General features: G+C 55.7%; 57 protein-coding genes, 1 tRNA gene and 1 pseudogene (1 of these 59 running past the window's edge). 31 read left to right on the top strand and 28 right to left on the bottom strand.

Annotation, left to right across the window (positions count from 1 at the left end):
• The first annotated feature begins 642 nt into the window (after positions 1–642).
• The 5 genes from E3E36_RS04955 (at position 643) to E3E36_RS04935 (ending at position 10,094) form a co-directional block, all read left to right on the top strand.
• Positions 643–1,266 carry a DNA-binding protein gene (locus E3E36_RS04955; protein ID WP_167894797.1) on the top strand — a complete coding sequence of 208 codons (624 nt, stop codon included), beginning with the start codon at positions 643–645 and terminating at the stop codon, positions 1,264–1,266.
• A 297-nt stretch (positions 1,267–1,563) separates the two neighbouring features.
• Positions 1,564–2,811, top strand: coding sequence for an ORC1-type DNA replication protein (locus E3E36_RS04950; protein ID WP_167894796.1), 1,248 nt, complete (start codon positions 1,564–1,566; stop codon positions 2,809–2,811).
• Positions 2,811–4,955, top strand: coding sequence for a DNA-directed DNA polymerase II small subunit (locus E3E36_RS04945; RefSeq protein ID WP_167894198.1), 2,145 nt, complete (start codon positions 2,811–2,813; stop codon positions 4,953–4,955). The genes E3E36_RS04950 and E3E36_RS04945 overlap by 1 nt, the downstream gene beginning before the upstream one ends.
• Complete coding sequence (locus E3E36_RS04940) at positions 4,956–9,332, top strand: DNA-directed DNA polymerase II large subunit (RefSeq protein WP_167894197.1); 4,377 nt, start codon at positions 4,956–4,958, stop codon at positions 9,330–9,332.
• 78 nt (positions 9,333–9,410) lie between these two features.
• Complete coding sequence (locus tag E3E36_RS04935) at positions 9,411–10,094, top strand: hypothetical protein (RefSeq protein ID WP_167894196.1); 684 nt, start codon at positions 9,411–9,413, stop codon at positions 10,092–10,094.
• 463 nt (positions 10,095–10,557) lie between these two features.
• Here the strand turns inward: E3E36_RS04935 and E3E36_RS04930 are convergent.
• From E3E36_RS04930 to coaD, 3 genes are all read right to left on the bottom strand, one after another.
• A tRNA-Gln gene (locus E3E36_RS04930) sits at positions 10,558–10,633 on the bottom strand.
• Positions 10,634–10,708: 75 nt separating this feature from the next.
• Complete coding sequence (gene tpiA, locus E3E36_RS04925; RefSeq protein ID WP_167894195.1) at positions 10,709–11,389, bottom strand: triose-phosphate isomerase; 681 nt, start codon at positions 11,387–11,389, stop codon at positions 10,709–10,711.
• The gene (gene coaD / locus E3E36_RS04920) at positions 11,376–11,921 is read right to left on the bottom strand and encodes a phosphopantetheine adenylyltransferase (RefSeq protein WP_167894194.1); all 546 of its coding nucleotides are present in this window, start codon (positions 11,919–11,921) and stop codon (positions 11,376–11,378) included. Before coaD ends, tpiA begins: the two co-directional genes overlap by 14 nt.
• Before the next feature lie 71 nt (positions 11,922–11,992).
• Between coaD and E3E36_RS04915 the strand changes: the two genes are divergently transcribed.
• The 6 genes from E3E36_RS04915 to E3E36_RS04890 all read left to right on the top strand — a co-directional run bounded on the left by E3E36_RS04915 (position 11,993) and on the right by E3E36_RS04890 (position 17,121).
• Complete coding sequence (locus tag E3E36_RS04915; RefSeq protein ID WP_167894193.1) at positions 11,993–13,147, top strand: hypothetical protein; 1,155 nt, start codon at positions 11,993–11,995, stop codon at positions 13,145–13,147.
• A 9-nt stretch (positions 13,148–13,156) separates the two neighbouring features.
• Positions 13,157–14,473 (top strand): acetate--CoA ligase family protein, encoded by a 1,317-nt coding sequence (locus E3E36_RS04910; RefSeq protein WP_167894192.1) that lies wholly within the window; start codon positions 13,157–13,159, stop codon positions 14,471–14,473.
• A 50-nt stretch (positions 14,474–14,523) separates the two neighbouring features.
• On the top strand, positions 14,524–15,045 hold the full coding sequence (locus tag E3E36_RS04905; RefSeq protein ID WP_167894795.1) for a flavin reductase family protein: 522 nt from the start codon (positions 14,524–14,526) through the stop codon (positions 15,043–15,045).
• Between the two features lie 60 nt (positions 15,046–15,105).
• Positions 15,106–16,083, top strand: coding sequence for a bifunctional N(6)-L-threonylcarbamoyladenine synthase/serine/threonine protein kinase (locus tag E3E36_RS04900; protein ID WP_167894191.1), 978 nt, complete (start codon positions 15,106–15,108; stop codon positions 16,081–16,083).
• Complete coding sequence (locus tag E3E36_RS04895) at positions 16,074–16,595, top strand: hypothetical protein (RefSeq protein WP_167894190.1); 522 nt, start codon at positions 16,074–16,076, stop codon at positions 16,593–16,595. Before E3E36_RS04900 ends, E3E36_RS04895 begins: the two co-directional genes overlap by 10 nt.
• Positions 16,596–16,833: 238 nt before the next feature.
• Entirely contained in the window at positions 16,834–17,121 is a 288-nt protein-coding gene (locus E3E36_RS04890) for a DUF835 domain-containing protein (protein ID WP_167894189.1), read from the top strand.
• Here E3E36_RS04890 and E3E36_RS04885 read toward each other — a convergent pair.
• Genes E3E36_RS04885 through E3E36_RS04855 form a run of 7 tightly spaced genes read right to left on the bottom strand, consistent with a single transcriptional unit; the run spans position 17,105 to position 26,357 of the window.
• Positions 17,105–17,941, bottom strand: a complete 837-nt coding sequence (locus tag E3E36_RS04885) for an NAD(+) kinase (protein WP_167894188.1) — start codon at positions 17,939–17,941, stop codon at positions 17,105–17,107. The two genes, E3E36_RS04890 and E3E36_RS04885, sit on opposite strands and share 17 nt — an antisense overlap.
• Positions 17,942–17,999: 58 nt before the next feature.
• Complete coding sequence (locus tag E3E36_RS04880) at positions 18,000–19,037, bottom strand: flippase-like domain-containing protein (protein WP_167894187.1); 1,038 nt, start codon at positions 19,035–19,037, stop codon at positions 18,000–18,002.
• 2 nt (positions 19,038–19,039) lie between these two features.
• The gene (locus tag E3E36_RS04875) at positions 19,040–20,191 is read right to left on the bottom strand and encodes an RsmB/NOP family class I SAM-dependent RNA methyltransferase (protein ID WP_167894186.1); all 1,152 of its coding nucleotides are present in this window, start codon (positions 20,189–20,191) and stop codon (positions 19,040–19,042) included.
• A gap of 9 nt (positions 20,192–20,200) precedes the next feature.
• Positions 20,201–20,719 carry a DUF3201 domain-containing protein gene (locus E3E36_RS04870; protein WP_167894794.1) on the bottom strand — a complete coding sequence of 173 codons (519 nt, stop codon included), beginning with the start codon at positions 20,717–20,719 and terminating at the stop codon, positions 20,201–20,203.
• Between the two features lie 42 nt (positions 20,720–20,761).
• Positions 20,762–21,670, bottom strand: coding sequence for an LEA type 2 family protein (locus tag E3E36_RS04865; RefSeq protein ID WP_167894185.1), 909 nt, complete (start codon positions 21,668–21,670; stop codon positions 20,762–20,764).
• The gene (locus E3E36_RS04860) at positions 21,667–24,093 is read right to left on the bottom strand and encodes a COG1361 S-layer family protein (RefSeq protein WP_167894184.1); all 2,427 of its coding nucleotides are present in this window, start codon (positions 24,091–24,093) and stop codon (positions 21,667–21,669) included. Before E3E36_RS04860 ends, E3E36_RS04865 begins: the two co-directional genes overlap by 4 nt.
• The gene (locus tag E3E36_RS04855; RefSeq protein ID WP_167894183.1) at positions 24,090–26,357 is read right to left on the bottom strand and encodes a hydrophobe/amphiphile efflux-3 (HAE3) family transporter; all 2,268 of its coding nucleotides are present in this window, start codon (positions 26,355–26,357) and stop codon (positions 24,090–24,092) included. The genes E3E36_RS04860 and E3E36_RS04855 overlap by 4 nt, the downstream gene beginning before the upstream one ends.
• Positions 26,358–26,465: 108 nt before the next feature.
• Between E3E36_RS04855 and E3E36_RS04850 the strand changes: the two genes are divergently transcribed.
• The 5 genes and pseudogenes from E3E36_RS04850 to E3E36_RS04830 all read left to right on the top strand — a co-directional run bounded on the left by E3E36_RS04850 (position 26,466) and on the right by E3E36_RS04830 (position 29,650).
• Positions 26,466–26,987: a GbsR/MarR family transcriptional regulator gene (locus tag E3E36_RS04850; RefSeq protein ID WP_167894182.1), complete on the top strand. Its 522-nt coding sequence runs from the start codon at positions 26,466–26,468 to the stop codon at positions 26,985–26,987.
• Positions 26,988–27,026: 39 nt separating this feature from the next.
• Positions 27,027–27,542, top strand: coding sequence for a CDP-2,3-bis-(O-geranylgeranyl)-sn-glycerol synthase (locus E3E36_RS04845; RefSeq protein WP_167894181.1), 516 nt, complete (start codon positions 27,027–27,029; stop codon positions 27,540–27,542).
• A gap of 59 nt (positions 27,543–27,601) precedes the next feature.
• Positions 27,602–27,868: a ubiquitin-like small modifier protein 1 gene (locus tag E3E36_RS04840; protein ID WP_167894180.1), complete on the top strand. Its 267-nt coding sequence runs from the start codon at positions 27,602–27,604 to the stop codon at positions 27,866–27,868.
• A gap of 1 nt (position 27,869) precedes the next feature.
• Positions 27,870–28,238: pseudogene (locus E3E36_RS04835) on the top strand (ThiF family adenylyltransferase); the annotation flags it as partial.
• 104 nt (positions 28,239–28,342) lie between these two features.
• Positions 28,343–29,650: an RNA-guided endonuclease TnpB family protein gene (locus tag E3E36_RS04830; RefSeq protein ID WP_167894179.1), complete on the top strand. Its 1,308-nt coding sequence runs from the start codon at positions 28,343–28,345 to the stop codon at positions 29,648–29,650.
• A gap of 79 nt (positions 29,651–29,729) precedes the next feature.
• Here the strand turns inward: E3E36_RS04830 and E3E36_RS04825 are convergent, their stop codons facing one another.
• Positions 29,730–30,587, bottom strand: coding sequence for a hypothetical protein (locus E3E36_RS04825; RefSeq protein ID WP_167894178.1), 858 nt, complete (start codon positions 30,585–30,587; stop codon positions 29,730–29,732).
• A gap of 95 nt (positions 30,588–30,682) precedes the next feature.
• Here E3E36_RS04825 and E3E36_RS04820 point away from each other — a divergent pair, with 95 nt between their 5' ends.
• Positions 30,683–31,111: a molybdenum cofactor biosynthesis protein MoaE gene (locus E3E36_RS04820; RefSeq protein ID WP_167894177.1), complete on the top strand. Its 429-nt coding sequence runs from the start codon at positions 30,683–30,685 to the stop codon at positions 31,109–31,111.
• Positions 31,112–31,214: 103 nt separating this feature from the next.
• Positions 31,215–32,162 carry an SPASM domain-containing protein gene (locus tag E3E36_RS04815; RefSeq protein WP_167894793.1) on the top strand — a complete coding sequence of 316 codons (948 nt, stop codon included), beginning with the start codon at positions 31,215–31,217 and terminating at the stop codon, positions 32,160–32,162.
• On the opposite strand, the gene E3E36_RS04810 is transcribed toward E3E36_RS04815, so the two are convergent.
• Positions 32,145–33,065 carry an Lrp/AsnC family transcriptional regulator gene (locus E3E36_RS04810; protein ID WP_167894176.1) on the bottom strand — a complete coding sequence of 307 codons (921 nt, stop codon included), beginning with the start codon at positions 33,063–33,065 and terminating at the stop codon, positions 32,145–32,147. The two genes, E3E36_RS04815 and E3E36_RS04810, sit on opposite strands and share 18 nt — an antisense overlap.
• A gap of 71 nt (positions 33,066–33,136) precedes the next feature.
• On the opposite strand from E3E36_RS04810, the gene E3E36_RS04805 reads away from it, so the two are divergent.
• From E3E36_RS04805 to E3E36_RS04795, 3 genes are read left to right on the top strand one after another with little or no spacing between them, the layout of a single operon-like run.
• Entirely contained in the window at positions 33,137–33,625 is a 489-nt protein-coding gene (locus E3E36_RS04805) for an adenosine-specific kinase (RefSeq protein ID WP_167894792.1), read from the top strand.
• A 47-nt stretch (positions 33,626–33,672) separates the two neighbouring features.
• Positions 33,673–34,227, top strand: a complete 555-nt coding sequence (locus tag E3E36_RS04800; RefSeq protein WP_167894175.1) for an XTP/dITP diphosphatase — start codon at positions 33,673–33,675, stop codon at positions 34,225–34,227.
• Positions 34,228–34,282: 55 nt separating this feature from the next.
• Positions 34,283–34,735 carry an Lrp/AsnC family transcriptional regulator gene (locus E3E36_RS04795; RefSeq protein ID WP_167894791.1) on the top strand — a complete coding sequence of 151 codons (453 nt, stop codon included), beginning with the start codon at positions 34,283–34,285 and terminating at the stop codon, positions 34,733–34,735.
• Between the two features lie 64 nt (positions 34,736–34,799).
• On the opposite strand, the gene E3E36_RS04790 is transcribed toward E3E36_RS04795, so the two are convergent.
• Together E3E36_RS04790 and eno are read right to left on the bottom strand one after the other, a co-directional pair.
• Positions 34,800–35,636 carry a radical SAM protein gene (locus tag E3E36_RS04790; RefSeq protein WP_167894174.1) on the bottom strand — a complete coding sequence of 279 codons (837 nt, stop codon included), beginning with the start codon at positions 35,634–35,636 and terminating at the stop codon, positions 34,800–34,802.
• 185 nt (positions 35,637–35,821) lie between these two features.
• Positions 35,822–37,114: a phosphopyruvate hydratase gene (eno, locus tag E3E36_RS04785; RefSeq protein ID WP_167894790.1), complete on the bottom strand. Its 1,293-nt coding sequence runs from the start codon at positions 37,112–37,114 to the stop codon at positions 35,822–35,824.
• Between the two features lie 117 nt (positions 37,115–37,231).
• On the opposite strand from eno, the gene E3E36_RS13185 reads away from it, so the two are divergent.
• The 4 genes from E3E36_RS13185 to E3E36_RS04770 all read left to right on the top strand — a co-directional run bounded on the left by E3E36_RS13185 (position 37,232) and on the right by E3E36_RS04770 (position 39,517).
• Positions 37,232–37,726: a hypothetical protein gene (locus E3E36_RS13185; RefSeq protein WP_240911767.1), complete on the top strand. Its 495-nt coding sequence runs from the start codon at positions 37,232–37,234 to the stop codon at positions 37,724–37,726.
• Positions 37,723–38,427, top strand: coding sequence for a CGP-CTERM-anchored Cys-rich protein (locus E3E36_RS13180; RefSeq protein ID WP_342764394.1), 705 nt, complete (start codon positions 37,723–37,725; stop codon positions 38,425–38,427). Before E3E36_RS13185 ends, E3E36_RS13180 begins: the two co-directional genes overlap by 4 nt.
• Before the next feature lie 132 nt (positions 38,428–38,559).
• Positions 38,560–39,246 carry a deoxyribose-phosphate aldolase gene (gene deoC / locus E3E36_RS04775; RefSeq protein ID WP_167894789.1) on the top strand — a complete coding sequence of 229 codons (687 nt, stop codon included), beginning with the start codon at positions 38,560–38,562 and terminating at the stop codon, positions 39,244–39,246.
• Positions 39,224–39,517 (top strand): family 4B encapsulin nanocompartment shell protein, encoded by a 294-nt coding sequence (locus E3E36_RS04770; protein WP_167894173.1) that lies wholly within the window; start codon positions 39,224–39,226, stop codon positions 39,515–39,517. The genes deoC and E3E36_RS04770 overlap by 23 nt, the downstream gene beginning before the upstream one ends.
• Here E3E36_RS04770 and E3E36_RS04765 read toward each other — a convergent pair.
• The 5 genes from E3E36_RS04765 to E3E36_RS04745 all read right to left on the bottom strand — a co-directional run bounded on the left by E3E36_RS04765 (position 39,514) and on the right by E3E36_RS04745 (position 43,909).
• Positions 39,514–40,113 (bottom strand): ECF transporter S component, encoded by a 600-nt coding sequence (locus E3E36_RS04765; RefSeq protein ID WP_167894788.1) that lies wholly within the window; start codon positions 40,111–40,113, stop codon positions 39,514–39,516. The genes E3E36_RS04770 and E3E36_RS04765 overlap by 4 nt on opposite strands.
• 84 nt (positions 40,114–40,197) lie before the next feature.
• On the bottom strand, positions 40,198–41,535 hold the full coding sequence (locus tag E3E36_RS04760; RefSeq protein ID WP_167894172.1) for an ornithine aminotransferase: 1,338 nt from the start codon (positions 41,533–41,535) through the stop codon (positions 40,198–40,200).
• A 178-nt stretch (positions 41,536–41,713) separates the two neighbouring features.
• On the bottom strand, positions 41,714–42,478 hold the full coding sequence (locus E3E36_RS04755; protein ID WP_167894171.1) for an ABC transporter permease: 765 nt from the start codon (positions 42,476–42,478) through the stop codon (positions 41,714–41,716).
• Between the two features lie 5 nt (positions 42,479–42,483).
• Entirely contained in the window at positions 42,484–43,458 is a 975-nt protein-coding gene (locus E3E36_RS04750; protein ID WP_167894170.1) for an ATP-binding cassette domain-containing protein, read from the bottom strand.
• Between the two features lies 1 nt (position 43,459).
• On the bottom strand, positions 43,460–43,909 hold the full coding sequence (locus E3E36_RS04745; RefSeq protein WP_167894169.1) for a PadR family transcriptional regulator: 450 nt from the start codon (positions 43,907–43,909) through the stop codon (positions 43,460–43,462).
• 95 nt (positions 43,910–44,004) lie between these two features.
• On the opposite strand from E3E36_RS04745, the gene E3E36_RS04740 reads away from it, so the two are divergent.
• Positions 44,005–44,436: an ATPase gene (locus tag E3E36_RS04740; RefSeq protein WP_167894168.1), complete on the top strand. Its 432-nt coding sequence runs from the start codon at positions 44,005–44,007 to the stop codon at positions 44,434–44,436.
• Positions 44,402–45,133, top strand: a complete 732-nt coding sequence (gene nth, locus E3E36_RS04735) for an endonuclease III (RefSeq protein WP_167894167.1) — start codon at positions 44,402–44,404, stop codon at positions 45,131–45,133. The genes E3E36_RS04740 and nth overlap by 35 nt, the downstream gene beginning before the upstream one ends.
• On the opposite strand, the gene E3E36_RS04730 is transcribed toward nth, so the two are convergent.
• From E3E36_RS04730 to E3E36_RS04720, 3 genes are read right to left on the bottom strand one after another with little or no spacing between them, the layout of a single operon-like run.
• A complete protein-coding gene (locus E3E36_RS04730) occupies positions 45,130–45,858 on the bottom strand; it encodes a hypothetical protein (protein ID WP_167894166.1) in 729 nt (242 codons plus the stop codon). The genes nth and E3E36_RS04730 overlap by 4 nt on opposite strands.
• Positions 45,859–45,906: 48 nt before the next feature.
• Positions 45,907–46,485 carry a potassium channel family protein gene (locus tag E3E36_RS04725; RefSeq protein ID WP_167894165.1) on the bottom strand — a complete coding sequence of 193 codons (579 nt, stop codon included), beginning with the start codon at positions 46,483–46,485 and terminating at the stop codon, positions 45,907–45,909.
• Entirely contained in the window at positions 46,478–47,086 is a 609-nt protein-coding gene (locus E3E36_RS04720) for a potassium channel family protein (protein ID WP_167894164.1), read from the bottom strand. The genes E3E36_RS04725 and E3E36_RS04720 overlap by 8 nt, the downstream gene beginning before the upstream one ends.
• Positions 47,087–47,179: 93 nt before the next feature.
• On the opposite strand from E3E36_RS04720, the gene E3E36_RS04715 reads away from it, so the two are divergent.
• From E3E36_RS04715 to E3E36_RS04700, 4 genes are all read left to right on the top strand, one after another.
• The gene (locus E3E36_RS04715; RefSeq protein WP_240911766.1) at positions 47,180–48,370 is read left to right on the top strand and encodes a magnesium transporter; all 1,191 of its coding nucleotides are present in this window, start codon (positions 47,180–47,182) and stop codon (positions 48,368–48,370) included.
• Position 48,371: 1 nt separating this feature from the next.
• Entirely contained in the window at positions 48,372–49,142 is a 771-nt protein-coding gene (locus tag E3E36_RS04710) for a sugar phosphate isomerase/epimerase (RefSeq protein WP_167894163.1), read from the top strand.
• Between the two features lie 100 nt (positions 49,143–49,242).
• On the top strand, positions 49,243–50,661 hold the full coding sequence (locus E3E36_RS04705; protein WP_167894162.1) for an acetate--CoA ligase family protein: 1,419 nt from the start codon (positions 49,243–49,245) through the stop codon (positions 50,659–50,661).
• Positions 50,662–50,687: 26 nt separating this feature from the next.
• Positions 50,688–51,404: an acetate--CoA ligase family protein gene (locus E3E36_RS04700; RefSeq protein ID WP_167894161.1), complete on the top strand. Its 717-nt coding sequence runs from the start codon at positions 50,688–50,690 to the stop codon at positions 51,402–51,404.
• 51 nt (positions 51,405–51,455) lie between these two features.
• Here the strand turns inward: E3E36_RS04700 and E3E36_RS04695 are convergent, their stop codons facing one another.
• From E3E36_RS04695 to E3E36_RS04670, 6 genes are all read right to left on the bottom strand, one after another.
• On the bottom strand, positions 51,456–52,151 hold the full coding sequence (locus tag E3E36_RS04695; protein WP_167894160.1) for a DUF257 family protein: 696 nt from the start codon (positions 52,149–52,151) through the stop codon (positions 51,456–51,458).
• A 1-nt stretch (position 52,152) separates the two neighbouring features.
• Positions 52,153–52,854 carry a DUF257 family protein gene (locus tag E3E36_RS04690; protein WP_167894159.1) on the bottom strand — a complete coding sequence of 234 codons (702 nt, stop codon included), beginning with the start codon at positions 52,852–52,854 and terminating at the stop codon, positions 52,153–52,155.
• Positions 52,855–52,934: 80 nt separating this feature from the next.
• Positions 52,935–53,267, bottom strand: coding sequence for a hypothetical protein (locus tag E3E36_RS04685; RefSeq protein ID WP_167894158.1), 333 nt, complete (start codon positions 53,265–53,267; stop codon positions 52,935–52,937).
• A 4-nt stretch (positions 53,268–53,271) separates the two neighbouring features.
• Entirely contained in the window at positions 53,272–54,087 is an 816-nt protein-coding gene (locus E3E36_RS04680; RefSeq protein WP_167894157.1) for a cysteine synthase family protein, read from the bottom strand.
• A 168-nt stretch (positions 54,088–54,255) separates the two neighbouring features.
• On the bottom strand, positions 54,256–54,846 hold the full coding sequence (locus tag E3E36_RS04675; RefSeq protein WP_167894156.1) for a 7-cyano-7-deazaguanine synthase: 591 nt from the start codon (positions 54,844–54,846) through the stop codon (positions 54,256–54,258).
• A gap of 41 nt (positions 54,847–54,887) precedes the next feature.
• Positions 54,888–55,104, bottom strand: the 3' end of a protein-coding gene (locus E3E36_RS04670; protein WP_167894155.1) for a DUF998 domain-containing protein. 335 nt of this gene lie beyond the right edge of the window; 217 of the gene's 552 nt are visible here — the last part of the coding sequence; its start codon lies off the right edge, out of view; it ends in the stop codon at positions 54,888–54,890.

The following is a 55,104-nucleotide window of genomic DNA, read 5'->3' as shown; positions in this document are numbered from 1 at the left end:
TACAGGCCATTATAGTTCATGGAGGGACTTTTATTTCCACTGGAAATGGAAGGCCATTTCGATGGGCATCTAAAGAGCCCCCCAGAGTTTCATTTCCACTGGAACCCAGATTCGGAAAAGGACGGCATATGCGGCATGAAATGAAGAAAGGGGTATTTATATACCCCCTTATAAAATTAAAGTTCAAGGGTTTTTAAGCTTCTGGGATCTATGCTGCACGAGTTTTCATGACGAAGGGAGATCGTCAATATTTTATGAACATTGTTCATGAAAAGATATAAATACCGTGAGTTTTATAGAAAACGGGAGAGTTTTCACCAGAACGATAAGGGAACTAGGAGAGTAGCCAAAACCCGCTTCCAGTGGAAACAGAACTCCCTGGGGGTACTGTTCTGTTTAACTATTGTCTCCGGTTATATGTTTCTATTTACTTGGAATGCACCTTGTTGCACTTCAGTGAACCGATTTTTATGGACATTAATGTTCATTGAGCTTTCAGTGGAAATGTCCGTATGAATCCCCCTGTACGTTTACAAATTCAAAAATCTGGTGTCCTAATGTGTGCATAACTTTTTCGTTTCCGCTGGAACCCTGTGCAAAGTTAATTAACACCTTACCCCATTAACCATTATGGTGGTCTCCATGGGGGACATTGAGTCAAGCGTTCTCCAATGGTTGAGGGAAGGCGACGATAGTGCCGAGGACATAGTTGACCTCCCTTGGGCCGTGAGGGAGGTTCACCCAGGCACATACCTGGCCGAGCACCCGAGGATGCCTTTTTCCCTGATCGTAACGTTTTCCGACGAGTTTGTTCACCTGGTCGTGCCCCTTGGGCTTGAGACCTTCCCAATGATGAAGGACGAGAAGCTCAAGGTCTACCACACCCTTCTCCGCCTCAACGATCGGGTAAACCTCATGAAGTTTGCCCTCGCAGGAATGAACGATGACGTCTATCTCCGCGTTGACCTCGACAAGAAGGCCCTCGGGAAGGAGGAGTTTAACGACGCCCTCTCCGCCCTTCTGGTCGGCCTGCTGTCGGCCGTGTCTGAGCTGGGGCTGGAGGACGAGTTTGAGAGAGAAGTCTTTGACAGGATAGTCGCCATGGTTCTCGACAGGCTTCAGAAAGGGGCCACCCGGGAGGAGCTCCTCCGGTTCCTGACGGTTAAGGTAGGGATGGATGAGAAGGACGCTCTTGGTCTTCTTGAGGAGATAATGGCCATTAAAAAAGAGATTGAGGGGGAGGATCGGGATATCGGGTACGTTTGAGGGCCTCTGCTTTTGTTTTTCTGCAGTGGCTGGGATGGTTATCCACGGGGGTGGATGGTGCCTTTTTTACATCCTTCTGTTCAACAACGCATATAAACCCGGTTCCTCAAGAAGTCTATGCTTCCTCTGCATCCGGTGCTTCCTGTGGAGCTCATGTTTGATCTTCAATATGTTGCCAGCTGAATGGTAATAATTTCAAAATCTGGATCATATCATGTCAAATATCTAAATTCGTGATCATATCTTGGGACAAAAGTCTACGGCCGGGCTTGGTTTCCAGTGGAATAGGTGATGGTGATGGATGATAGCTACCTCGACTCGATCTTTGAGAAGTACCTCCATGCCAAGAAGATCTTCAAGAACAAGGAGGTTCTGAGGCACAGCTACACCCCCAAGGAGCTCCCGCACAGGAGGGAACAGATAGAAAACCTTGCCCACATTCTTGTCCCTGTCCTCAGGGGTGAGACACCATCAAACGTTTTTGTGTATGGGAAGACCGGTACGGGGAAGACGGTTACCATTAAGTTCGTTACAGAGGAGCTCAAGAAGATCTCTCAGAAGTACAACATACCCGTGGACGTTATATACATCAACTGTGAAATAGTTGACACCCAGTATCGGGTTCTGGCCAATATCGTGAACCACTTTAAGGATGAGAGCGGTGTCGAGGTGCCCCTGGTCGGCTGGCCGACGGATGAGGTCTACGCGAGGCTCAAAGAGGTAATAGATGCCACGGAGCGTTTCGTTATAATTGTGCTGGACGAGATAGACAAGCTCATCAAGAAGAGCGGGGACGATATCCTCTACTCCCTCACGAGAATAAACACCGAGCTCAGGCGGGCAAAGGTCAGCATAATCGGCATTTCCAACGACCTTAAGTTCAAAGAGTACCTCGACGCCCGTGTTCTGTCCAGTCTCAGTGAGGAGGAGGTTGTATTTCCCCCTTACGATGCCAATCAGCTCAGGGACATCCTCATGCAGCGTGCGAAGGATGCCTTCAATGAGGGCGTTCTGGACGATGGCGTCGTCCCACTGTGTGCCGCTTTGGCCGCGAGGGAGCACGGCGACGCGAGGCGCGCTCTGGATCTGCTCCGCGTGGCGGGTGAGATAGCCGAGCGCGAGGGGGCCAGCAAGGTCACCGAGAGGCACGTCTGGAAGGCCCAGGAAAAGATTGAGCAGGACACAATGGAGGAGGTCATAAAGACGCTCCCGCTCCACTCAAAGGTTCTCCTCTACGCGATAGTCCTCCTCGACGAGAACGGTGAGCTCCCGGCCAACACTGGCGACGTTTACTCCGTCTATAAATCGCTCTGCGACCACATAGACCTCGAACCGCTCACACAGAGGCGCGTGAGCGATTTGATCAATGAGCTAGATATGCTGGGCATAATCAACGCGAAGGTCGTCAGTAAGGGCAGGTATGGAAGAACCAAGGAGATCCGCCTGAACGTAACTCCTTATAAGGTCAAAAACATATACCGTCACGACCATCAGCTCCAGACCATGCTCACCGTAAGCATGTCTAGGCAGAGGAGGCTGCTCTGATGGGACTTATTGAGGATTTAATGGCCAACAACTATTTAATCACTCCCTCCGCGTACTACCTGCTTGAGGAGAGGTACCGGAGGGACTTCACGCTTGCCGAGCTCATAAAGTTTGCCAAATCGCGCGGCACCTTTGTGGTGGACTCTTCCATCGCAGAGGAGTTTCTGAGGGAGAGGGGTCTGCTTTCAGTGGAAGTTCCAGTTGAAGGGGGCACTCGCGGGGGCGAAAATCTCGACCACGAGTCCTCAAATGAGATGCTCCATGGTGGTGAAAAAAGGGTTGTCCTAGCCTCTGATGCTGATTCTGCTTCTGTCTCGTCTGCTATCGTCGAAAGCACTTCGGTGGACCATCCTCCTGAAACCGCTGATGGAACCTTTATTTCCACTGGAACTCCGGATGAAAAGGGCCCTGTAGATGCTTCTTTTGGTGGTTTGGGGGGAGAGGAACCCGGTTTGTTCCGGGGGGAGAGTTCTATTTCCACTGGAGCCGCCGGGGCCCCCACGGGTGAGACCGCGCCGGCCGAAGACATGGTCGAAGGGGATACCGGTGAGGCCCTCCCCGTGGATGGTGGGGATTGCGGGGAAGAAACCTCCGGGCCCCCCAGTGGCGCTGAGGCTGCAGCCTCTGGGTCTGGGATTGGCCGGGAGATCACAGAAAACGGCAATGGCTATCCAGACGACGAGTCATACTACGAGAACGGGGAGGAGATGGAGCCCAGAATAGTCTATGGAGAGTACGGGGTGCCGATGGCCTACGTCGGCGAGGAGGTTTCGGGGGAGAGGAAAAGCTACTCCACTTATGAGGACTACCGCCTCAGCCCCAAGAAGGGCTTCCGCTACCGGGCGGCCGAGATCCCTGACGAATGGGAGCTTGTTTTTGACGTTAAGAACGTTAAGTTTGAGGTTCCCAAGGTCAAGAGTGCCGCCAGCAAGGAAGGGGAGATAATTATCAAGGTCTACGCCGACTACTTCCGTTCCCGTCTCAGGAAGATGCGCAGGATACTCCGTGAGAATCCCGAAATCGGTGGCGTTATAGACATTGCAAAGCTCAGCTACGTCAAGACCGACGATGACGTCACCATAATCGGCCTCGTCAACAGCAAAAGGGAGACCGCCAAGGGCTTCATGTTTGAGGTCGAGGACAGCACCGGGGTTATAAAGGTGTTCATAAACCGCAACAACGAGGAGAGCGCGAAGTTCTTCCAGATAATGCCTGACTCGGTTGTCGCGTTCCGTGGCCGCTACTCCGGCAGGGGCATATTTTTTGCCAGCAAAATTTTCCTCCCCGACGTCCCCATGTTCAAGCGTGAGAAGCCGCCCCTTGAGGAGAAGGTTTACGCGCTGCTGCTGAGCGACATACACGTGGGCTCGAACAAGTTCTGCGAGAAGGCCTTTATGCGCTTCCTTGAGTGGCTGAATGGGGACGTAAACAACAGGGCCGAGGAGGAGCTGGTGAGCAGAATCAAATACATTATTATCGCCGGCGATGTCGTTGACGGCATAGGTATTTACCCGGGCCAGTACAACGAGCTTGCCATTCCGGATATATTTGACCAGTACGAGGCCCTTGCAAACCTGCTGAAAAACGTGCCCGACCACATAACGATGTTCATCGGCCCTGGCAACCACGATGCGGCCAGAACGGCCCTCCCCCAGCCGGGCTTTTACGAGGAGTATGCGAGGCCCCTCTTCAAGCTCAAGAACGCGGTCATAATAAGCAACCCTGCCGTTGTAAGGCTCCACGGCAGGGACTTTCTGATAGCCCACGGGAGGGGGATAGAGGACGTGGTGAGCTTTATCCCGAACAGGAGCCACCACAGGCCGGCGGAGGCAATGGTGGATCTTCTGAAGCTTCGCCACCTCGCGCCGACCTTTGGGGAGAAGGTTCCTATAGCTCCAGACCCCGAAGACACCCTGGTCATAGAGTCCGTCCCCGACCTCTTCCAGGCCGGCCACGTCCACGTCATGCAGTATAAAATCTATAACGGTGTCTTTGTGATCAACACCGGCACCTGGCAGGCCCAGACCGAGTTCCAGAAGATGGTGAACATCGTACCAACTCCCGCGAGGGTTCCAATAATAGACGTTGAAACCGCCCGCCTGAGGGCCGTCGTCCGGTTCGATCAGTTCTGTGAGGGGGTTTGAATGGGGGAAGAGCTATACTCTCCTGAAATGAAGGCCTACTTCGAGATGCTCCAGCGCGAGATAGACAGGGCCTACGAGGTGGCGAGAAAGGCCCGCGCTCAGGGAATGGACCCCAGCCTTGAGGTTGAGGTTCCCCAGGCGACCGACATGGCCGGCCGTGTCGAGAGCCTCGTCGGCCCCCCCGGAGTGGCCGAGCGCATAAGGGCTCTTGTGAAGGAGTACGGGAAGGAACTCGCCGCCCTCAAGGTCGTTGACGAGATTATCGAGGGGAAGTTCGGCGACCTCGGGAGCAAGGAGAAGTACGCGGAGCAGGCGGTCAGAACGGCTCTGGCAATCCTCACGGAGGGAATAGTTTCGGCCCCATTGGAAGGTATCGCTGACGTTAAAATCAAGCGCAACGAGTGGGCAGATGGTAGCGAGTATTTGGCCCTCTACTACGCGGGGCCGATAAGGAGCTCCGGCGGAACGGCCCAGGCCCTGAGCGTCCTCGTCGGCGACTATGTGAGGAAGAAGCTAGGTCTCGACCGCTTCAAGCCGAGCGAAAAGCACATCGAGAGGATGGTGGAAGAGATAGACCTCTACCACCGTGCCGTTACAAGGCTGCAGTACCACCCTGAGGCCGATGAAGTGAGGCTGGCCATGCGGAACATACCGATTGAGATAACCGGTGAGGAGACCGATAAGGTCGAGGTTTCCCACCGCGACGTCCCCGGTGTTGAGACCAACCATATCCGCGGCGGTGCCATTCTGGTTCTGGCTGAGGGCGTCCTCCAGAAGGCCAAGAAGCTCGTTAAGTACATTGATAAAATGGGCATAGACGGATGGGAGTGGATAAAGGAGTTTGTTGAGAGCAAAGAGAAGGGCAAGGCCGAGAAAGAAGAGAAGAAGTCCTCAGGGGAATCAAGGGCTGAAGGGGCTCGTCCCGAAGAGGTGAAGGGGAAGGTCGAGAAGGGCTTCTACTACGAGCTCTACGAGCGCTTTAAGGCCAACATCGCGCCGAACAAGAAGTACACGAAGGAGATAATCGGCGGCAGGCCGCTCTTCGCGGAGCCCTCGGAGAACGGAGGCTTCCGTCTCCGCTACGGCCGCTCCCGCGTCAGCGGCTTCGCCACGTGGAGTGTCAATCCGGCCACAATGCTCCTTCTTGACGAGTTCATAGCCGTGGGGACGCAGATGAAGACGGAGAGGCCCGGAAAGGGCTGCATCGTGACGCCCGCCACTACCATCGAGGGCCCGATAGTCAAGCTCAAGAACGGCTCCGTCATCAGGGTGGACGACTACGAGACTGCACTGAGGGTGAGGAACCAGCTGGACGAGATACTCTACGTTGGCGATGCCCTCGTCAACTTCGGCGACTTCGTGGAGAACAACCAGACGCTTTTACCAGCGAACTACGTAGAGGAGTGGTGGGTTCAGGAGCTGGTTAAGGCGATAGCGGAAACCTACGAGGTTGAGCTCAAGCCCTTCGCCGAGAACCCGCGCGAGGCAATAGAGGAGGCCGCGGAGTACCTTGAGGTCGACCCGGATTTCCTCGAAAGGCTCCTCCACGATCCGCTCCGTGTTAAGCCGGACGTCGAGATTGCGGTGCACCTCTCAAAGGTCCTCGATATTCCTCTCCACCCGTACTACACACTCTACTGGAACACGCTCAAACCGGAGGAGGCCGAGGAGCTCCAGAGGGCATTGGTTAATGCTCAAATCGAGTGGGGCGAGTTCAGGGGGATAAAGTTTGCCCGGAAGGTGGTTCTCGAAAACGACCCGAAGATAAAGCGCTACCTTGAGCTTCTCGGCCTTCCCCACAGGCTTGAGCGCACTGAGGACAGGAGAAAGGTCATTGTCGTTGAGTACCCCTGGAGCGCCGCTCTGCTCACCCCGCTCGGCAACCTTGAGTGGGAGTTCAGGGCAAGGCCTTTTTTCACTGTAATTGACATAATCAACGATAACAGCCCCATAAAGCTCCGCGACAGGGGCATAAGCTGGATAGGGGCCAGAATGGGCCGTCCGGAGAAGGCCAAGGAGAGGAAGATGAAGCCGCCGGTTCAGGTTCTCTTCCCGATCGGTCTGGCGGGAGGGTCGAGCAGGGACATAAAGAAGGCCGCCGAGGAGGGGAAGGTGACCAGCGTCGAGATAGCCTTCTTCCGCTGTCCGGAATGCGGCCACACTGGCCCCGAGCATCTCTGCCCACGCTGTGGTACCAGAAAGGAGCTCCTCTGGCACTGTGCTAAGTGCAACGTTGATTATCCTGAAAACGAGGCTGAAAGCTTTGACTTCCGCTGTCCTAAGTGCGGCATTGAACTGAAGCCCTACGCGAGGAGGACGATAAAGCCGTCTGAACTGCTCAGGAAAGCTATGGAAAACGTGAAGGTCTACGGCATCGACAAGCTCAAAGGCGTCCAGGGAATGACCTCTGGCTTCAAGATGGCTGAGCCTCTAGAGAAAGGCCTGCTGAGGGCCAAAAACGACGTCTACGTCTTTAAGGACGGCACCATCCGCTTCGATGCCACCGATGCTCCGATAACCCACTTCAAGCCGAGGGAGATAGGCACGAGCGTTGAGAAGCTCCGCGAGCTCGGCTACACCCACGACTTCGAGGGCAAACCCCTGGAGCGGGACGACCAGATACTCGAGCTGAAGGTTCAGGACGTTATACTGCCCTACGAGGCCGGTCGCTACCTCCTCAAGGTCGCGCGCTTTATAGACGACCTCCTTGAGAAGTTCTACGGCCTTCCGAGGTTCTACAACGCCGAGAGGATGGAGGATCTCGTCGGCCACCTCGTTATCGGCCTTGCCCCACACACTTCCGCTGGAATAATCGGTCGGATAATCGGCTTCTCCGACGTTCTTGTGGGATATGCTCACCCGTATTTCCACGCGGCGAAGAGGAGGAACTGCTTCCCTGGAGACACCAGAATCCTCGTCCAGATTGACGGCAAACCGGCCAGAATAACGCTCCGCGAGCTTTACGAGCTGTTCGAGGAGGAAAGCTATGAGAACATGGTTTACGTCAGGAAGAAGCCGAAGAGGGACGTTAAGGTCTATTCCTTCGACCCAGAGAGCGGAAAGGTTGTCCTGACTGACATTGAGGACGTAATAAAAGCTCCGAGCACCGATCACCTGATCCGCTTTGGGCTTGAACTCGGAAGGAGCTTTGAAACGACTGTGGACCATCCAGTTCTGGTATACGAGAACGGAAAATTCGTGGAAAAGCGGGCCTTCGAGGTGAAGGAGGGGGAGATGATAGGGGTCTATGAAAATGGGCACCTCACACTGCTTAACATCCAACGCATCGAATACCTCAAGCCTAAGAGTGACTTCGTATTCTCATTAAATGCCAAAATCTATCACAATGTTCTAATAAATGAGAATATTGTAACACACCAATGCGACGGCGACGAGGACGCTGTAATGCTCCTCCTCGACGCCCTTCTCAACTTCAGCAAGTATTACCTCCCCGAAAAGCGCGGCGGCAAGATGGACGCTCCGCTGGTCGTCACGACGAGACTCGACCCGAGGGAAGTTGACAGCGAGGTCCATAACATGGACGTCGTCCGCTACTACCCGCTGGAATTCTACAAGGCGACCTACGAGATGAAGTCTCCAAAGGAAGTGAAGGTCATAGAGCGCGTTGAGGACAGGCTTGGAAGGCCGGAGATGTACGAAGGCCTGAAGTTCACCCACGATACGGACGACATCGGCCTCGGACCGAAGATGAGCCTGTACAAGCAGCTCGGCGACATGGTGGAGAAGGTCGAGCGCCAGCTCGCCCTGGCGGAGCGCATAAGGGCGGTTGACGAACATCACGTGGCCGAGACCATAATCAACTCCCACCTTGTCCCCGACCTGAGGGGCAACCTGAGGAGCTTCACGAGGCAGGAGTTTAGGTGTGTTAAATGCAACACGAAGTACAGAAGACCTCCTCTGACAGGAAAATGTCCCAAGTGTGGCGGAAAAATCGTTTTGACCGTCAGCAAGGGCGCGATAGAGAAGTACCTGCCCACCGCCAAGATGCTCGTTACGAAGTACCGTGTTCTTGACTACACCCGGCAGAGGATATGCATAACTGAGAAGGACATAAAGAGCCTCTTCGAGAACGTCCTCCCCGAAAGGCAGAGGACGCTGATGGGCTTCTCGGCGGACGTCTGCGAGAAGATGATAAAGGCCAGAACAGGGAAGTCAAACGGCAGGAACGGCTACTTGGACGAGCTGAAGGCGAAGGGGGAGGCTAATAACACCGGGAAGAAGGCTCCCTCCAAAGAAAAGAAGTCCGAGAAAAGGAACCGGCCTTCCCAGGGCCTTGAGAAGGAGATCCGAAAGGAGAAATCCCGGATGAAAAAGCCGAAGAAGGGTATCAGCCTGGACGAGTTCTTTGGCTCGTGATCCTTTCTTCCCGTTGCTTTTACTTCCCGGCTTTCCGTTAATCATATATATTATTATGCCGTTTTATTTCCGGTGGAGATGCCCCAGCTTAAATTGGTGCCCAGCGTGGCCTACCTGCGCGTTCAGAGGCAGGCGTTCGTAGGTTACTCCATGCCCCTTGCGGGCTGGATAGGTGAGTATCTGATAAACTATCAAAGGCTCCCGAGGCCGAATTTCTTGGGCAGGGCATTTGGAAAGCTGGGCTTTTCTTTAGCTGGAGAGGAGCGCGACGACCGCTACATAACCCAGTTCTTCACGAAGGGTAGTGTTTCCGTAAGCGCAAGCTGGGACGTTGAAAGGGAGAGTCTTTTCCTCCAGATAATACCGCTCCGCTCAAGGCTCTCCCGCGGCCTGACCGTCCGCGCCGAGAGAATCGAGTTCTACGACCAGTATGTGGTGAGCATAGAGCCGACCGGCAAGCTCCCGCCCGGTGTCAGGGGGATTGGGATAAACGCGCTCATCCTTGAGGACTTCTACCCGGTCGAGACTCCCTACTGGGGCATGCTCCACGAGGACTGGGAGGCCGAGCTGAACCTCATCGTCATGATGGACGAGGTTTACGACAGGCTTTCCCGCGAGGAGTACCGCTGTCCGGTCTGCTTTGCCCCGCTCCATGAAGAGAACGGTGTCTTAAAGTGCTCTTCCTGTGGCTTCACCTACGCTCCGGAGACGGACTTCGAGAGGGTCGTGGAGAGCTTCACTGTGGAGGAGTTTGCGTTTTGAAGCTTTTGGAAAAAGCTTCACCAAAAGCACGTAGCTCACCCTCTAAAAAGACCATAATACAAGGATTTTGCACTCAGAAGGCTCGTTTTCTCAAGGAGAACACGTTTAAACAGACCTTGGCACGGGGTTTGCTCTCTTTTGACGCCCTTCGGGCGTCGATTTTAAAGTTAAACCCCTACCAAGGAGCAACTTGAAAAGTTCTCACACTTGAAACAACCGTTCGGGTAGAGAAAATCACTCAGAATTTAGCCTTTTAAAAGGAGCTACGAACCTTGGTCAAACTCTGCGGGACTTCCGTCCCTTGCGTCGAGCAGAACTTGACGTGCGCAGGCAAAGTTTCTGGGGGTGTGGGGGCGTTAGCCCCCCGGAGTTTTGGAGAAAACGGGGTTGTGGGGCGTAGCCCCACTTCGGGGGTTTGAGAGTACAGAGAGATAAGGGGGCGGAGCCCCCTTGTCTTTCGTTGTGGTAGCCCCGCCGGGATTCGAACCCGGGTCGCGGGATCCAAAGTCCCGCATGCTTGGCCGCTACACCACGGGGCTGCCCGATAGAAAGAGCCTGTTCAAGCTTATAAATCTTAAGCCCCCTCAGAAGGAAGTAAATGGGGTGAAAAAGCCTCAAACGATCAACGAAACCAAATCCCTTATTGCCTTCTCCGGGTCCTTGGCCTTGGTTACGCCGCTCGCAAGGAGCACTCCAACGCTTCCAAGCTCGAGGGCCTTCTTGACGTCCTCGCCGGTGCTTATTCCCGCGCCGGTGAGAACCTTGACCTCTGGGTTTACCTTCCTGACGAGCTCGACGGTGTCGGTGATGACTTCCGGCTTGGCCTTGCTGACGGGAATTCCGGTACCTATCAGTTCGGGCGGCTCGACGGCGACGTAGTCCGGGCCAAGCGCCGCGACGGCAGCACTGACGGCCGGGTTGTTGGAGCAGACCATTGTCATGAGTCCGACTTCCTCAGCGCGCCTTATGCTGGCCTCCAAGTTCGCGAGGATCATCCTATTCTCGGAGTGGTTGAGGAGCGTTCCAACTGCCCCGGCCTCTTTAACCGCCTCCGGAAGGACGTGGCCGGTGTGGCTGCCCGGCGTTATCGGGTCAATGTGCTGGGCGAAGACCGGAATCTCGACCTCCTGGGCGATGCGGTAGAGGTCGGCCAGCTGGGGGGCGACGACGATTGTTATCCCGGTCTCCTTCCAGACCTTCTCGGCTGCCTTCGCTATTGCCAGGGCCCTCTCGCCGGTGGCCTCAATGTATGTCTTGAAGTTGATCGCTATGATCGGCTCCTTAAGCTTCACCATAGGTATCACCGGAAGTGTTACGTTCTTTCCCCTTAAACGTCTTTCGGGGAGTTCCGTTTCCACTGGAGACCGGTCTTCCGAACGGGTCTATTAGGCCTGCCCTTATTAGGGAAGAGCTTATCTTCGGCCCCAGGGGGCTTCTCACGAGCCCTATCGTGACTACGTCGAGTGGTTTCAGCCCGTTCTCCTCCCTTGCCCGGTTTACGACGAGTGCCCCCTTGTAGGTCTCCTCGCTCACCACTATGGCCTCAAGGCTCCTCATGCTGCCCGCGAAGCCTATTGCCGTGTGTATCTTGATGACGCGGTAGTTTGAGTAGCCGTTGACCTCGAAGAACTTGATTAAATCCTTCAGGCGAATCTCGTAGGGGAGGATTTTATCGGCGTACGGCTTCTCGCGTATCATCTCGTCCGAGGTGAGGCCCACGTAGACGTATTCTCCGACCTCAAAGGCCTTCCTCAGCAGGGCCTTGTGGCCGAGGTGGAGCCTGTCGAAGGTTCCGCCGACGACGACTTTCCTGTATTTTTTCCTCATGGAGTTTGCTTAGGCGGCCGAACCAATAAGCTTTTTTATTGCCCCGCGGACTTTTCGTGAGGTGAGAACGTATGAGGAGGCTTGGTGTGCTGGTGCTCGCTGTTCTGATGATCCTCTCACAGGCCGCCGCTGTAAACGCTGCCCCGGCGCCGCAGAACCCGCAGCCCTTTTTTAAGATGGACATTGTCATCAGGGTCTCCCCGGCGTCTATAAACGGTTCCAACGTCTGGATTGGTGCTTTCAAGATCCACGCGGTGCTGGAGGATCCATACTACAGGCACTACTTCGAGTCAATGGCTGAGAGCAATTCGACGAAGGCGGAGGAGGAGTTCAGGGCCTTTGTCAAGTCCCTGATCTACGATAACCTCAAGGACAGCTTTAATGAGAAGCTGAAGGCGCTTAACATGACTGCAGAGATATACGTCCCTAAGGAGGGCCCAGTCAGGGTTCTTGATAACTGGTCCGCATTGGTGTCCTTTTCGGTCACGAACTTCCTCGTGCCGGACGGTGTCCTCTTCAAGTTCCCCATATGGGGGGGCATGAAGTTCTCAATACGGGGGAGGGTCTTCGACTACAGCTGGGACAGGCTGACGGTGATGCTCCCCAAGGACTACGAGGTTAAGGACCTCGTCCCGGCGCCGGACGATTTTGAGGGCAACGTGGCGGTGTGGGAGAACGGGTACATATTCCCCCTGATAGAGCTTTACAACCCCCTGTACTCGTATATCCGGTTCATAAACTCGACCCGCAAGCAGATAACCTTGATATACGACCCCGATAACGGCTACGTCCAGTTCAATGCGACGTTCTCCGGCGCAAAGGCCAACGATGCCGTTGTGGACAAGCTCCTCAGCAGCTTCAGGTCGGTAATGGACACCGTCAGCATAGACGCTGAAGAGCGCAACGGTTCCCTTGTGGTTATCGGCGTCGCCGTGCCCAAGGTTGCCTACAGGGAGACCCGGAGCGAGAAGGTGTGGGAGGCGATGGTTAAGCTTCCGGGCAGGTTTGACAACATCACCGTGATGAACGGTGAGTACCAGCTGGCGCCGGACAACACCGTTATAATCCGGGTGGTTGAAAAGAAGCGCTGGTATCTCCCCTATGCTGCAGGTGGGGCTCTGGTTCTCTTGGCGGTTCTGGCCTACATGCTCTCCAGGAAGAGGGGAGGCGGACGGAGGCATCTCGGGCCGAAAGGTGGAGGAGGGCTTCCCAGAAAGGAGGAGTGAGGTGGTTCGATGGACTTCTTCTTTTACCCTTCAAGCGTCGCTGTTTTTGGCTCGTTCAGGGTGGGGGCAATAGCCTACGAGATACTCAGGAACATTGTCGAGGGTGGCTTTGAGGGCAGGGTGATTCCCGTAAACCCAAAGGGTGGAACCGTCGAGGTCGCCGGAAGGGTCTTTGAAATCAGGCCGAGGCTGGAGGAGCCCGTTGATACAGCCATAATTGCCGTTCCTGCCAGAATGGTCCCTGCCCTAATAGATGAGATTGGGCCGCTCGTAAAGGGCGCCGTCGTAATAAGCGCCGGCTTCTCTGAGGTTGGAAACGAAGAGCTTGAGCGTGAGCTGGTGGAGAAGGCCAGGAGGCACGGCGTCAGAATCATTGGCCCCAACTGCGCCGGCATTTTCGGCGTCCACGGGAGGTTCTTCGGCTCCTTTGAGGTACGTGTTAAGCCCGGTGGACTGGCCCTCATCAGCCAGAGCGGTGCCTTCGGAGGCGCTGCCCTCGCGATGGGCAACGATGAGGGGGTCGGCTTCTCGGCCTTCGTTTCCTACGGAAACGCCGCAGATTTAAACGAGAGCGACTTCCTTGAGTACTTCGCTGACGATGAGAACACGAAGGCGATAGCCCTGTACATTGAGGGCGTCAAGGACGGGAGGCGCTTTTTGGAGGCCCTCCGCTACGCGGCGAGCAAAAAGCCCGTCATTGTCCTCAAGGCCGGGAAGAGTGCGAGCGGTGCGAGGGCGGCTGCTTCCCACACCGGTTCTCTGGCTGGAAGCTACGAGATTTACAGGGCCGCGTTCAAACAGGCCGGGGCGATAGAGGTCGAGGAGATGGAGGAGGTCTTCGACGCGGCAAAGGCCTTCGAGGTGTACCCGAAAGCGGGAAGGCGCGTCGCAGTTATAACCAACTCCGGCGGGCCCGGCGTTCTGGCGACGGATAGGCTCGAAAAGCTGGGCCTTGAGATTGCTGAACTAAGCAAAGAAACCATCGAGAAGCTCCGCTCCTTCCTCCCGCCGCAGTGCTCTGTGAAGAACCCGGTAGACCTCATAGCCGATGCTGACTACGAACGTTACCGGAGAACCATCGAGGTCGTATGTAAAGATGAAAACGTTGATTCCCTCCTCGTCATCTGTGTCCCTCCGATATTCATCCCCAGCGGGGAGATAGCGAGGGCCGTAATCGAGGCGGACTGCAGCAAGCCGGTAATAGTCAACTTCATGGCGGGGGAGCTCGTGAGGGACGGAGTCGAACTGCTGGAGGGGGCGGGTATCAAGAACTTCCCGACGCCGGAGCGTGCCGCGAGGGCGCTCTACTGGCTCTCGCTCCGCTGACTCCAAACTTTTTTAATACAATCCCCCTAACTTCTGACCGGGTGGTGGTTGTGAGGCCTTACCGGCTGATGTATCCCATGAGGACGTACCTTATTGTGGCGGGCCACGGTGGGGAGACCAACGTGATGGCGGCTGACTGGGTCACCGTTGTGTCCTTCCAGCCCTTCATGGTCGGTGTTGCCATAGCCCCCCAGAGGCACACGTGGGGCCTTGTGAAGAAGTACCGCGAGTTCGTGGTGAGCGTTCCGGGGCTTGACATGCTGGACGACGTCTGGATTGTCGGAACCCGGCACGGTCCGGAAAAGCTGAAGGAGACCTCCATAAAGTTTGTTCCGTCCAAAGAGGTGGGAACCCCAAGCATAGAGAATGCACTGGCCAACATTGAATGCAGGGTGGTTGACGAGCGGGACTACGGCGACCACACCTGGTTCGTCGGTGAGGTTGTCGGGTTCTCCTACAGGGAAGACGCTTTTTTAGAGGACAGACCCAACCTTGGTGCGGGCTTTCTTGCCCACGCCTCGTGGACGGACTTCGTGACCTTTGAGGACAGGATCTACCGGCCGCGCGGTTAGGTTTAGGCGGTGCCTGAACGCCCCAACAAATTTTTATACCCTTTCCTTCATTTAACCCCGATGATAGCGCTGGGCATAGAGGGTACTGCACACACGCTGGGCATAGGTATAGTCACGGAAAAGGAAGTTCTGGCCAACGTATTCCACACTCTCACGACCGAAAAGGGGGGCATCCACCCCAAAGAGGCGGCTGAGCACCACGCCAGGCTTCTGAAGCCCCTTCTTAAAAAGGCCCTGGAAACGGCTGGAATCGGAATGGATGAGGTTGACGTCATTGCCTTCTCCCAGGGGCCGGGCCTCGGTCCCGCCCTCCGCGTCGTCGCCACCGCCGCGAGGGCCCTTGCGATAAGGCACGGTAAGCCCATAATAGGGGTCAACCACTGCATTGCCCACGTTGAGATAACGAAGATGTTCGGGGTAAGGGATCCGGTCGGCCTCTACGTGAGCGGGGGCAACACTCAGGTTCTGGCCCTTGAGGGGGGCCGCTACCGTGTTTTTGGTGAGACCCTAGACATTGGAATAGGCAACGCAATAGACACCTTCGCGAGGGAGCTCGGACTCGGTTTCCCCGGCGGGCCGAAGATTGAGAAGCTGGCCCTCAAGGGCGAGCGCTACATCGAGCTCCCCTATGCCGTGAAGGGAATGGATCTGAGCTTCTCCGGCATCCTGACCGAGGCCGTCAGGAAGTACAGGACGGGCAGGTACAGGGTTGAAGATCTCGCCTACTCCTTCCAGGAGACCGCCTTTGCTGCCCTGGTTGAGGTTACGGAGAGGGCGGTGGCACACACGGGTAAAGATGAAGTGGTTCTCGTTGGCGGTGTCGCCGCCAACAACCGGCTGAGGGAGATGCTGAAGGTGATGGCGGGGGACAGGGGGGTGGAGTTCTTCGTCCCGCCCTACGAACTCTGCCGCGACAACGGTGCGATGATAGCATACACCGGTCTGAGGATGTACCTTGGGGGCGTCAGGTTTTCACTTGAGGATACTGTGGTCAGGCAGAAGTTCCGCACCGACGAGGTGGAGGTCGTATGGAGCTAGTGACGTCTCCCTTCGCACTGCTGGCGGATCTGGTGCTCTTTGCGGTCATCACGTACGTGGCCTTTCATGCGGTAAAGAGAATAAACCGGTACGAGGAGCCCCTCGGGAGGTTCATGAAAATAACGGCGGCGTCGCTGTCGCTGGCGTCCTTTGGGCGGCTTCTTGACATCGCGGACAACTTCATGAGCCTCCGTCCGGGGATAATACTGCTTGAAAAGGCCATATATTTTGTCTCAATAATAGGGCTGGCGTACGGCCTCTTTATGTACGTGAGGGGCATTGAAAAGACGATTCTCCGCGTCCCGGACGACGTGTCTGCCACGGATGGGGTCGAGCCTGGGGGGTACCTTTACCTCGGGAGGGACGGGGAGGTCGTTGATTTCATGGCCTCAGTTGGAGTTCCGGCTCTTGTCGTCACCCGTAGCCCGTGGAAGTATTCCGATCTGGGGGATCACGTCCAGACACTGTGGGTCACGCAGGTGGGGCAGGAAGGGGTCAGCCGTTCTAGTTAGCCGTAACTTGTGTAAAGTTCGTAAACGTCGTTACGGCTAACCTTCCCCACTCCCAACTTCATCGTGGGGCTTTCGGGGGGAACGGTGACTCCCCACATCTTCAGGCTTTTCAGCAGTCTCCATTCGGGCTTAAAACCCCACATTCCAGAGACTGCCACACCACTACAAAATCCACTTCAAAACTATTTAAAAATTACGACAAGACAAAAACACCAAAACTTTACACTTTTAACCATTTATGAAACAGCCCACAAAGCTCCACGTTATTCTTGAGAGCGCGGTGGGTTTTCTGAGGGGAGGCGGGAAGGTAGTGGTCATTGACTGCCTTGAGGTTCTGGTGATATACAACGACTTCGTTTCGGTGTTCAGGTTCCTGGCGTCCCTGAAGGACTACGCCGTTAATTTTCACTCGCTGGTGCTCGTGACCGTGGAGGAGGGGGCCCTGGCGGACAGGGAGTTCAGAATACTGTCCAAGGAGTTCATTCCCGTGAAGAACCTAAGCTCCCTCCTCAGAACTTCCTCTTGATCCTCATAGTGTACTTGGGGTACACCTCGCGGGTAAAGCGGACGAACTTTGCCCTCCTGGGGGAGAGCTTTATCGTTATCTCCGTTTCGGGCTCCAGATACGTGTAGAACTGTCCGTCCACCGCCAGTATAATCTCCCTTGTTATCGCGACGTTCCTGACGTCTATTCTGCTGGACGAAGGCACTATCATCGGCCTCGAACTGAGGGCTATGGGGGCGAGTGGCGCTATGACCACGACGTCCAGCCTGGGGTCAACGAAGGGCCCGCCTGCGCTCATTGCATACCCTGTGGAACCGGTCGGCGTCGAGACGATCAGTCCATCTGCCCTTATCTCGTCCGCCAGCCCCATGTCAATGTAGTACCGCAGGTGTATTATCTTTCCGGGGATCCCTGTGAGTATTGCCACCTCGTTGAGGGCGTCGGGGACGGTGTTCTCACCGTTGAGGTACGTCCTCAATTTTATGCGCTCATCTATGTGATAATCGCCCTCCAGGAGCTTGCTGAGGGCAAAGAACGTCTCGTGGGGTTCGACCTCGGTGAGAAACCCCAGGGTTCCCATGTTGACCCCCAGTATCGGAATGTCCTTCCTGGTTCGGTGCTCGACTCGGAGGATCGTTCCGTCGCCGCCGATGACGATTATGAAATCCACGTCAAAGTCCTCAAGGGGGAGCACGTCCTCCTCATGGAACTCCGGGAGGTACCGGTTGGTTTCCTCATCAACGTACACTTCATACCCGCTGACCTTAAGGAAGTCGTAGACGCGGTAGGCCAGCTTCAACGCCGCTTCCCTATCCCTTCGGGCAACGATTCCAAACTTCATACTCCCCTCTTCCCCCGTCAGGGCCGCAGTGCTAACTCAAAAATACTGAAAGGTGGATTTATACCTTTCTGTCCTCCCCGCGGGATTGCCTCTCGGCCCTGACCTTTATGCCGAAGTGCGCCATCACAGCCGCCCCCGTGACGGTGGGGGCCCAGTAGGAGATGAGCCTCTCAAGAACCGTGGCTGTAACGGCCGCCCCTTTCCCTATGCCCAGGAGGACGTAGACGCCGGAGTTTATGGCCTCGATTATCCCGGCTCCTCCGGGGAGGATCATCATCATTCCCACGACTATGCCGATGGTCTGGACGACCATGACGTCGAGGATGCCTATGGGGTTGTTGATGCTTAGGAATATTAGGTACGACCTGATGAGGACAAGGAACCAGAAGGCGAAGGAGTACGCCAGAGAGAGGGCGAAGGCGCGCCTGTGAGTGAGCAGGAACTTGAACTTCTCCTGGAACTGGGGGACGCTCACCTCGACGGCGTGCACGAACTTCTCTTCGTACTTGGCGGCCTTTTTCGGCATGATCCTTCCAAACTGCCGGTAGACCCAGTAGAGCATGCCCTTGGTCTTCCTTTCGCTGAGGAGGATGCCCACCGTTGTCAGGGTCAGGGCGGCGAAAGCGAGGTCGAGTACGAGCACTGTGATTGTTAGCGTGAACGACCCGAGGCGGTAGACGTACGCGGTTGCGAGGAAGAGCATGATGACGACGGGGATCACGTCGAGTATCCTGTCGAGCATTATCGTGGCGAAGACGTGGCCGTAGGGTTCGTCTGTGTGCTTGGATATGTAGTACATCCTCACTGGCTCACCGCCGCCCCTCGCCCCGGGGGTCACGTTGTTCACGAAGATACCCGCGAAGAGGGCCCCGAGGATCGTCCTGAAGGGAACCCTGATGCCCAGGCTGTTCAGGAGGACCCTCCAGCGGAGGGCCCATATGATGACGGCCGCCACGTAGGCCAGGACCGCCATCACAAAGTAGTCCGCCCTCGCGTTCCTGAGTATCGCCATGACCTCCTCTATCCCGGCCCACCAGAGGAGGAGGGCTATTATTGCCAGGCCCAGGCCCAGGAGGGAGTATTTCCTCCAGTCCATGGCTACACCTTCCTGAAGCGCGCTATAAAGAACCCCTGAGTTAGATGCCTGTTGGGGTAAAAGCGCTGGACACCGTCCATCCCAATGCCGTGGGAGCCTATGAACACCTTCTGCTCCTCAAGCTTCAGTCCCTTTGAGAGGATGTACCTCACATTGGCCTCATTCTCCTCGTAGCTCAGCGTGCATGTGGAATAGACTAAAACGCCGCCCTCCCTGAGGGACTTTATGGCCGCGTTTATAAAGTGCCTCTGGTAGCGTGCTGTGGCCTCGATATCCTTTGGAGTCCTGCTCTCCCACAGCTTCGGCCTTATACCCAAAGCCGTGCACGGCGCGTCGAGGAGTATCTTGTCCGCCTTAATCCCGAGCTCAGGGAGCTTCCTGGAGTCCATATGGAGAGGCTTGACGTTCTTCACGCCGAGCCTTTTGAGCTCTTCTTCCATCTTTTTGAGCCTGTTCCTTGACTTGTCAATTGCTATTATCTCGCCCCGGTTCTGCATAAGCTGGGCGATGTGGCTCGTCTTTCCTCCGGGAGCGGCCGCCATGTCCACTATCAGATCCTCCTCACTGGGCTCCAGGACGTGGGCGACCACCATCGAGGGCAGGCTCTGGGCGTAGAAGAGGCCATCCTTAAAGGACTCCAGCTCGCTCAGGCTGGGCAGCCTGAACTTCGGCAGGGTGACCTCAACGGCTAACCCCCTCGTTGAGACAACCATCTCCTTGGCACTCATCCTCGCTGTCCCAATGCCCACCAGAAGGCCCCTAGGATCCCTTATCTCGACCTCATCGCCGGGCTTTATCCTTTTGTCCGCCTGGAGAACGCCGGGAGCGTAGAGCATGGCCCCCTGGTAGACGCTCTCGCTCGCGAACTTGTTGGCCCTCACAGCAGGAAGGCCCGGCTCATAGTCGTCGTCGAAGTTCGGGCCCTCGCGCTCGAAGTAGATGCCCTCCTTCAGGTAGGGGCTTCGCTTCGGCTTCAGCCCTTCCCTCCGGAGGATGCTCATTAGCCTCTGCCTGCTCGTCTTGAGGGTGTTCACGCGGATGTAGTACTTCTCCACCGGCGTCCGGAGGGAGGCCATTATCTCCCCTGCCTCTCCCCCGAAGAGCTTCCTGTAGTACTCCCTCAGCTCCGGTGGAAAAGCGTCCTCGTAGCTCATTGCCACACCTCAGAGGTCGAAGATTTCGAAGCGCTTTCCGAGCTCAATGAGCCTCATTATCCCCTGTCTGAGGGCTTTAACCGAGCCGAAGTTCGCCTCGAACTGGAAGACCTTCTCATCGCTCTCGGATATTTTTCTGAGCACCTCTTCCGGAGAGACTCTGCCGTCCCTCCTCCAGTTGTAGATGTCGCTCAGGAAGTTCTCGGCACCGTAGATGAAGCTCCTCGGGAAGAGTTCGAGGAACAGGCCCACAAAGTTTTCACTCACCCTCTCCCTGGGAACCGCGACCACGAAGTAGTGGCTCTCCGGCGTTGCTCCGACCTCTATCTGGGGCTTTATCTCGAAGGCGGGGTGGGGGTACTTCATCAGCTTCCACTCGCCGTCTATGAAGATGTATGCCCCGAAGGCCTCCTCAACGTCCTCTACTTTAAAGCCCTCCTTCGGGAGTTCGAGCTTGAGCTCTTCGTTGAGCCTGAATATGCCCTCCCACATCTCGTTAAGGAACTCGTGAATCTCTCTCACGTTCATTTCTCTCACCGGAAATAGAAAAGGCGGGGGACTTAAAAACCTTCATCCGGCCGTCATGCCCTCAAGCAGCCGGTTGATGCTCCCCATTATGTCAGTCTTCACCGTCTCCTCGTAGCTCGCCAGCTTTACCCTGTACTTCTGGCCGAGGGCGGTTATGTCCAGATATACATCGGCCCTGGCCCTGCTGACCTCTCCGTTCTTGACGTGGATCACCCAGACCTTTGGGAGCGCGTCTTCCACGATGTACGTTCTGACGTCCAGAGTCCCGTACCCGTCCGCCGGGATGACGACGCTTTTCTCAGTTTCCCCATAGCCGATCTTGATGTCGTTGGCGTAGACGTCGAAGCTGAGGTTCCCGACGGGAATGGGGAACCTGTTGGGGTTGTAGAACTTCATATGGGCCATGAGGACTATGTTTCCATCCTCCTCCCCTGCCCACTCGAAGGTGGTTTCCACCAGGGCGGGGGTCTCGATGAGCCCGCCGGCCAGCTCTTTGCTGTCCGCCCTGAAGTTCAGGTACGCCAGGACGTCCTCGCTTATCTGCTCCGACACCCTGAGGCTCAGGGGGATGAACCCCAGGAACCTGCCCTTAAACTCTACGGAAACTGTGCCCCTCTGCCCATTTTTCAGGTACTCCACGATTGCCCTGACCAGGTTGTAGTTCTCTATCCCTACGGCGATATTGACCTCCCTGCCTGTCGGCCTGTAGTCGAACCTCTTGACCTGCGCCACCGGGATCCCAGACAGGCTTATCGTGAGGTTGTCCACGGAGACGGGAACCATGAGGGGCCTGTTCAGATTCGCGTTCACCCATATCTCGGTCGTCTTCTCGTCAACGTAGCCCCAGCTCGCCCGCACTGTGGGGCTGGCGCCCACGGCGGCGTACACCACGTAGCCGACCCAGAGGATTATGGTGAGGAACACCACGGCCAGCAGAAGCTTCCACCTCATTCCTTCCACCCGTCTTTTCCTTTGTCCCTACTGTGTTTAAATGTTTTCTTTGTCCGTTTCCTTTCCGAAAGATACGTCAGGAGCACCGCGACGACAACCACGAGTCCGGTTATGATGGCGGCGGCCCTCAGGTTCTTGGAGCGCCCTGTGTTCTCCTTCACTCTGACGGTTATTGTTCTCTCAAAGACGTAGACGTTGTCGTCCCCCCGGTTCGGATCCCCGACGGCCCTTATGCGGAGCCTGAGGTTGTAGTCCTTGGGCACGGCGTCCCTGTCTATCCTCAGAATGATGACCCCCTCACCGGTCGCCCCCGGCGCTAGGTCGCCGATGTAGTCCGTTCTCTTGTCGAGTGTGAACGGCTGGTCGGCCTTTACAACGCCCTCTATCAGCACGCTTGTGGCCTTCTCTCCCCCGGTGTTTCTGAGGGTTACGTAGACCCTTACGGTCTCGCCCTGAATGGGGTCAGGCTCAAAGCGCACGCCGGCAACCTCTATGTTCGGCTTTGACCCCAAGATCACGGGCACCCGGAGGGTGGCGTTTTTCCGTATGCCAGCTCCGGTGGTGTACGTCACGAGGAGGGGAATCTCGTATGTTCCGGGGCTTGCGTTCTCGGCCACGTTGACCCTGAACGACGCCTCGGCGGAGTCCCCCTTTCTGAGTGTCCCCACACCTATGACCTGTGTGCTGCTCTCGCTCAGGCTGAAGGGCCAGCCAGGCATGGGCCTTACCACAACCGTCTCGGCGGTCCCGGTGCCGACGTTGTCAATCTGGATGTTTACCTCAACGTTCTCCGTGCCAGGTATCACCCTGCCCGGCGACGTCGAGACCCTTGACACTATCAGCTCCGCCCTCCCGGTGACGTCTATTCCAACGAGCCTCTCGTCCGTTATCTCCTTCTCATTGGGCTCCGTTATGTACTCCAGCTCTATCCTCATCGGATAGATGCCGTTTTCGAGCCTTTCATTAGCCCTGACCTTAAACTCAAGGACGGTGCTTTCTCCGGGCATCAGTTCGGGGACGTACTTTACGTTGTCTTCCCCTACCGGCAGGAACGCCTCTATGTCCTGTTTTGCCAGTTCTCGCATCAGCTGGTTGAGGGAGTCCTGCAGGCTCTGGCTGAGCCCCTCGCTCCCCTGGATCGGTAGCTGCGATATGGCTGACAGGTCGACGTTCTTTACCTCCCCCTGTACGGGCACCTTGTATGAGCTTATTCTTAGGCTCAGGGCCTTGACGGTTTCGTCCCCGGTGTTCCTGATCTCAAACCTCACGGTGAAAGTGTCCCCGGGACTTATCTCCTCCGGCTCGGTCTCAACCTTGGTTATCTCGACAAAGGCCTCCCTGGGCTTTTTGACGGTCAAGGCGACGAAGTTGTACCCCTGGGCCATCTTCATGTTCGTCCCTAGGCCCGTAAAATAGACGACCCCCACGTAGAGGGGGTAGGTTCCGACGTCGGTGTTCGGGTTTATCTTTATTTTGAAGGTCAGGGTCGCGTTTTCCTTGCCGTCTAGATATTCGATGTACTTCACAGCACTCCCCACTGGATAGAAGACGCTCTTTGAGAGTCCGCTCTGGCTCATCGCCATTGAGATTGCCCCCGCTATCGAGGAGCTCTCGTTGAGGCTCAGCGGTGCGGGTGTCACGAAGACGTTTAAATAGCGAACCTTCAGGGCGCCTTCATTTTTCAGGTGGACTTTTACTGTGACCGTCTCCCCGGGCTCAACGGTCTCGGGCATCTCCACGCTGGAAACCACGAGGCCCGGTGCCGTGGAGGCCCTCCATTCAGGGGGGCCGCTTATGCTGATCCTCGCACCGTTCGGATATACCTGGCTTACCGTTATCAGAACCGTCCTGTTGTCCACGTTCACCTCTACCGTGTCCCCCTCCCTCACAGGGGTTACCTCCGGGAATGTAATGGGCATCAGGATGTCTTCCCTGCTTATCCCGAGCTCCGGGTGCTCTTCTATCGTCCTCATCACCGCGTCCGCGAGCTCCCCTGGAGACGCGGTGTTCATCCACTGGTAGAAGCCGTAGGCGTTGGAAATGAGGCAGGCGTTGAACTGGGCGCTGTTGTTCACGTATTCTTCACACTGGGCCACGTCGTACCCCTGTGTCTCTGCCATCGCCCTGATGAACTCGGGGTTCATGAGCAGTTCCTGGATTTTTTCAGGATCCGGGACGTATATAGTCTTGTACTCCGCGTTCAGGAGCCTTCCGTCCTTGGCCACTACAAGGAACGCGTAGTACTCTCCGTTGCCGTAGTCCTTTTCCGTGTCCGTAAGGGCAACCACCAGCGGGCCTACCAACACCGCCTCCCCCTTGTCCAGGTACCCCTCAAAGAGAGTGACCGTGGTGGAGGCGGTGACGGCTCCGGAGAGCACCGCCGTGAGCACGATCAGCAGGAGGACTACGCCTCGTTTTTTCATCTGGAACCACCTCCTGTGTTCTTCCCGTAGAAGATCTGCATGAGTACGGGCGTGACCATGTACGAGGCCACCATCGAGGCGAAAATTCCGAAGGCTAGGGTTGTGCCGAAGTCGTGGATAGTAGGCAGCTCCCCGGCCAAGAGCGCCAGGAAGCCGCCGGCGGTGGTCAGGGCCCCGGCCAGGATCCCCGGCCCGACGCTCTCGACCGCGGTCACTGCAGGTTTGGGATTCCCCTCCTTGAGTTCCTCCATAAACCTGTGGCTCAGGTGCATGCCGTAGTCAACGCCCAGGCCCACTATCATAGAGATAACCCCTGCGAGGCTCTGGGTGAAGGGGATCCCGGCGAGCCCCATGAACCCCACCGTCCAGAGGGCACCGAGGAACATGGGGGTTATCATTGCAATGGACACCTTAGGGCGTCTGAACAGAGCCAGAACTATCAGAACAACAAAAACAGTCCCGTAGGCCGATATCCTGTTTATCTCTACCTTCGTGAGTTTGTCCAGCACGTAATTAAGGTACACGTCCCCGGTGAGGGCAAGCTTCGTCCCCGGCGGAAAGTCCCTGTACTGGGAGCTTCTGACCTCCTCCTCGAAGTACTCCATGATCCTCCTGAAGTCGTCCATGCTCGCCCCTCCGAAGTCCCCCTTGAACGTTATGGTGGCTATGGAGTAGTCAGAAGAGACGAGCCTCATCCCGGTGTATCCGGAGAGGGCTTCCTTTATCTTTTCCCTGTCCTGGGGGATGTACCCGTACTTCCTTTTAACGACGTCTGCGATGCTCTGGGAGTCGAAGACGCCGTTGTAGTATGAGTCCGCCTTTACCTGGTTCTCAAAGAGGTACATCCCCCTGACGACCGCCGGGTCTCTGACGTCGTCTGCCCGAACCAGAACGTATAATTCGTCCTGTCCCCCGAACTCGGTTCTGATGTCCATGAGGGCCTCTATTTCGGGCATCCCCTCGGGGACGAACTTCTCCAGCCTCACCTCCGTCGTGACCTGCGTTACCCCGTAGGTGAAGACGAGCGTTATCAGAAAGACCCCTCCCAGAAAGGCCACCGGCTTTCTTTCAATGGCCCTCCCAAGGGCGTGGAACGCACGGGCGATGATGCCCGAGTGGGATCTTGTTTCGGGAACCGTGTACGTGCCCTTCAGGAGCCTCGTTATGTCCTCCTCAAGGATGATAACGGCCGGGGTTATTACGACGGCGTTGAGCGCAGCCAGGCTGAGGCCTAAAATCAGGGCAGTTGCCAGGTTGTGGAGCATCGGCAGGCTGGAAAGGTACATCGCGGAAAAGCCCCCCACAGTGGTGAGCGCCGCACCCAGCAGGGCTTTTCCTGTCTCGGCTATTGCCTCGCCCGCGGCCTCCTCTACTCCTTTTCCTTTTCTTCTCTCCTCGTAGTAGCGGTTTGTAACGTGAATTCCGTAGTCTATGCCCATACCTATCAGCATCGCGCCTATCGTCGTCGTTGCGAGATCCAGGGGCACACCCATCAGCCCCATGAACCCGAGGGTCATCACGACGCCGAATACAAGGGGAATGAGGGGTATGGCCGCCTTCGCGGGGGACCGGTAGAAGTAGATAAGGAGTGCCATGACGAGTACGAAAGATATGGCCATGGTCTTGTTGAGGTCGCTTTGAAGGAGCTCCAGTATGCGGTAAGTTATGCCGACGTTGCCGGTCTGGATGACTTGGACGTTCTTTGGGAACCCCACGTCTTTGATGTCCTCTTCAATGCCCCTGTAGACCCTTACAAGGGTCTCCGTCTTCTTTTCCCGGCTTATCGTTATGACTATCATGGTCATCGTGTAGTCCCGGCTCACCAGCTGGTACCTCTCCTCGGGGGGGAGCATGTCCAGGACGAACTTGGCCTCTTCTTCGTTCTCAGGGAGCCTTCCCAGAACCTGCATGTAGACATCGGCGATGCTCATTGTGTCGGTTACGTACTCCCTCTTCCTGAGCCTCTGCTCGAGTTCGTATATGGCCTCTATCACCCTCGGGTCGCGGACGTCGTAGACACCCCCCTGCTCAATGGAGTTTATCTTTACGACTATGAGGGCACTGTCGCCGCCTTGGAACTCGTTCTGAAGCGTTGTGTAGTCCGTTATGGAAGGGTGCCCCTCGGGAAGCATGCTCCTCAGGTCGCTCTCAAACCTGAGGTTCTGAATGCCGTAGATGGAGACGACTAGCATGAAGACTGCCACGAGCGTGAACGCCACCCTGTACCTCACTATCAGCGCCGCGGTTCTCCTGAGAACGTCCATGCACCCCCCTCCAACTTTCGGAAATTTCCGAAAGTTTTAAATATGTGAAACCTTAAAAACCTTTTGCCATAGCTTCTGCGCCTTTCAAGTCAGTCAGGGGTGTGATGTATGGGGATTGAAGAGGCACGCCGCATAATCATGGAGCATTTTGCCGGCGCCGCTAGGCGGTTCGGCTTCAGCGAGCTGTACGGCTACATATACGGTGTACTGTTCTTGGCAAAAGAGCCGATGAGCCTCGGGGAGATAGCGGAGAGAACTGGCTACTCCCTTTCCCACGTCAGCACTGCCCTGAAGGCCATGGAAAGCCTCGGCTTTGTGGTCAGGATCAAGAAGCCAGGCGACAAAAAGGCGTACTACAAGGCCACGAAGCTCCTGAAGGACTGGCGTCAGGCGGCCTACTACGCTCGCATCCTTGAGGATGTACAGCAGATGAAGGAAAACCTCCGCAGGGCCATGGAGGAGCTGGAGGGCGAGGAGGGCGAGGAAGCGGAGTTCATGAGGAAGAGCATAGCGTTTGCGATGAAGCGGAACGAGCTCGCTGAGAGGATACTGGAGTACCTGATGAGCCACGAGGACGAGGAGGTTCTTGAGAGGCTCATAGACTGCCTTGAAGCACCCGGAAAGCGGTAGCTTTAAAACCCTCCGTATGTATCCCGACTGGGTGGAATAATGGGGTCACTGTCGTCTCTCATCTGGGCGTTCTGGTACATCCTCCCTGCCTACTTTGCCAACGCGAGCCCCGTGCTTGTCGGGGGTGGGCGACCCATTGACGGTGGCAGGACGTGGAGGGACGGCCGCAGGCTGTTTGGGGACGGAAAGACCTGGCGCGGCCTCATCGGTGGCGTTTCCATAGGCACCCTCGTGGGGGTGGTTCAGTACCGCTTAACCCCCAGCTTCTACGGTGATTTTAGAACAGCCGTTCTTCTGGCATTCCTCCTATCCTTTGGCGCCCTCCTGGGTGACCTGGTGGGTAGCTTCTTCAAGAGGCGTGCAGATCTGCCGAGGGGGGCCCCGGCCATAGGCCTTGACCAGCTGGGCTTTCTTATTTCGGCGCTCGCTTTGGCGTATCCGGTAAAGACGTTGTCAAGTGGCCAGATAATCTTCCTTCTCGTGGTCTCCCCCTTCGTCCACTGGGGGGCGAACTACTTCGCCTATAAAATGGGCTGGAAGAGCGTGCCGTGGTAGCAAAGCCGTCCAGCAACCCTTTTTAACTTCCGTTTCCCAACTCCTTCGGTGGTGTGAAGATGAAGGTAAAGGTCAGGTACTTTGCCCGCTTCCGCTCCCTCGTTGGCACCGGCGAGGAGGAGCTGGAGGTTCCGGATGGGATAAAGGTTAGGGAGCTTATCGATATCATCAAAGAGAGGCACCCGGTTCTCAAAAACGAGGTCTTCGCCGAGGACGATGATCTGGCCGATGTCAACGTCTCGAGGAACGGCAGGTACGTCAGTTTTGACGAGGTTCTTGAGGAGGGTGATGTGGTTGCACTGTTCCCTCCTGTGAGCGGTGGTTGAGATGCTCAGCAGGAGGGAGCTTGAGCGCTACGACAGGCAGATAATGATCTTCGGAAAGGAGGGTCAGGAGAAGCTCAAGAACTCCAAGGTGGCCGTGGTGGGAGTCGGTGGTCTTGGAAGTCCTGTTGCCTACTATCTGGTCGCAACGGGAGTCGGGACTCTCCTCCTCGTAGACGAGCAAGAGCCCGAGCTGAGCAATCTCAACAGGCAGATACTCCACTGGGAGGAGGATCTTGGCAGGAATCCAAAGCCCATCTCTGCGAAGTGGAAGCTGGAGCGCTTCAACTCGGACGTAAAAATCGAGACCTATGTTGGAAGGCTCGACGAGAGCAACATCGGTAAGGTTCTCGACAGCGTTGACATTTTTCTTTTCCAAGTCTCGCCCTTCAGGGCGGGGTAATGAGTTCAAAAAATTGGCCAGCAAGCGGGAAAGCAACACTCTTTTAAAGCCTAAAAATCATACCATACTTTGTGATGAAGCGAACGGTAACAGTCAAACTACAACCCAGCAAAGAGCAGGAGAAAGCCCTCTTCGAATTAGCTCAAGCCACGGCAGTAATCTGGAACAAGCTGAACTACGAAAGGCTCAAGCAGTTCAAGGAGTTCGGCAAAATAGACTTCTCGACGACTGAAAAGGAAGCCTACCACGAGTTCAAAGATTGGATTGGTGGTTCAACAGTTCAACAATTAGCCAGAAAGAACGCCGAAAGCTGGCGTTCGTTCTTTTCGCTCAACAGAAAGAAAAAGTCCGGAGAATTACCCGAGTGGTTCAAACCAAGACCGCCGGGGTTTGTCAGAGAGGAGAACGGTAGAAAACTGTTCGTAATCCCGCTTAGAAACGACCAGTATCGGATTGATGGTAACGTCATCGAGTTGAGAAGACCTGGAAAGTTCGGTAAAGTGAGAATCCAGTTTAAGGGTAGGATTTACCTCAAGGGTAAGCAAGGACGCTTAGAGATAATCTACGACAAAATTAGAAGAAAATGGTATGCCCACATCAGCTACACGGTGGAAGAAAAATTAGCCAATGATGAGTGGGTGAGAGTTCCGAAACAGCCTTTAGGCAACCTTTCGGCGGGAATTGATTTAGGCGTAAATAACCTTATGGCCGTTTACGTTGAGAATGGGGAGGGTTTCCTCGTAAACGGGAGGCCGTTAAAGAGTATCGCCTTCTACTGGCAAAAGAAGATTGCTGATTACCAGTCAAAACTCAACAAGAGTGGGGCCAAAAAGAGCAGAAAACTCCAGAGGATGCACGAGAAGGCTAAACTTCAGGCGAGGCACTACATTAACACTGCCGTTAGACAGACCCTTGAGAGGCTTTATCATCTCGGAGTTTCCAGAATCGTGGTCGGTTATCCTAAAGGTATCAGTAGGAACTCGCAAAGGGGCAAGAGGCAGAATTTCGTACTCTCTCAAGTCTGGCGATTTAATTACGTCATAAAAAGGCTAAAGGAAGTGGCCGAGGAGTATGGTATCACTATTGTGCTCGTTGGTGAGGCTTTCACTTCTCAGCTTTGCCCTCTCTGTGGCCAACGCCACTCTAACGCTCGCTTTGTTCGTGGTTTGTTTGAGTGCCGCGGAGAGGGCGTTGTTATGAATGCTGACCTTGTTGGGGCGTTTAACATTTTGAAGAAGGTTGTGAAAACCATAACCCCGAACTTGGGTGGATTGTTCGCCCAAGGGAGGGGTAATTGGGGGAAGACCCTCCCGGAGGGGCCGAAGGCCCAACTCACTTTGGGCTTTAATGAAGCCCCTCAAACCTCCCCACCCCTGGGTTAGGGGGTTCCTCATTGGAATCCTCACCCTTCAGGGCGGGGAGGAGGTCATCTGGCATTCAACACCTTTGATGTCGTGGAGCTCAGGTAGAGGGGGGTTTGACGGGAGACTTTTCGTTGATAGAGGTTATCTCCACTGTCTGAGTCCAGTTCCCCTTTTGGAGTATGGAGAGCTTCCCCAGTGGGGTGTTGCTGTCAACCTCTGCCTTTGAGGTTACCTCGAATGACAGGGTGCCCTTCACCGGGGCACCGTTCCTAAAGTAGATTTCCAGCCGGATGTTCCTGATGATCAACTCCGCACCGGGAGTAACCTCAAAATATGCCCTGGCGAGGTCTTTCACAAGGTCGGGAGAGATGTCGTACACGGCAACGAGGGTCCCGTTCCTCAGCTCAACCCTGCTGACGCGTCCCTCCTTTGCGAGGCTGATTATGTTGGTCTTCCAGAAGACTTCCGCCGGAAGGGGGTCCTCCACTTTTATCCATCCCTCTGGTGTCATGAGGTACGTCACGTTGTTCACTATTATCCTTGACGTATCGACCTCTGCCCCATCCGGCAGGCTTACTGTGGTTGAGTTCACCGAGGCGCTCCATGAGGCGAAGTCCAGATAAACGTGCTCCAGTATGAGGAGGCTCACCTTCCCTTCCTGGGAGGTGTTCCCCTGCTCAACCGTCACCCTCATGTGTATGGTGACGTTCCCCTCGTACGAAACCTGCCTTACCCATTCGATGCCTGGGAACCTCTTTTCGGCCGCCTGTTCTCCCTGCGGGACCGTCTGAGTACGGCCTGTGGGGATCTCCTGGGGGCTTTTCGGCCCTCCTGTGGTGGTGCTGTCCGGCTGTTGCTCCGGGGCCACCGTACTTTTTTCCGGAACTGTGCCCAGACAGCCCGCTGCGTACACGGCCAGTATCAGAATAATTGCCGCCGCTGCCTGCTTCTTCATCCCGTTACCACCTGAGTCCCCTAACGGGTGTTTCCGTTAAATCTTTTCCGAAGGTTTTAATTGGGCCTGGTGCACATGATATGGGGGGAGTAGAGATGAAGGTCAGGCTTACGAAGGAACCCTTTGACCTCAACGAGGCTTTGGACTACCTCTTGGTTCCCGAGGCGGGGGGCTACGTGTTCTTTCTGGGAAAGGTGCGGAACGAGAATCACGGGAGGAGGGTGGAGAAGCTCATCTACGAGGCCTATCCCGAGATGGCCGAGGCTGAGATGGCCCGCATACGAAAAGAGGCCCTTGAGAGGTTCCCCATACTTGACATGCTTATCTGGCACCGCTATGGGGAGCTTGAAGTCGGTCAGGACACGATACTGATTATTGCCAGCGGTAGACACAGGAGGGAGGCCTTTGAGGCCTGCATGTGGGCAATTGATGAGGTCAAGCGCCGCGTTCCCGTCTGGAAGAGGGAGGTGACGGATGAGGGTACCTTCTGGATTGAGGGGGACAGGCTCGTGCCCGACGAGTGAGCCCGGGATTTTTCCATTTTTTGCGAACTACTTTTAGTAGTGTGCAAAATCCGAATAGAAAAAGTATATATAATCTCCCGCTTATTTTCTCCTGGTGAGTGCCATGGAGAGGACTGTAGCTGAGGCGATGAACTTGAGTGATGTTGCTCCCTTCCCCAATATAGTCTCCATCGGGAAACCTCCCTGGAGCTCCGAGCCCCACCGGGGCCGGCTTGAGAGGCTCATACTCCAGCTCGGTGCAGGAAGGGGGAAGTTTTCTGAGGTTACCGGGATACCGAGGTCAATAGGGTGCATAGGGAACAACTCCTTTATACTCCGCAGGGAGCCGCTCAGTCCAGAGAGGGTCAGGGAGCTTATCAGGGAGTTTCAGACCGCCGGTGGCAGGGAGCTCTGGCTGACCAACTATGACAGCCTGGAATACCTACTCTCTGTTGCAAGCTATGCCTCTGAAATCGGCATCGAGGAAGTTTACGCGGTAGTCAGAATAGAGGACGTTGACTCGGTGAGGCCGGTGGACGGGGTCAGGTTCATAGTGGAGTTTGAGTACTCCCCAGAGAACTTCCGGAGGATAGAACCCTACGGATGGCTCCACGGGGCCTTGGTTATGGTGAGGGGACACGAGGTTGAGGAGCTCAAAAGACTAGCCACCACCTTCGCCGGGGAGGTGTACATTGATGTCCTCTTCCCGGGATCCGCCAGAAAGCTTGACTTCAACGTCATCGAGCTTAAACGGGTATTCACGCCGACTTCTGAAAAGTACCACGACTGTCTGGCGGGCACTCTGTCTATAACTGCCGACGGGTACATTCTTCCCTGCCCCCTGCTCAGGAACTACGTGATCGCCGATGCCAGGGAGACCGGAATAAAGGCCGCCCGCAGAAAGAAACGGCTGAGGGACTTCTGGACGATGACCAAGGACAGGATAGAGGGGTGTTCGAAGTGTCCTTTCAAGTATCTCTGCCATGACTGCAGGGCCCTCGAGTACCAGGCCACTGGGCAGATAGATGGGCTTGAGTACTGTTTTATCATGCCGTTAGAACTCAAGAATTGAGTAGTACCCGTACCCATCTTTTTTAACCATCCTGGAGAACCTTGTCCTAGCGTTCCTGTCGTTGAGCTCTTTGAACATTGGGTCGAAGTACTCTATGAGCAGCTTTTCCACGTAGTTGCTGAACTCCAGAACCTTGCTCCCGAGGTCTTCCTTTGAAGAGAAGAACCACTCCAGGACGTAGCCGTAGCCGGGCAGGATTCCGACCATTATCTCGTGATCCTTGAACCTCTCCAGCACGGACTCATCGAGGCTTCTCGTGAGCCCTATCACTCCCCTGTCGTAGATGTTCATGTCCACCATTGGTTCGAAGCCGATGATTGTCCCCCTTTCCACCAGCCTGTTTATCATATACCTCACGGTTGGTCTGCTCTTTCCGAGGGCCCTTGCTATTTCTGTTATGGGCGTCCGGGCGTCCCATGTCAGCATGTCCATGAGAACCGCGTACTCATAGCTTAAGTCCCATTCTCCGAAGTCCTCCCGTATCTCTTCGAGGGGGTACCCTCTTGCCTCGTAGTACTCGTAGTCGCTGGAATACTTGGACAGCAGATCGTCTATGGCGTCCTTCTGGTCGTCGGGAACGTAGAGTATCGCCGATATACCATTCTTGAATCCAAACGCTGGGTTCACGTATCCTACGAAGGGGTTCTGGGTCATCCTGTGCCCGACTTCCATGAGCCTGTCGGGGGGCACGCTCAGAAACGCAACGAAGCTCCTGAGCCCGATTATGCGGGTGTTGTGGACGGCGTTCACCGTCACGTACTTTCCGTAGTACTTATCATAGAGCCTCTTCAGCCGGTAGTAGTCTATCTTTTCCGTTTCGGCTATCTTCTTCAGGCTCTCCAGGGGGTGCCTCCTGAGGATTTCGACGAGGAATTCGATATCCTCCATAACAGGTTCGCCCATCCCATATCACCATTTTAACATACGGAAAAGGTTATATCATTGATGTATATTAAATCCTTGCGGTGGTGAAGATGGTGAAGATAGAGGTCGTGGAGATTGAAAAGCCCGAAGGGGTCGAGGTGATAATCGGGCAGGGCAACTTTTCGATATTCACCGTTGACGACCTCGCAAAGATTCTTCTCACGACGGTTCCGGGCATAAAGTTCGGAATAGCCATGAACGAGGCTAAGCCCCAGCTGACGCGCTTCACCGGCAACGACCCCGAGCTTGAGAAGCTGGCAGCGAAGAACGCCCTCAAGATCGGTGCAGGCCACGTCTTTGTTATCCTGATGAAGAACGCATTCCCGATAAACGTGCTCAACGCCGTCAAGAACCACCCCGCTGTTGCCATGGTCTATGGCGCCAGTGAGAACCCGTTCCAGGTCATAGTCGCCGAAACCGACCTCGGCAGGAGCGTCCTGGGGATTGTGGACGGCAAGGCCGCCAACAAGATAGAGGACGAGGAGCTCAAGAGGGAGCGCAGAGAGCTCGTTGAAAAGATAGGCTACAGGATAGACTGAGGCGACAGCTTTTTTACTCCATTTTCGTCCATTATCCCGGTGGTCTCATGAGGCTGGCGTTCATCACTTCTAACCCCGGAAAGGTCGAGGAGGCCAGGAAGTACTTCGAGCCCCTCGGTGTGGAGGTCTACCAGCTCCGTGTCGAATATCCCGAGATACAGGCGGATACCCTTGAGGAGGTCGCGGAGTACGGCGTCAGGTGGCTGTCCGAGAGGGTAGAAGGGCCTTTCTTCCTCGACGATTCGGGCCTTTTCATCGATGCCCTCAACGGCTTTCCCGGCGTCTACTCGGCCTACGTCTATAAAACGCTTGGCGTTGATGGGATTCTGAAGCTCATGGAGGGCGTCGAGAACAGGAGTGCACACTTCAGGAGCGTTATAGCCTACTGGGACGGGGAGGTTCATCTTTTCAGGGGCAGGGTCGATGGGGACATCATTCATGAGAGGCGCGGGAGCGGGGGCTTCGGCTTTGACCCCATCTTTGTCCCGAGGGGTTTTAATCGAACCTTTGCCGAAATGACGACCGAGGAAAAGAACACCATATCCCACAGGGGTAGAGCCCTCAGAGCTTTCGCGGAGTGGCTAAAGGAAAACCTTAAATAAGCCTATCTTTCCAAATTTAACAGTTGTGGTTGAATAGGTGACGAAGGGGGTCGCCATGGTAACATCGCTTGATGCCACCGATTTGAGGCTCTTGAAGGAACTTAAGGAGAACGCGAGGGAGAACATAGCTTCACTCAGCAAGAAGCTTGGAATACCAAGAACCACCGTCCACTACCGCATCAAAAAGCTCGTTGAGGAGGGCGTGATCGAGAAGTTCACGGTCAAGCCGAACTACAAGAAGCTCAACCTTGGCACTACCGCTTTCATACTTGCCAGATACGAGCCAGATTCCGGCCTGAGCCAGCGGGAGGTCGCTGAAAGAATAGCCGCCCTCGAAGGGGTTTACGAGGTTCACATCATAGCAGGCGAGTGGGACCTCCTCATAAAGGTGCGCGCCCCCTCATCGGAGGAGGTTGGCAAGATAGTCGTTGATAGGCTCAGAGAAATCAAGGGTGTCGGCCAGACTGTAACTATGGTGTCATTCGTCACCGTGAAGGAGGAGTTATAAAGCCTTGGGGCGATGATTGGCGTTCTCCTTTCTGATTTTATGATGATGCGAGGTTTCCTGAGCCCTATACCACGCAGCACTCATAGATTATTTCAACTTCCCTCACAGTTTTTGCCCATTCTATAACTTTTCTTGGTGGGTTCGTCAGTCTGTCAACGCCGGCTAAGACGGCCCCCTTATCAAAATCAAGGCGCCATTTCCCAAGTGGCCTCATGCAGCCTATGCTTATCTCCCCGTTAAAACGCTCCCTCGCGTACCTGACGACCTCCAGGCTCTCCTCAACTCCCGGGGCTGATAACCCCTCCATCTCCGTTCCCTTAGTTGGAATGAGCACGTCGAGAACGAGTACGTCTATGGGGTATTTTACCAGAAGGTCTATCGCCCGGTACTCCCAGCTTATTCTGCCGAAATCTAGGCCTATGGTTATGTGCGGCGCAACGCGAACGCCGGCCTCGCTCAGCAGGTCGAGGATTCTGAGGTAGTCCTTCACGGTTCTGTCTATTTTGTAGACCCTCTTTATGACCTCATCGTCGCCGACGAAGTCGAGGGAAACGACATCCACGTATTTAACCCACTCCAAATCGCTCTCGTCTATAAAGCCGACGTGGGCGTTGAGCTTTAAGCTCGTCCTCCTCTTTATCTCCCTGATTTCAGCCGCGTACCTGTCCAGGGGAACTTTGAGCCTTGAATCCAGTCCACCGCTCAACAGACAACCGGTATAACCTTCCCGCTCAAGGTTGATGCAGTAATTGACCAGCTCTTTCTTCGTGGGTTTTCTCATTCTCTCCAGGTAGTGCCTCCCGCAGTGGGCGCAGTTAAGGGAGCAGTAGTTGCCCGTGAGCGAGATTGAGGGGAATTTTATTCCTGGAATGTAGATTTTGAGCTTTTTTCGCTCTGTCATTTAAACCACCTCGCAGAACAGGGGTTGTAGGGAACGGAGTCGCCTTGAAGAGTTTGATATCCATTCTCCATCGGTCAGGGCCTCCCTGGATTAACCACTCCGCTGGTTCCCTCAAGTTCAAAAAACGTTGAAGCCGAGGTTAAAAACCCTTACTGGCCAGTAATGTGGAAAAGAAAGAGAACAGCTCAGAAGAACGGGTTCCTGAACTTCCTGCCCGGATAGTACGCGATGCCCTCGAGCTCCTCTTCGATCCTGATGAGCTGGTTGTACTTGGCGTTCCTGTCGCTCCTGGCTGGGGCACCGGTCTTTATCTGGCCGGCGTTAAGGGCGACTGCCAAGTCGGCTATCGTGGCATCCTCGGTCTCTCCGCTCCTGTGGGAGACAACGACGCCGTAGCCAGCCCTAAAGGCTGTGTAGGCGGCATCTATGGCCTCGCTCAGCGTTCCAATCTGGTTGACCTTGAGGAGGAGCGCGTTGGCGGCACCCATCTCGATGCCCTTCCTTATCCTCTTCGGGTTGGTGACGAAGAGGTCGTCGCCGACTATCTGTATCTTGCTTCCGAGTTCCTTGGTTATCATCGCGAAGCCTTCCCAGTCCTCTTCGTGGAACGGATCCTCAATGGAGACTATCGGGTAGCTGGTCACCAGCTCGCGGTAGAGCTCGAGGAGCTCGCCCTTGTCGTACTCCTTTCCGGCAACGACGTACTTGCCCTTGTCCGGGTGGAAGAACTCGCTCGATGCCGCGTCGAGAGCGAAGGCAATCTCGTCGCCCGGCTTGTAGCCGGCCTCCTCGATGGCCTTGATGAGGACTTCGAGCGGCTCGGTGACTTCCTTCATCGGCGGGGCAAAGCCGCCCTCGTCACCGACGTTGACCGCGTTTTTACCATAGCGCTCAGCGATGACCTTCTTGAGGACGTGGTAGGTCTCGCTCACCCACCTTATGGCCTCCCTGAAGGAGTCGGCACCGACGGGCATGATCATGAACTCCTGGAAGTCAAGCTCGTTGCCGGCGTGAACGCCGCCGTTGATGACGTTGCTCATCGGAACCGGCATGACGTAGGCGTTGGTTCCGCCGATGTACCGGTAGAGCGGAAGGCTGAGGGCGTTTGCTGCGGCTTTAGCAACCGCGAGGGAAACGCCGAGCATCGCGTTTGCTCCGAGGTTGCTCTTGTTCTCCGTCCCATCGAGCTCAAGGAGGAGGCTGTCAATGTCCCTCTGCCAGGTAACGTCCATTCCGATGATCTCGGGCGCGATTATCTTGTTGACGTTCTCAACGGCCCTTCTAACGCCTTTTCCGTGGTAGCGCTTTCCACCGTCGCGGAGCTCCAAGGCCTCGTGGGTTCCCGTACTGGCCCCGCTTGGGACTGCCGCCCTTCCCATGCTTATCGGCGTGTAGACCTCGACCTCAACGGTCGGGTTGCCCCTGCTGTCCAGTATCTCCCTTGCCACAACCCCTGTAATCTCAAACGGGTTCTCCATCTCAATCACCTCGGGTGATATTCTCGGTGAGCATATAAAGGTTTTAGCTTTAAACCGCGCTGAAGCTGTGGATAGGCGTATATATTTGCGCGATGTAGTCTTTACTGGTGGGTTATAATGAGGGGGGCCGCTGTCTCTGTGCTCCTTTTCCTGTTTGCGGTGGTGCCGCTGGTAAAAGCTTGCATGAGCCCTGCCGACGCCTACGCGGTTGAGGTCGTCCTCAACAGGCCGGGGATGGTTTACAGACCGTATCCGGCTTTCAACGCCCTCCACAACGCGATAGTTGAGAATGGCACCTTCATATTCCGTTCCCATTTCGACAGACGGCTCTACGTCCTTCTCTGGAACTCAAGCGACGGGCTTCACGTGAGAGTTCAGATACCCGTTGAGTGGAAGACCGTGGACGTTTCCATCGCTTCCCTGAATTTCTCCCTCCTCTTTACAGTGGAGGCAGTTGAGAGGCTCAAGGCCGATGGGTGGGAGGTCATCAACAATACGACATTTGAGAGGAATGGTGTTAAGATAACACTGACCCCTGCCCTTGGAGAAGAATGCACCTCTGACTCTGCTCCGGTGAGGTATGTGCGCCGGGGGAGGAAGCCGCCAAGATAATAACACCCTGCGTCTACCGTGAGTGGTATCCCTGTCTGGAACTCACCACCTGCGGCTGCGTGAACGGGGTATGCACATGGAAACCAAACCCCGAGTTCGAGTCCTGTCTGAAGGAGCATGGGGTTGACCTGGAGGAGGTGATACGTGCCGGCTCGTTTAAGATCAGTGTCGAGGCTGTTAACAAGTCCGATGGCGAGGTGAACTCGGCAATTAGGGACTTTTTAGGGGCTTTTAGAATCTCCTGCAACTCCCCCCTGACTCTGGTCAAACCCTCCCGGAGGGAACTCTCCTCATCAGTTGCTCCATCGGAAATAAACGCTTCGGAGGTGTTAAAGGCAGAACTGGAATGGCTCAGAGAGTTTGGCGTGATAAACATTGGTGCGGAAGACGTTGCCGCTATTGCTGGAGTTGCCAGGTGGGGCTACGCCGGCCCGAACTCCCGTATAGGATGGTATGAGACTAAGGACGGCACCCACGCGTGGATACCGTACCATGAGAGCCCCAGTCTGCCCCTCGTCCGGTGCTCCACCGGTGAAGTGCCCAGATATGACCTGCCGAACGGAACGGCCTACATAGGCCCCACCCCGATCGGGCCCCCATCGGCGGACGCTACAACAACGGAAGGTTCACCGAATGGGGAGATATGCGGCCCGGCTTTACTCGCTGGGCTGTCCCTGGTGAGTCTCCTTGGGAAGCGGTGAGCGCCTGCCCCTGTGGACGTTCCACAAAAGCCGGCGTGTCGGAGACGATTCCCCATATTTTCCGATTACCTACCCATTTTTGGGTAGAAAAGCTCTAAATACCTTCATGCGGAGTAGTGAATGGTGAGTGGTATGAAGGGTCATGTGGACGTTGCCAAGTACATCGACCATACGAATCTCAAACCCTACGCCACGAGGGAGGACATAATCCGGCTCTGTGAGGAGGCGAAGAAGTACGGCTTCTACGCAGTCTGCGTCAACCCGTACAGGGTGAGGCTGGCAAAGGAGGTTCTGGGGGACTCTGGAGTTAAGGTAGCGACTGTCATAGGCTTCCCCCTCGGCGCGACTCCAACAGAGGTCAAGGTCTTCGAGGCGAAGAAGGCCCTTGAGGACGGTGCGGATGAGCTCGATATGGTCATCAACATCGGCGCGCTGAAGGACGGGGACTACGAGTACGTCAAGAACGACATAGCCGAGGTTGTCAAGGTCGCCCACGAGAGGGGCGCCAAGGTCAAGGTCATCATCGAGACCTGCTACCTGACGGAGGAGGAGAAGGTCAAGGCCTGCGAGCTGGCGAAAGAAGCCGGCGCCGACTTCGTGAAGACCTCAACGGGTTTTGGCACGGGTGGGGCTACCGTGGAGGACGTTAAGCTCATGCGCAGAACCGTGGGTCCGGAGATGGGGGTCAAGGCCTCCGGTGGCGTGAGGACCTACGAGCAGGCCCTCGCCATGATAGAGGCGGGGGCAACGAGGATTGGAACCTCCAGCGGCGTAAAGATCGTGGAGGGGGCAAAAAATGCAGGAAATTCAGGAAGTTAGGGACATCCTGAACAGGGCCATAAAGGAGCTCCTTGAGGAGGGACTTGAACCCGACATACTCCTCGTTGGCCCAGGCTTCCTTGAACACTCCGTGGGGATACTCAGGGACTGCAAGCTCAGGATATATAAAATAGAAGAACTGGGCTACGACGCGGTCGTTGCGGACTCCAAGTACCTTGGGCAGATAAAAAGGGCCTCCCGGAGGATCTCGGTTGAGCCCCTGCTGAGCGAAAGTGAGATGTGGGAAGAGATAAAGAGCCTGAAGATTTAGAAGAGATCCTCTATCTCCGGGAACCTTTTCTTTATCGCCTTGGCAAGCCCAGTCCCCACGAGGACCCCCGTTACCGCCTGCACTATATTCACCGGTACCTCCTGGAGCGCAACGGTCACACCGAGTATGTACGCCTCAAATGCGAAGTAGCCCCCTATCATGATTATTCCGCCGGCTATTCCTGCTATAACGAGGGTTGAAACGCTGTCGCTCTTTCTGGCCATGTAGCCGATGACGAGTCCCTCAAGCCCCTTGACCACCAGGGTTATGGGGGCCCATCCTGCGTAGGGGCTCAGGGCGTCTGCAAGGGCAGAGCCAACGCCGCCCGCAAAGAGGCCAACGACGGGCCCGAAAGTCATGGCCGCGAACATGACCATCGTGTCGCCGAAGTTCATGTACCCTCCTGTTGCGGGCACGTTTATCTGGATGCTCCTGGTCGCCACCGTGACCAGAGCCGTCATTATCGCGGAGACTGCTATCATGTTGGCGCTCTTGAACTTCTTTCTGTTTACGAACAGGTATCCCAGGTAAGCCAGTACTGCCGCACCCAGTACGTACGGAGCGTACGGGCTCATTAGCTCAGTGATGTCTCCCATAGCAACCACCGGAAGGGATTCAAGTTTTAACTTTAAAAACTTGACCTTGGTGCACAGCCTGTTTCAGAGAGAAAAGAAAAGGAATCAGCCGAGAGCCTTCTTGAGGCTCTCCTCGAATATCTCCATGGCGACGTCTATCTCCTCCTTCTGGATAGTCAGCGGCGGGATGAACCTTATGCTGTTGTCGCCGCAGCCGAGGAGTATAAGCCCGCGCTTGACTGCCTCCTTGACGATGGCGTCGCGGAGCTTGGGGTTCTTCTCCTTGGTGTCCTTGCTCTTGACGATCTCGACGGCCTGAGCCAATCCGAGACCTCTGGCGTCTCCGATGACCTCGTACTTCTCCTCGAGCTCCTTGAGGTACTTGTGGAGGTAGTCGCCGACCTCCTGGACGTGCGGAAGGAGCTCCTTGACTATCTCGACGACCTCGAGACCGGCGGCTATGGCAACGGGGTTGCCGCCGAAGGTGGAGGCGTGCCTGCCCGGCTTGTCGAACGCTATGTCGGCCCTGTGGACGACACCGGCGAGCGGAATGCCTCCTCCTATGGCCTTGCCGAACTGGATAGTGTCCGGAGCAACGTCGAAGTGCTCGATGGCCCAGAACTTGCCAGTCCTGCCGACGCCCATCTGAACCTCGTCGTCAGCCAGGAGGATTCCGTAGCTGTCGGCGAGCTTCTTGAGCTCCTTGAAGAAGTTCTTCGGCGGGACGACGTAGCCGCCCTCACCCTGTATCGGCTCGAAGACTATCGCACCGACCTCCTCGGGCGGGACGTGGCGGAAGACGTACTCCTCGATGAACTCTATGACCCTGTTGACGAGCTCGTCCGGCTCAGCGTAGCCGTCGATGTGCCATGGGTTCCTGTAGGGGTTCGGGTAGGGTATGTGCTCGACGCCCGGCATGGTTGGGAAGAACCTGTCCTGCTGTACCCACTTGCTCGCGGTGAGGCTGAGAACGGCCTGGGTCCTGCCGTGGAAGGCGTGGTAGAAGGCTATGAACCTCTTCCTGCCGGTGCCGTACTTGACGAGCTTCATCATGGCCTCGTTGGCCTCGGCACCGCTGTTCTGGTAGACCACCTTCTTCGGGAAGTCGCCGGGGGCGAGCTCGGCGAGCTTCTGGGCGAGAGTAATCGCGTTCTCGTAGAAGAAGTCGTTGAGCGCGAAGTGGGTGAACTTCTCGGCCTGCCTTTTTATGGCCTCAACGACGCGCGGGTGAGCGTGGCCGACGTTCAGCACACCAACGCCGCTCCCAAAGTCGTAGAAGGTGTTTCCGTCGACGTCATAGACGAGTATGCCGTCGCCGTGATCGATGACTATCGGCAGGGTCTCTGGGTCCTGGGTCGTATAGGCGAGGGTCTCAAAGTTCCTCTTGATTATCTCCTTCGCCTTGGGTCCGGGGAGTTCCTTAACACTCGGTCTGACCACCATGATCCATCACCGGGGGGACTTCGGTCTACACCTTTATAATCCTATGTTCATCAATGAACATTTTTGACCGAAAGATTTTCGAGAATTCCCGCACTGAGTCCTTTCTTTTTACCGGGCTTTGCCCCCGCTGTCCTATTGTCTGGCCGGGAAAAAATGGGAGAACCGCCAGCGGCGGATATCAGTCTATGGTTGCCTTTCTGAACCCTATGGCGGCTATTCCGGCGAAGAGCGTGGCCAGACCAGCGAGCACGAGCCAGTCCGTGACTATCCCGAAGGCCGGCTCGACACCCGCGAGGTAGTAGCGCGAGCCGTCGACGGCGTAGGTTAGCGGGTTGATCTTGGCCAGCCACTGCATCCACTCCGGCATAGTGCTTATCGGGTAGAACGCTCCGCTGAGGAAGGTCATCGGGAGCATTATCATGGTCACTATCATCTGGAAGCCTTCCATGCTCGTCATCTTGAGGGCTATGGCAACCCCCATGCCGGCTATCGCTATCCCGACGAGGAAGCTCATGCCGAGTGCGGGAAGGACTCCCGAGACGTTGAGGTTCGTCAGGGCAAAGCTCAGGGCCAGTATTATGACCCCCTGTATCATGGCCATTATCGCACCGCCCGTTATCCTTCCAAGTATGGCCTCTGTCCTGCTGGACGGCGCGACTAGTATCTCCTTAAGGAAACCGAACTGCTTGTCCCAGATGAGGGTGATGCCCTGCATGAAGCTCATGTTGAAGACGGTCATCGCTACTATTCCCGGAACGAGGTAGGTCATGTAGTCAACGCCGCCGAATATCTGAGACGCAAAGGGGTTGTCGAAGACGCCGGCCCATCCCTTTCCGAAGAAGATGAGCCATATGAGCGGGTTAATGAGGCTCCCAATAACCCTGGCACGGGAGCGGGAAAAGCGCTTGAGCTCACGGTATATCATTGTGAAGAAGACCCGCATGCCACTCACCTCCTCCTGGCCCTCATAATCATCTTTGCCACGTTTTGCTCGCCGCCCTCGTCCCTTATCTCTCTCCCTGTCAGGTGGAGGAAGACGTCGTTGAGGGTCGGCCGGTGGTAGGTTACCTCAAGTATTTTGACCCCGTTTCTCTCCGCGAGCTCAAAGAGCCTCGGCAGGGACTCTGCAGCGTTCTCAACGTCGAGCCTGACCCGCCCATCGGGCAGGAGCCTGCACCCCCTGATAAAGTCCGCCTTGAGGCACCGGAGGTCGTCCCTCGCACGGAGCTTCAGGTAGATAATGTCGCTCCCCACGAGCTTTTTCAGCTCTTCAGCCGTTCCTTCCGCTATTATCTTCCCGTGATCCATTATCGCTATCCTGTCGGCGAGTTGCTCGGCCTCGTCCATGTAGTGCGTGGTGAGGAATATCGTCATGTTGTGCTCCTCCTTCATGGCCCTGATGTAGTCCCATATGTGGGCCCTCGTCTGGGGGTCGAGGCCTATCGTGGGCTCGTCGAGGAAGAGCACCTCAGGCTCGTGGAGGAGCGAGCGGGCTATCTCAAGCCTCCTCTGCATGCCCCCGGAGAAGAACTTGACGGGCCTGTCCCTGAACTCCCACAGCTCGACGAACTTCAAAAGCCTCTCTATCTTCTCCTTTAGATTTTCGACCCCGTAGATCCTGCCGTGGATGTACATGTTCTCGTAGGCCGTTAGCTCCCTGTCAACGCTTGGATCCTGAAAAACTATACCTATCTTTTTCCTGACTTTCACGGGCTCCTCTACAACGTCGTGGCCTGCCACGGTGGCCTTCCCCGCGGTCGGCTTCAGGAGCGTGGTGAGCACATGAACGGTTGTCGTCTTTCCTGCTCCATTCGGCCCCAGGAAGGCGAATATCTCGCCCTTTTTGACCCTGAAGGAAATTCCTTTGACGGCCTCGAAGTCGCCGTACTTCTTAACGAGGTTCTCAACTTCAATGGCGTCCATATCACTCACCTCCAAGCAGAATCAGCCGCAGCTCTCTAGCACAGCCGGTGAAGAGCTCCCGAATTTTCGCCTTCTGCTCCTCGGTCAGCTTATCCACCGACTCAAACAGCTCCCTAAAGGCGGCCTTCAGTTCATCACCTCCAAGTTCAAGAAAGGCCTTGTAGGCGCGCATTCTGCGCTTCGCCTCCTCAAGCTCCTCCGCATGTCCCTTCAGGTACTTCCTACCCTTCTCCGTAATGACATAGGTTTTTCTGTCCCTCGCTCCCGTTTCTGCGACCTCGATGAGGCCGCTCCTCCTCAGGGAGGAGAGTATCGGATACACGGTTCCGGCGCTCAGCCTTATTCCGTAGAGCCTCTCCAGCTCAGACATTATCCCGTATCCGTGTTTTGGCTCGTGGAGAATGTCCAGCACGAGTATCTTCATATACCCCCTAAAGTTCGGACGTTCCATTTATCTCACCAAATATATCGGAAGATATATTGCTTAAAAAGATTGCGGTAGGGAATGCTTATTACCATCCTCCGCGATGATTCAGTGGTGGTGGCATGAGGCTCGTCCTGAGGCCGCTCTTCGAGGCCGAACTGCCGGCGGACTTCGAGGAAGTCATACGGAGCAAGCTCATGGGAATGGAGGTCAGAACCGGGGAGGATATTGAAGTGGACCTCCTTGGAAAGCCACTGCGCTTTAAGGTTCTCCTGGCCGAGCCTTCACCGCTGAAAGTTAAGGGGAGCACGAGGATAGAGTTCTCAACGGGGGGTGTAGAGATCATAGATTTTGAGTTCGATGAACCCGTTAGGGAAGTCGTCCCCTTCGAGGGTGGCTTCGTCGTTGTGCTCGAAAGGAAGGTTCTGATTCTGAACCATAATGGGCAAAAGATTTATAGCGATGAGTTCGACGACCTTAACAGAGTTAGGGTCTCCAAAGGAACAGTGGTGATAATCCATGGCGGAAACAAAATCAGGCTCGTTAAGCCTTGAAAAGTTCACCTTTAATGAAAGCTGGGAGGAGAAGAAAAAACGCGCGGAAAAAATCGTCGAGATTCTGATGAAAACACATCCGAGGGAGAAGCTCCTCATCGGCGACCCATACAGGACGCTGATACACTGCATAATCTCACAGCGCATGAGGGACGAGGTGACCTACAAGGTGTGGAGGGAGCTTTTCAGGAAATACGGGGATATTGAAAGGATAGCGAGAACGCCCGTCGAGGAGATGCAACGCTTTCTGAAAGAGAACGGCGTTGGGCTCTGGAAGACCAAGGGCGAGTGGATAGTGAAGGCCTCCCGGATAATACTCGAAAAATACGGCGGAAAGGTGCCGGACGACATCGGCGAGCTCATGAAGCTGCCCGGCATCGGGAGGAAGTGCGCCAACATAGTTTTAGCATACGGCTTCGGCAGGCAGGCGATTCCCGTTGACACCCACGTCAACAGGATAAGCAAGCGCCTCGGCCTCGCTCCGCCAAGGGTTGCCCCGGAGAAGGTGGAGGAGTACCTGGCGGAACTCATTCCTTATGAGAAATGGATATACGTGAACCACGCAATGGTTGACCACGGGAAGAGGATATGCAACCCGATAAGGCCTAAGTGCGACTCCTGCCCGTTGAGGGAGCTGTGCCCCTACGCAAAGGGTCTGGTAACTGATGCGGATATAAAGGGGAAGGCTCGGGGTTAGCACTCGTAGGGGCAGTTTTCAAACCCATACAGGCGATAAACCGCCGGGATCTCTATCTCAATCTTCCTCTTCTCCGATTTAAAGAATCCGGTTCTTGCGAGGTATTCGATTTCCAGCCTGAACCTCACCCTGGCCTCGATGGTCATTCCGTCACCACACCTCTTGACGTCGAGGGGAATCCGAGGGGTAAGGCCAAGGGGCTCGCCCCAGGTTGGCTTCAGCGCCTCGGCCCTGATGGCCTGCCAGATTTCGAGACCAGGCACGGGAGTCTCGGTCACCTCAAAACTGCCGTCTGGGGTTTTGAAGTACATGACCCCCACTTGGGTCGGGAATATCGGGTCCACCGAGACGTTGCTCACGTTCTCCACCACGAAAAGTACACGCCTTATAGCCACCGACTCATTCCTCGGCCTGAGATGGAGGACGAACTCACCCGATATCGGAAAATCGTCACAGCCCACGTTCCTCATGGCCACCGGAGAGTAAGAGAATACGATGAGGAGGTCGCTCCAGTTCCTGAACGAGTAAAAGCCCAGCAACTTCTCCCTGCCCAGAATGCACGAGAGGTTGCTCGCGTTTATGTTAAAGGTCCAGGTTGCTAGCGTGATCTCCTCCGTGTCTCCAGGTGAATAGAGGGTCCTTTCGTGTAGCCACACCATCGAGTAGGTCATCAGTACGGCAACCAAAAGTCCTGCAAGGAAAGCCTTATCCCTCCGCGTCGGCATCGAGATAAGAACCACAGAGAATAATAAAAAGCTTTCGAATTAAGAAGGTTATTCCTCTTCCTCCACTTCCTCACCGGCAAGCTTCCTCAGCCTGTCGAGGTCGGAGCCGACAGCTATAAGCACGTCGCCCTCCTGTATTGTGTCATTCCTGCCGGGGTTGTAGATGTACCGTGTTCCGCGCTTTATTGCCAGTATCCTCGTTCCAATCTTGCTCGGGAGCTTGAGCTGTTCGAGGGTCTTGCCGTGGAGGATGGAGCCCTTCCTGACGGTTACCCTGCCGAGCTCCTCTTCGGTGTCCTCCATTATCTTCCTGATTATCGGGTGGGGTTCAACGTCGCGGAGGACGAGGTCAGATATCTTGTATGCCGCGTCGCTTATCTGCTCGTTTATCTCTGCCATGTCTATCACACTAAGGAGCTTTTCGGGGTCGGCCTCCCTCTTGGCGAGCCTTAGGGCGAGCCTTTTGACCTTGAGTGTGAGCTCATCCATGCGTTCTTCGAGAAGGTAGACCTCCTCGGCTATGTCCTCGCTGTTGTACATGACGGACGAGAAGGCGAGGTCGACCATGAGGGATGAGAGGTCCTTCATCTCGATGAGGCACTCCCTGATTTTCTCAAGCTCACTCATTGCCCATCACCTTTATGTTGCCCCTGGCTACCTCCTTGAGGTAGTCTATCGAGGTGTTGGTACCCCTCCCGATGAGTATGTCGCCGGGGAATATCTTGAAGTCCCCGTCGGGGTCGAAGATCCACCTCTTGCCCCGCCTCACGGCTATTATCCACACGCCGGTGTTGGTTGCGAGATCGAGCTCCTCAAGAGTCCTGCCGACGAGCAGTGAGTCCGCCGAGACGTAGATTTTACCTATTATTTCCTCGCTGCCGAGGATGGCCTCAGTTATCACTGGGTGGAGCTCCACATCCTCAAGAACCATCTTCGCCAGGTCAGCGGCCGCGTTGGACATGTCGTCTATGGCGTGCGCCATGTGGAGGATGGACGTTATCTGCTCCGCCTCCTTGGGTTTCCTCGCCGCGAGAACCGCGTGAACCATGAGGTGGTAGTTGAGCAGGTCCAAGTACTCCTCAAGTTCAAGAACCTCCTCAGCGATTTCTTTCTCCTGAAAGAGCACTGAGGAGTACGCGAGGTCAACCATCAGCTCTGCGGTGTTCTTCATTTCAACAAAAATGTCCTTGACGTTTTTTGGAACCTCGATTTCGTCCCACACTTCCACCCAGCTCTCACCGATGGGAGAAGGATGGGAAATCTTATTTAGTTTTCGGCCTCGAAAAGTTTAATACCACCGGAGCGAACGTTTGTGGGGTGAATGGCATGGAGAGTGATGGCAGTGACGGTTCAGGAATTCATGGGGCGGGTGAAGCACGCCTACAGGGTTTCGCTGCCGTCGCTGGTCATTTCACTGGTCATAGGGTTCTTCGGCGGCACGTTTCTGGGTAAGTACCTGGACAAGATCAGCCGGGAGTATCCAGGGCTCCTGATAATCCTTCCGGGTATGATGGGCCTGCGCGGAAACGTCTTCGGCTCGATGGCGTCCCGCTTCTCCACGATGCTGTACCTCGGTGACCTTGAGCCGTCCCTGAGAGAGAAAAAGGTTCTGAAGAACATAGTTATCGCGATGATGCTCTCCCTGATTCCCGTGACCGTCCTGTGGGCCGTTGGCGTGATACAGGGGATAAGGTACCACGCCCTTGACATCCTCCTCATAGTCGTCAGTTCGACCATCCTGGTGTCAATCATCCTCGGCTACTTCACAGGCTTTGTGACGATATTCGCGTTCAGGAGGGACGTTGACCCGGACAGCATGGCCGCGCCCCTTGTGGCCTCTGTTGGAGACCTGCTGACTATACCTTCCCTCATATCCTTCATCCTCCTGATAGAGGCCTCGAGGAGGGCGTTCTGGCTTGGAAATGCGGCCCTGATTGCGGTGTTTCTCCTTCTGATCATGGTCTCCAGGGTGAGAAAGGCGGAGGTTCTGGAGTTCCGGGAGCTCTTCACGACTGTGACTGCCCTGGCCCTTCTTTCCCTGGTCTCTGGCTTCACCCTCCAGCGCTTCAGCGGACTTATAAGCGCCTCTGTACTCCTCGGGTTTGCGTACCCCTCTATCCTGAGCTCCTTCGGGAACTACGGCTCAATAATAGCGGCGAAGACTTCAACAGCGCTCCACCTCGGTGAGGTGGAGGGCTACCTCTCGAAGGAGCCGTTCATGGAGATGGCATCTCTCCTCCTGACTGCGCCCATCGTGGGCGTCCTGATAAACGTTTTCGGCGCTGTTATAGCGTACCTGGTAGCGGGCGTCCGAATCGGCCCCTTTTATCCGCTCGTTATTAGCTACCCCCTCATGGTGCTCTTTATAATGCTGTACTCCTACACGATCTCTTACTTCCTCTTCCAGAGGGACATAGACCCCGACAGCGTGGCCATCCCTCTCATCTCGAACAACAGCGATATATTCGGGACGATTTACGTCGTCATAATAGCGAAGATGATGGTGGGTTGATATGCTCGGCCTATCCATGACGGCGTACGGTGAGGGGAGCCTTAAGGGCTTTGAGCGGTGGGTGGAGCGGGCCAAGAGGCTCGGGTTCGATTTCATAGAAGTGGTGAGCGAGTGGCCCCACTACCTGACGGGGGAGACCGTGAACTCGTTCAGGGAGGTGGCGGACTCGTACGGGATGAAGATCACCGTCCATGCGCCCTTCAGCGACATCAACATCGCGTCCTTCAATGACAGGATAAGGAGGGCGTCTCTGGAAATAATACGTGAGACCGTCCGGCTCGCCGCAGAGCTCGATGCGGTGTCTGTTACAGTCCATCCCGGCCACTGCTCCCCGGTCAGTATCAGGAACAGGGAGAGGTACCTCGACATTCACAGGCGGTCCCTCCGGAGGGTAGCTGAATGGGGCGTGGAGTACGGTGTCGCCGTGGGCGTGGAGAACATGCCCCGCTTTCCGATACTGGACGCCCAGACCGCCGGAAGACTGCTTGAGCTGGTGGACGGGCTGGAGGTGGGCGTGACCTTTGACCTCGGCCACCTGAACACCGCGGGGGGCGGTTTTGATGGCTTTCTCCGGATGTTTCGGGACAGGATAGTGCACGTGCATCTCCACGACAACTCCGGAGCGGCTGACGAGCACCTGGCCCTCGGGGAGGGCACAGTGCCGTGGGGAGAGGTTCTTCCCAAGCTGTCCGGTGTGGCTATGGCCCTGGAGGTCAGGTCGGTGGAATCTGCCAGGAAAAGCCTCGAATTTTTGAAAAACTTACACTGGTGAACTTTTCAGTCCATTGGCGTCCAGTTTTTACAAAACGCAACTCTTTTATACATCCGGAATGAACTTTCTGCGAGAAACAGTTTCTGGCGGAGGGATACCAATGGCGGAAAGGATAGTGGAGGAAATGAGGCCTTTTTTTAACCCCAAGGCGGTCGCTATCATCGGTGCAACCAACAAAAAGGGTAAGGTCGGGAACGTCATCTTTGAGAACTTCAGGATGAACAGGGAGCGCGGGATCTTCAAGGGCAACATCTACCCTGTGAACCCCAAGCTCGACGAGATTGACGGTTATAGGGTCTACAAGAGCGTTGAGGAGCTCCCTGAGGACACTGATCTGGCGGTCATCTCGATTCCGGCCCCGTTCGTTCCAGATACAATGAGGCAGATAGCGAAGAAGGGAATAAAGTCCGTCATCATCATCACCGGTGGCTTCGGTGAGCTCGGTGAGGAAGGGAAGAAGCTGGAGCGCGAGATACTTGAGATAGCGAGGGAGAACGGCATAAGGGTCATCGGTCCCAACTGCGTCGGTGTTTACGTCCCTGACACCGGCGTTGACACCGTCTTCCTGCCGGAGAACAAGATGGACAGGCCCAAGAGCGGGCCGATAGCCTTCGTCAGCCAGAGCGGTGCCTTTGCAGCTGCGATGCTCGACTGGGCAGCGATGGCAGACATCGGGATAGGCAAGATGGTCAGCTATGGCAACAAGCTCGACGTTGACGACGCAGATCTCATGGATTACTTCATCCACGACGACTCGATAAAAGTCGTCACATTCTACATTGAGGGCGTCAAGGACGGGAGGAAGTTCATAGAGGCCGCCAGGAGGATAACCCTGGTCAAGCCGGTCATAGCCCTCAAGAGCGGAAGGACGGAGTACGGCGCTAAGGCCGCATCGAGCCACACCGGTTCACTCGCTGGGGCGGACACGATTTACGACGCCGTCTTCAAGCAGACCGGAATAATCCGCGCCGAGGACTTCGAGCACATGTTCGACCTCGCCAAGGCCTTTGCCGCCCTCAAGGACAAGCTGCCGAGGGGTGACAGGATAGGAATAATCACCGACGGTGGCGGCGCTGGCGTCATGGCGAGTGACGCTGTTGCCAAGTTCGGACTCAAAATGGCCGATCTCAGCGAGGATACCATCAAGTTCCTCAGGGAGAACTTCCCGCCGCACGCGGTTCCTGGCAACCCGACCGACGTTGTCGGCGACACCGACGCCGAGAGGTACAGGATAGCCATCGAGGGCTTCGTGAACGACCCGAACGTTGATGCAATCCTCGTCATAGTCCTCTTCCAGGTTCCGCTCCTTGAAGAGGAGAAGATTATCGACATCCTCGCCGAGTACCAGAAGAAGAGCGACAAGCCGATAGTTGCCGTCGCCATGGGCGGCAAGAAGACCGATCACTACGCCCGCATCCTTGAGGAGAGGGGCGTTCCCGTTTACCCGACCCCTGAAAGGGGTGTCCGCGCTTTGGCGGGCCTCGTCAGGTATGCTGAATACCTCAGGAGGGGCGCCTAGCCCCTTAACTTTTCGGTGGTGGTACCATGAAGGAGGAAGCCCTCAAAGTTATTAAGGAAGTTCTGGCCTCTGGGAGGACGGCCCTTGTGGAGTACGAGGCAAAGCAGGTTCTCAGAGCGTACGGCCTCCCGGTTCCGGAGGAGAAGCTCGCAAAGACGCTTGATGAAGCCCTCCGGTACGCCGAGGAGATCGGCTACCCTGTTGCAATGAAGCTCATGTCGCCGCAGATTCTCCACAAGAGCGACGCCAAGGTGGTTCTCCTCAACATAAAGACACCGGAAGAGCTCAAGGAGAAGTGGGAGCTTATCCACGAGAACGCGCGCAAATACCGCCCAGACGCCGAGATACTCGGTGTCCTCATAGCCCCGATGCTCAAGGTCGGCAGGGAGGTAATCATCGGAGTTACGGAAGACCCGCAGTTTGGACATGCACTTATGTTCGGCCTCGGCGGCATCTTCGTCGAAGTTCTCAAGGACGTTACCTTCCGCATAATTCCGATAACCGAGCGCGACGCCAGGAAGATGATTCAGGAGATAAAGAGCTACCCGATTTTAGCGGGAGCGCGCGGTGAGGAGCCGGCGGACATAGACGCGATAGTGAACCTCCTCCTCAAGGTCAGCGAGCTCGTTGACGACCTCAGGGACTACATCAAGGAGATGGATCTCAACCCCGTCTTCGTGTACAACGAGGGCGAGGGAGCCGTCATAGTCGACGCAAGGATAATCGTAAAGGCGCCCCAGTGAGGGCTTTTCTCTTTTCACCTTCATCTGAAAAAGAAGCACCGGCCGGGCCGGCTACCTGGGGAGGTAATCACCGGCGGCGGCCTGTAGGTATTTTACGAGGTCCTCAGCTTCTACGGAGAACCTTTTTCCGTAGTTCTTCATGTACGGGGATTTTATGACCTCCAAGATCAGCCTTGCGTCCTGGAACTCCAGCCGGAACACCCTGGTTGCCAGCTCCCTTATGTCTTCCAGGGTGCTCTCACCCAGGAGATCCTTGTTGACGAAAGTCACCTTTATCTTGTCCTCCGCCCCGAGGGAGGAGGCGCCTGTCGTGCGGCACACTGTTGATGCCGGGAGGTCGGATCTGACGTTTATCATCTTCTCAATGCCCAGCGTTACTATCAGCTTCAATCCGGGGATACTGGCCAGTGTGTTCTCGTACTCCCTGCTCCAGACGGGGGCGGGTTTCAGTATGCTTATCCTCTTGATGACGTTTCCAACGGGTAGCGTTCCTCCGAACTTGATGACAGGCAGACTGTCCATCCAGTCTGTCCGGATTCCGAGTATCCTCAGGTGGGCGCGGATTACGTGGAGCTGGTCCAGGACGTCGTTGACAACGACCTTCACTCCCCCTTCTGCCATCATGAGGGGCAGTGAAACCGCCAGGTGAACCGGGTCGCGAGAGGTGTACTCCACGACGACGGCCTCCCCCGGTTCGATGCCCCTGATGCTCTCAACGGCTTCAGGCACGCTTCTCTTTATGACCAAATCACTCACCTCCCGATGCCAGGCGCTCCCGGAGCGTGCACGGATCGAGCTGAACCTCCGCCTTGTACTCTTCGAAGTATATGGACTTAACAACCCTTATCGTGAGCTTGCCGCACTCTGCCCTAGTTTCTAGCACGCGGGTTGATATCTCCTCGGCCTCTTTCAGTCCCCTGCTGCAGACCCTCTTTCGGTTTATGAAGACCACGCCCCTGGTGTAGGGGTTCCCGACGAGGGGGCGGATAAGGCCCGCGAAGAACTCCTCCATCTTAGGGGGATCCCTCTCAAGCAGCTGGAGCAGTTCAGAGGTTCCAACGACGATCCGTATGAACGGGATGTCACCGAACTCCTCGCGTATCCTCTTGAGTGCGTTCATGAACTGCCTTTTGAATACTGCAATCTCGGCCGTCTCCTCCACCTTTGAGAACACCCTGCCGGTGTCAACTTTCCCCCCGACCTTGAGAACAGGAATTTCATCGATGGGAGACGTGTCAATCCCGGCGAACCTGAGCTGGCTCTTCATGACATGGAGACCGTCGAGGATGTCCACCACGATGAGGGGCACGTTCCTGCTTCTCGCGTACTCTGTGATGATTTGAAAGAGCAGATACACGGGCTCCCTAGAGGTGTACTCGACAAGGACGAGCTCCCCCGGCCGTATCATGTCAGCGTAATCGAACACAAGGCTCTCAATGAGTTCATGCATCTTCAACCCCCCATGGCATTTTCGATATTCAACCTTAAAACCGTTCTGTTGGCCAAAATAACCCTGAATCTACGTCAGGGTTAACCGTTCTCCCTTTCAGTCCCCTCTTCCGGGCCGGCGGCTTCCTTTATGTAGTCCAGGATGTCGTGCAGTATGAAGAAGTTCACCGCTGTATCCACCGCAGAGTAGAGGTTCCCTGCGATGAGGAAAAGCAGGGCGAGGAAGAAGCTTGCCCCGGAATAGATGAGCGCCGCCTTGATGGCCGTCCTGTTTTCCCTTCTGACCCCGTAGGCCAGGACGAGGCTCAGCAGGGCGAAGGTAAGGTACACCGCTGAGCTCCAGGAGTAGGCGTAGTAGAGGAGCATGAGCCCGTTTATGGAAAGAAGGAAGGTGGCGAGCCGGAGGGGCTTCATGGCATCACATCCCCAGGTAGCTCTCAAAGACCTCCACGTATTTAAACCCGTCGTCCGGGAAGACCAGGACGTAGGTACCCTCTCCAAACTCTCCAGAGACCTCCTCGTAGGCCTTTACAACTGCCCCTGAGCTCAGACCTATGAGCAGGCCGTCGCTCCTGGCGACACGGACGGCGCCCTCCACGGCCTCCTTCCTCGTTACCTCCACGACCCTGTCCACCTCGACCTCAAAGTACCACTTGGGCCTCGTCTCAAGGCGCTTGATTCCGGGGATCTTCTCGCCCTTCGCAGGGACAACGCCGACTACCTTGGTGTCGTAGCGCTCCTTGAAGTACTTGGCGAGCCCGGCTATGTGTCCGGACGTCCCTATGCCGGCTATGATGATGTCGGGGGTTCTGCCTATGCTCTTCAGCTGCTCGTCTATCTCCCTTGCAGTGAAGCGGTAGTGGGCGTCGAAGTTGTCGTCGTTTTCGAACTGGTTCAGGTTCACGGCTCCTGCCTTCCTGGCCTCTTCCTGGACGTAGCGAACCATAGAGGGGTCTATTGTCTCAAACTCGGTCATGACGACCTCTGCACCAAGAACCCTCAGGAGAACCTGCGTCGCTTTGGGCGTCGGTTTGGGCAGGTACGCCCTGAACTTCACCCCAAAGACGTTGCTGAGTGCCGCCATAGAGATGCCCACATTGCCGGACGTGGCTTCAAAAAGGGCCGTGCCGTTGATGTCCCCGCGCTCTTGGGCCTTCATAAGCATGTTAAAAACAGCTCTGTCCTTGATGCTCCTGCTGAAGGGGTTAAAGAACTCTAGCTTGGCAAAATACATCCCCCCTCTCGGCCGAGAGCCTGACCAGGGGGGTCGGCTTGTACCTCTCGTAAAGCTCCAGGGTGCTGTTAAACACATTCATTTGCAATCACCGGGTTGGGCTCGGTGGAAGACCTTAAAAGCTTTCCGTAAACGAACAGTTATACACAAAAGTGAGTACTCCAGGAATCAGAGAAGGCCTTCCTCCGCCAGTTTTGCCTTTATCCTCAGGAACTCCCCTAAAGAGCCTCTGACCACCGGATGCCTCGGTACGAAGGGACAGGGCTCCTCTGGCTCGATGCTCACCTCAAACGTCCCTATCTCCTTCGCGATCCTCACTATCTCCTCCTTGTCCATCCCTATGAGCGGCCTCATGACTGGTAGATCACTGGCGGAGCTTATTATCATCAGGTTGTCGAGGGTCTGGCTGGCGACTTGACCGAGGGAGTCGCCGGTTACTATAGCCCTTGCGCCTATCTCACGGCCAACCCTGCACGCCCTCCGCACCATCGTCCACTTGCAGAAGAGGCATGTCCATTTGGCCTTTCCAATCTCGGCCAGCTTTGAAAAGACCGGCGCCTGCTCCTCGTAGGCGTCAACTATTACCGGCTCGTTGAGTTTCCCGTAGCGCTTAAGAATCTCATAGAGCTCAATTGCCTTGGATTCCTTTCTGGAGCTCTGCCTGAAGTGGACCGGTGTTACCTCCAGCCCCTTTCTGAGCATGAGGTATACCGCGACCGGTGAGTCGATGCCAGAACTGAGGAGTGCGACGGCCTTCATGGTTGGGGAAACGGGGGAGAATATATGAAGCTTTTCTCAACTTAAGGTTGGGAACGGAGCTGGAGCATCCCCACGTAGACGAACCACGCCAGTATCGTGGAAGCCCCTACAAGCTCCGGGATCGCCAGCCCTTTGAAAACTCTCGCCTTAACGAGGTATAGCATCAGGCCGAACGTAAAGACGGCCAGGATGGACCAGATGTAGCCGACAGAGGCACCCGAACGGCCGAGTTTTATTCCGATGATGGCTATGTCCGCC

The organism is Thermococcus sp. M36 (assembly GCF_012027355.1).
Taxonomy (GTDB): domain Archaea; phylum Methanobacteriota_B; class Thermococci; order Thermococcales; family Thermococcaceae; genus Thermococcus.
Note: the sequence above shows the minus strand (reverse complement) of the source record. Positions and strands in the feature narration are given on the sequence as shown.

Bases quoted from the DNA above. Each gene is read 5' to 3' on its own strand.
- E3E36_RS04955 (WP_167894797.1), top strand. From the start codon at position 643: ATGGGGGACATTGAGTCAAGCGTTCTCCAATGGTTGAGGGAAGGCGAC.
- E3E36_RS04950 (WP_167894796.1), top strand. From the start codon at position 1,564: ATGGATGATAGCTACCTCGACTCGATCTTTGAGAAGTACCTCCATGCC.
- E3E36_RS04945 (WP_167894198.1), top strand. From the start codon at position 2,811: ATGGGACTTATTGAGGATTTAATGGCCAACAACTATTTAATCACTCCC.
- E3E36_RS04940 (WP_167894197.1), top strand. From the start codon at position 4,956: ATGGGGGAAGAGCTATACTCTCCTGAAATGAAGGCCTACTTCGAGATG.
- E3E36_RS04935 (WP_167894196.1), top strand. From the start codon at position 9,411: ATGCCCCAGCTTAAATTGGTGCCCAGCGTGGCCTACCTGCGCGTTCAG.
- tpiA (WP_167894195.1), bottom strand. From the start codon at position 11,389: ATGGTGAAGCTTAAGGAGCCGATCATAGCGATCAACTTCAAGACATAC.
- coaD (WP_167894194.1), bottom strand. From the start codon at position 11,921: ATGAGGAAAAAATACAGGAAAGTCGTCGTCGGCGGAACCTTCGACAGG.
- E3E36_RS04915 (WP_167894193.1), top strand. From the start codon at position 11,993: ATGAGGAGGCTTGGTGTGCTGGTGCTCGCTGTTCTGATGATCCTCTCA.
- E3E36_RS04910 (WP_167894192.1), top strand. From the start codon at position 13,157: ATGGACTTCTTCTTTTACCCTTCAAGCGTCGCTGTTTTTGGCTCGTTC.
- E3E36_RS04900 (WP_167894191.1), top strand. From the start codon at position 15,106: ATGATAGCGCTGGGCATAGAGGGTACTGCACACACGCTGGGCATAGGT.
- E3E36_RS04895 (WP_167894190.1), top strand. From the start codon at position 16,074: ATGGAGCTAGTGACGTCTCCCTTCGCACTGCTGGCGGATCTGGTGCTC.
- E3E36_RS04890 (WP_167894189.1), top strand. From the start codon at position 16,834: ATGAAACAGCCCACAAAGCTCCACGTTATTCTTGAGAGCGCGGTGGGT.
- E3E36_RS04885 (WP_167894188.1), bottom strand. From the start codon at position 17,941: ATGAAGTTTGGAATCGTTGCCCGAAGGGATAGGGAAGCGGCGTTGAAG.
- E3E36_RS04880 (WP_167894187.1), bottom strand. From the start codon at position 19,037: ATGGACTGGAGGAAATACTCCCTCCTGGGCCTGGGCCTGGCAATAATA.
- E3E36_RS04875 (WP_167894186.1), bottom strand. From the start codon at position 20,191: ATGAGCTACGAGGACGCTTTTCCACCGGAGCTGAGGGAGTACTACAGG.
- E3E36_RS04870 (WP_167894794.1), bottom strand. From the start codon at position 20,719: ATGAACGTGAGAGAGATTCACGAGTTCCTTAACGAGATGTGGGAGGGC.
- E3E36_RS04865 (WP_167894185.1), bottom strand. From the start codon at position 21,670: ATGAGGTGGAAGCTTCTGCTGGCCGTGGTGTTCCTCACCATAATCCTC.
- E3E36_RS04860 (WP_167894184.1), bottom strand. From the start codon at position 24,093: ATGAAAAAACGAGGCGTAGTCCTCCTGCTGATCGTGCTCACGGCGGTG.
- E3E36_RS04855 (WP_167894183.1), bottom strand. From the start codon at position 26,357: ATGGACGTTCTCAGGAGAACCGCGGCGCTGATAGTGAGGTACAGGGTG.
- E3E36_RS04850 (WP_167894182.1), top strand. From the start codon at position 26,466: ATGGGGATTGAAGAGGCACGCCGCATAATCATGGAGCATTTTGCCGGC.
- E3E36_RS04845 (WP_167894181.1), top strand. From the start codon at position 27,027: ATGGGGTCACTGTCGTCTCTCATCTGGGCGTTCTGGTACATCCTCCCT.
- E3E36_RS04840 (WP_167894180.1), top strand. From the start codon at position 27,602: ATGAAGGTAAAGGTCAGGTACTTTGCCCGCTTCCGCTCCCTCGTTGGC.
- E3E36_RS04830 (WP_167894179.1), top strand. From the start codon at position 28,343: ATGAAGCGAACGGTAACAGTCAAACTACAACCCAGCAAAGAGCAGGAG.
- E3E36_RS04825 (WP_167894178.1), bottom strand. From the start codon at position 30,587: ATGAAGAAGCAGGCAGCGGCGGCAATTATTCTGATACTGGCCGTGTAC.
- E3E36_RS04820 (WP_167894177.1), top strand. From the start codon at position 30,683: ATGAAGGTCAGGCTTACGAAGGAACCCTTTGACCTCAACGAGGCTTTG.
- E3E36_RS04815 (WP_167894793.1), top strand. From the start codon at position 31,215: ATGGAGAGGACTGTAGCTGAGGCGATGAACTTGAGTGATGTTGCTCCC.
- E3E36_RS04810 (WP_167894176.1), bottom strand. From the start codon at position 33,065: ATGGGCGAACCTGTTATGGAGGATATCGAATTCCTCGTCGAAATCCTC.
- E3E36_RS04805 (WP_167894792.1), top strand. From the start codon at position 33,137: ATGGTGAAGATAGAGGTCGTGGAGATTGAAAAGCCCGAAGGGGTCGAG.
- E3E36_RS04800 (WP_167894175.1), top strand. From the start codon at position 33,673: ATGAGGCTGGCGTTCATCACTTCTAACCCCGGAAAGGTCGAGGAGGCC.
- E3E36_RS04795 (WP_167894791.1), top strand. From the start codon at position 34,283: ATGGTAACATCGCTTGATGCCACCGATTTGAGGCTCTTGAAGGAACTT.
- E3E36_RS04790 (WP_167894174.1), bottom strand. From the start codon at position 35,636: ATGACAGAGCGAAAAAAGCTCAAAATCTACATTCCAGGAATAAAATTC.
- eno (WP_167894790.1), bottom strand. From the start codon at position 37,114: ATGGAGAACCCGTTTGAGATTACAGGGGTTGTGGCAAGGGAGATACTG.
- E3E36_RS13185 (WP_240911767.1), top strand. From the start codon at position 37,232: ATGAGGGGGGCCGCTGTCTCTGTGCTCCTTTTCCTGTTTGCGGTGGTG.
- deoC (WP_167894789.1), top strand. From the start codon at position 38,560: ATGAAGGGTCATGTGGACGTTGCCAAGTACATCGACCATACGAATCTC.
- E3E36_RS04770 (WP_167894173.1), top strand. From the start codon at position 39,224: ATGCAGGAAATTCAGGAAGTTAGGGACATCCTGAACAGGGCCATAAAG.
- E3E36_RS04765 (WP_167894788.1), bottom strand. From the start codon at position 40,113: ATGGGAGACATCACTGAGCTAATGAGCCCGTACGCTCCGTACGTACTG.
- E3E36_RS04760 (WP_167894172.1), bottom strand. From the start codon at position 41,535: ATGGTGGTCAGACCGAGTGTTAAGGAACTCCCCGGACCCAAGGCGAAG.
- E3E36_RS04755 (WP_167894171.1), bottom strand. From the start codon at position 42,478: ATGCGGGTCTTCTTCACAATGATATACCGTGAGCTCAAGCGCTTTTCC.
- E3E36_RS04750 (WP_167894170.1), bottom strand. From the start codon at position 43,458: ATGGACGCCATTGAAGTTGAGAACCTCGTTAAGAAGTACGGCGACTTC.
- E3E36_RS04745 (WP_167894169.1), bottom strand. From the start codon at position 43,909: ATGGAACGTCCGAACTTTAGGGGGTATATGAAGATACTCGTGCTGGAC.
- E3E36_RS04740 (WP_167894168.1), top strand. From the start codon at position 44,005: ATGAGGCTCGTCCTGAGGCCGCTCTTCGAGGCCGAACTGCCGGCGGAC.
- nth (WP_167894167.1), top strand. From the start codon at position 44,402: ATGGCGGAAACAAAATCAGGCTCGTTAAGCCTTGAAAAGTTCACCTTT.
- E3E36_RS04730 (WP_167894166.1), bottom strand. From the start codon at position 45,858: ATGCCGACGCGGAGGGATAAGGCTTTCCTTGCAGGACTTTTGGTTGCC.
- E3E36_RS04725 (WP_167894165.1), bottom strand. From the start codon at position 46,485: ATGAGTGAGCTTGAGAAAATCAGGGAGTGCCTCATCGAGATGAAGGAC.
- E3E36_RS04715 (WP_240911766.1), top strand. From the start codon at position 47,180: ATGGCATGGAGAGTGATGGCAGTGACGGTTCAGGAATTCATGGGGCGG.
- E3E36_RS04710 (WP_167894163.1), top strand. From the start codon at position 48,372: ATGCTCGGCCTATCCATGACGGCGTACGGTGAGGGGAGCCTTAAGGGC.
- E3E36_RS04705 (WP_167894162.1), top strand. From the start codon at position 49,243: ATGGCGGAAAGGATAGTGGAGGAAATGAGGCCTTTTTTTAACCCCAAG.
- E3E36_RS04700 (WP_167894161.1), top strand. From the start codon at position 50,688: ATGAAGGAGGAAGCCCTCAAAGTTATTAAGGAAGTTCTGGCCTCTGGG.
- E3E36_RS04690 (WP_167894159.1), bottom strand. From the start codon at position 52,854: ATGCATGAACTCATTGAGAGCCTTGTGTTCGATTACGCTGACATGATA.
- E3E36_RS04685 (WP_167894158.1), bottom strand. From the start codon at position 53,267: ATGAAGCCCCTCCGGCTCGCCACCTTCCTTCTTTCCATAAACGGGCTC.
- E3E36_RS04680 (WP_167894157.1), bottom strand. From the start codon at position 54,087: ATGTATTTTGCCAAGCTAGAGTTCTTTAACCCCTTCAGCAGGAGCATC.
- E3E36_RS04675 (WP_167894156.1), bottom strand. From the start codon at position 54,846: ATGAAGGCCGTCGCACTCCTCAGTTCTGGCATCGACTCACCGGTCGCG.